The sequence below is a fragment of the Granulicella sp. dw_53 genome (assembly GCF_018449545.1).
In the GTDB taxonomy this organism is placed as follows: domain Bacteria; phylum Acidobacteriota; class Terriglobia; order Terriglobales; family Acidobacteriaceae; genus Edaphobacter.
In genome coordinates, this window is the sequence record NZ_JAAVUR010000007.1 from 288358 (window position 1) to 346028 (window position 57671).

General features: G+C 61.0%; 54 protein-coding genes (2 of these 54 only partly in view). 20 read left to right on the top strand and 34 right to left on the bottom strand.

Annotation, left to right across the window (positions count from 1 at the left end; all coding sequences use genetic code 11):
- Positions 1–966, top strand: partial view of a DPP IV N-terminal domain-containing protein gene (locus HB393_RS13135; RefSeq protein WP_255551064.1) — the end only. 1464 nt of this gene lie to the left of the window's left edge; the window shows 966 of its 2430 coding nt (coding positions 1465–2430); its start codon lies off the left edge, out of view; the stop codon is at positions 964–966.
- A gap of 73 nt (positions 967–1039) precedes the next feature.
- Here the strand turns inward: HB393_RS13135 and HB393_RS13140 are convergent, their stop codons facing one another.
- The 8 genes from HB393_RS13140 to HB393_RS13175 all read right to left on the bottom strand — a co-directional run bounded on the left by HB393_RS13140 (position 1040) and on the right by HB393_RS13175 (position 8181).
- The gene (locus tag HB393_RS13140) at positions 1040–1687 is read right to left on the bottom strand and encodes a hypothetical protein (protein ID WP_213805625.1); all 648 of its coding nucleotides are present in this window, start codon (positions 1685–1687) and stop codon (positions 1040–1042) included.
- An 89-nt stretch (positions 1688–1776) separates the two neighbouring features.
- Positions 1777–2394, bottom strand: a complete 618-nt coding sequence (locus tag HB393_RS13145) for a response regulator transcription factor (protein WP_213805626.1) — start codon at positions 2392–2394, stop codon at positions 1777–1779.
- On the bottom strand, positions 2391–3506 hold the full coding sequence (locus tag HB393_RS13150; RefSeq protein ID WP_213805627.1) for a sensor histidine kinase: 1116 nt from the start codon (positions 3504–3506) through the stop codon (positions 2391–2393). Before HB393_RS13150 ends, HB393_RS13145 begins: the two co-directional genes overlap by 4 nt.
- Before the next feature lie 32 nt (positions 3507–3538).
- Positions 3539–4339 carry an ABC transporter permease gene (locus tag HB393_RS13155; RefSeq protein ID WP_213805628.1) on the bottom strand — a complete coding sequence of 267 codons (801 nt, stop codon included), beginning with the start codon at positions 4337–4339 and terminating at the stop codon, positions 3539–3541.
- Between the two features lie 26 nt (positions 4340–4365).
- On the bottom strand, positions 4366–5307 hold the full coding sequence (locus tag HB393_RS13160; RefSeq protein ID WP_213805629.1) for an ABC transporter ATP-binding protein: 942 nt from the start codon (positions 5305–5307) through the stop codon (positions 4366–4368).
- Between the two features lie 104 nt (positions 5308–5411).
- A complete protein-coding gene (gluQRS, locus tag HB393_RS13165) occupies positions 5412–6305 on the bottom strand; it encodes a tRNA glutamyl-Q(34) synthetase GluQRS (RefSeq protein ID WP_213805630.1) in 894 nt (297 codons plus the stop codon).
- A gap of 40 nt (positions 6306–6345) precedes the next feature.
- Positions 6346–6753, bottom strand: a complete 408-nt coding sequence (locus HB393_RS13170) for a carboxymuconolactone decarboxylase family protein (protein WP_213805631.1) — start codon at positions 6751–6753, stop codon at positions 6346–6348.
- A gap of 108 nt (positions 6754–6861) precedes the next feature.
- Complete coding sequence (locus tag HB393_RS13175) at positions 6862–8181, bottom strand: DNA polymerase (RefSeq protein WP_213805632.1); 1320 nt, start codon at positions 8179–8181, stop codon at positions 6862–6864.
- 104 nt (positions 8182–8285) lie between these two features.
- Between HB393_RS13175 and HB393_RS13180 the strand changes: the two genes are divergently transcribed.
- The 3 genes from HB393_RS13180 to HB393_RS13190 all read left to right on the top strand — a co-directional run bounded on the left by HB393_RS13180 (position 8286) and on the right by HB393_RS13190 (position 14278).
- A complete protein-coding gene (locus HB393_RS13180; RefSeq protein ID WP_213805633.1) occupies positions 8286–9962 on the top strand; it encodes an acyl-CoA carboxylase subunit beta in 1677 nt (558 codons plus the stop codon).
- A 29-nt stretch (positions 9963–9991) separates the two neighbouring features.
- Positions 9992–10351: a cupin domain-containing protein gene (locus tag HB393_RS13185; protein ID WP_213805634.1), complete on the top strand. Its 360-nt coding sequence runs from the start codon at positions 9992–9994 to the stop codon at positions 10349–10351.
- Positions 10352–10795: 444 nt separating this feature from the next.
- Complete coding sequence (locus HB393_RS13190) at positions 10796–14278, top strand: TonB-dependent receptor (protein WP_213805635.1); 3483 nt, start codon at positions 10796–10798, stop codon at positions 14276–14278.
- A 99-nt stretch (positions 14279–14377) separates the two neighbouring features.
- Here HB393_RS13190 and HB393_RS13195 read toward each other — a convergent pair whose 3' ends face one another.
- Together HB393_RS13195 and HB393_RS13200 are read right to left on the bottom strand one after the other, a co-directional pair.
- Positions 14378–14719 carry a carboxypeptidase-like regulatory domain-containing protein gene (locus HB393_RS13195; RefSeq protein ID WP_255551066.1) on the bottom strand — a complete coding sequence of 114 codons (342 nt, stop codon included), beginning with the start codon at positions 14717–14719 and terminating at the stop codon, positions 14378–14380.
- Positions 14720–14818: 99 nt separating this feature from the next.
- Positions 14819–15019 (bottom strand): hypothetical protein, encoded by a 201-nt coding sequence (locus HB393_RS13200; protein WP_213805637.1) that lies wholly within the window; start codon positions 15017–15019, stop codon positions 14819–14821.
- Between the two features lie 150 nt (positions 15020–15169).
- Here HB393_RS13200 and HB393_RS13205 point away from each other — a divergent pair, with 150 nt between their 5' ends.
- Together HB393_RS13205 and HB393_RS13210 are read left to right on the top strand one after the other, a co-directional pair.
- A complete protein-coding gene (locus HB393_RS13205) occupies positions 15170–16720 on the top strand; it encodes a M28 family metallopeptidase (protein WP_213805638.1) in 1551 nt (516 codons plus the stop codon).
- A 42-nt stretch (positions 16721–16762) separates the two neighbouring features.
- On the top strand, positions 16763–17590 hold the full coding sequence (locus tag HB393_RS13210) for a rhomboid family intramembrane serine protease (RefSeq protein ID WP_213805639.1): 828 nt from the start codon (positions 16763–16765) through the stop codon (positions 17588–17590).
- A gap of 76 nt (positions 17591–17666) precedes the next feature.
- On the opposite strand, the gene aspS is transcribed toward HB393_RS13210, so the two are convergent.
- The 4 genes from aspS to HB393_RS13235 form a co-directional block, all read right to left on the bottom strand.
- Positions 17667–19490 carry an aspartate--tRNA ligase gene (gene aspS / locus HB393_RS13215; RefSeq protein ID WP_345945186.1) on the bottom strand — a complete coding sequence of 608 codons (1824 nt, stop codon included), beginning with the start codon at positions 19488–19490 and terminating at the stop codon, positions 17667–17669.
- A 386-nt stretch (positions 19491–19876) separates the two neighbouring features.
- On the bottom strand, positions 19877–20338 hold the full coding sequence (locus HB393_RS13220) for a nuclear transport factor 2 family protein (RefSeq protein ID WP_213805640.1): 462 nt from the start codon (positions 20336–20338) through the stop codon (positions 19877–19879).
- A gap of 108 nt (positions 20339–20446) precedes the next feature.
- Positions 20447–22099 carry a histidine--tRNA ligase gene (hisS, locus tag HB393_RS25220; protein ID WP_255551067.1) on the bottom strand — a complete coding sequence of 551 codons (1653 nt, stop codon included), beginning with the start codon at positions 22097–22099 and terminating at the stop codon, positions 20447–20449.
- A 70-nt stretch (positions 22100–22169) separates the two neighbouring features.
- Positions 22170–22685 carry a gamma carbonic anhydrase family protein gene (locus HB393_RS13235; protein WP_213805641.1) on the bottom strand — a complete coding sequence of 172 codons (516 nt, stop codon included), beginning with the start codon at positions 22683–22685 and terminating at the stop codon, positions 22170–22172.
- Between the two features lie 521 nt (positions 22686–23206).
- On the opposite strand from HB393_RS13235, the gene rpsU reads away from it, so the two are divergent.
- The 3 genes from rpsU (at position 23207) to HB393_RS13250 (ending at position 25144) form a co-directional block, all read left to right on the top strand.
- Positions 23207–23404 carry a 30S ribosomal protein S21 gene (gene rpsU / locus HB393_RS13240; RefSeq protein ID WP_174304888.1) on the top strand — a complete coding sequence of 66 codons (198 nt, stop codon included), beginning with the start codon at positions 23207–23209 and terminating at the stop codon, positions 23402–23404.
- Between the two features lie 315 nt (positions 23405–23719).
- Positions 23720–24148, top strand: a complete 429-nt coding sequence (locus HB393_RS13245; protein WP_213805642.1) for a zinc-ribbon domain containing protein — start codon at positions 23720–23722, stop codon at positions 24146–24148.
- A 69-nt stretch (positions 24149–24217) separates the two neighbouring features.
- Entirely contained in the window at positions 24218–25144 is a 927-nt protein-coding gene (locus tag HB393_RS13250; RefSeq protein ID WP_213805643.1) for an MBL fold metallo-hydrolase, read from the top strand.
- 15 nt (positions 25145–25159) lie between these two features.
- Here HB393_RS13250 and HB393_RS13255 read toward each other — a convergent pair whose 3' ends face one another.
- The 5 genes from HB393_RS13255 to HB393_RS13280 all read right to left on the bottom strand — a co-directional run bounded on the left by HB393_RS13255 (position 25160) and on the right by HB393_RS13280 (position 28572).
- Positions 25160–25402 (bottom strand): HepT-like ribonuclease domain-containing protein, encoded by a 243-nt coding sequence (locus tag HB393_RS13255; RefSeq protein WP_213805644.1) that lies wholly within the window; start codon positions 25400–25402, stop codon positions 25160–25162.
- 95 nt (positions 25403–25497) lie between these two features.
- Entirely contained in the window at positions 25498–25659 is a 162-nt protein-coding gene (locus tag HB393_RS13260) for a hypothetical protein (protein WP_213805645.1), read from the bottom strand.
- Between the two features lie 279 nt (positions 25660–25938).
- Positions 25939–26214, bottom strand: a complete 276-nt coding sequence (gene rpmA / locus HB393_RS13270; protein WP_213805647.1) for a 50S ribosomal protein L27 — start codon at positions 26212–26214, stop codon at positions 25939–25941.
- An 84-nt stretch (positions 26215–26298) separates the two neighbouring features.
- Positions 26299–26622, bottom strand: coding sequence for a 50S ribosomal protein L21 (gene rplU / locus HB393_RS13275; RefSeq protein WP_213805648.1), 324 nt, complete (start codon positions 26620–26622; stop codon positions 26299–26301).
- Between the two features lie 555 nt (positions 26623–27177).
- The gene (locus HB393_RS13280) at positions 27178–28572 is read right to left on the bottom strand and encodes a glycosyltransferase family 39 protein (protein WP_255551068.1); all 1395 of its coding nucleotides are present in this window, start codon (positions 28570–28572) and stop codon (positions 27178–27180) included.
- A 57-nt stretch (positions 28573–28629) separates the two neighbouring features.
- On the opposite strand from HB393_RS13280, the gene dut reads away from it, so the two are divergent.
- The 4 genes from dut to HB393_RS13300 all read left to right on the top strand — a co-directional run bounded on the left by dut (position 28630) and on the right by HB393_RS13300 (position 33634).
- Positions 28630–29076, top strand: coding sequence for a dUTP diphosphatase (dut, locus tag HB393_RS13285; RefSeq protein WP_213805649.1), 447 nt, complete (start codon positions 28630–28632; stop codon positions 29074–29076).
- Between the two features lie 71 nt (positions 29077–29147).
- The gene (gene purL, locus HB393_RS13290) at positions 29148–31667 is read left to right on the top strand and encodes a phosphoribosylformylglycinamidine synthase subunit PurL (RefSeq protein WP_213805650.1); all 2520 of its coding nucleotides are present in this window, start codon (positions 29148–29150) and stop codon (positions 31665–31667) included.
- 116 nt (positions 31668–31783) lie between these two features.
- Positions 31784–33190, top strand: coding sequence for an amidophosphoribosyltransferase (gene purF, locus HB393_RS13295; RefSeq protein WP_255551087.1), 1407 nt, complete (start codon positions 31784–31786; stop codon positions 33188–33190).
- 42 nt (positions 33191–33232) lie between these two features.
- A complete protein-coding gene (locus HB393_RS13300) occupies positions 33233–33634 on the top strand; it encodes a MerC family mercury resistance protein (RefSeq protein WP_213805651.1) in 402 nt (133 codons plus the stop codon).
- 33 nt (positions 33635–33667) lie between these two features.
- Here the strand turns inward: HB393_RS13300 and HB393_RS13305 are convergent, their stop codons facing one another.
- The 7 genes from HB393_RS13305 to HB393_RS13335 form a co-directional block, all read right to left on the bottom strand.
- Positions 33668–34564, bottom strand: coding sequence for a VOC family protein (locus tag HB393_RS13305; protein WP_213805652.1), 897 nt, complete (start codon positions 34562–34564; stop codon positions 33668–33670).
- 88 nt (positions 34565–34652) lie between these two features.
- Positions 34653–35348: a pirin family protein gene (locus tag HB393_RS13310; RefSeq protein WP_213805653.1), complete on the bottom strand. Its 696-nt coding sequence runs from the start codon at positions 35346–35348 to the stop codon at positions 34653–34655.
- A 70-nt stretch (positions 35349–35418) separates the two neighbouring features.
- Positions 35419–35916, bottom strand: a complete 498-nt coding sequence (locus tag HB393_RS13315) for a Rid family hydrolase (protein WP_213805654.1) — start codon at positions 35914–35916, stop codon at positions 35419–35421.
- A gap of 20 nt (positions 35917–35936) precedes the next feature.
- A complete protein-coding gene (locus HB393_RS13320; protein ID WP_213805655.1) occupies positions 35937–36434 on the bottom strand; it encodes a DinB family protein in 498 nt (165 codons plus the stop codon).
- A 119-nt stretch (positions 36435–36553) separates the two neighbouring features.
- Entirely contained in the window at positions 36554–37852 is a 1299-nt protein-coding gene (purD, locus tag HB393_RS13325; protein ID WP_213805712.1) for a phosphoribosylamine--glycine ligase, read from the bottom strand.
- Complete coding sequence (locus HB393_RS13330; RefSeq protein ID WP_213805656.1) at positions 37852–38052, bottom strand: hypothetical protein; 201 nt, start codon at positions 38050–38052, stop codon at positions 37852–37854. The genes purD and HB393_RS13330 overlap by 1 nt, the downstream gene beginning before the upstream one ends.
- A 113-nt stretch (positions 38053–38165) precedes the next feature.
- Positions 38166–38861 (bottom strand): metal-dependent transcriptional regulator, encoded by a 696-nt coding sequence (locus HB393_RS13335; protein ID WP_213805657.1) that lies wholly within the window; start codon positions 38859–38861, stop codon positions 38166–38168.
- Positions 38862–39042: 181 nt separating this feature from the next.
- On the opposite strand from HB393_RS13335, the gene HB393_RS13340 reads away from it, so the two are divergent.
- On the top strand, positions 39043–40470 hold the full coding sequence (locus HB393_RS13340; RefSeq protein ID WP_255551070.1) for an Nramp family divalent metal transporter: 1428 nt from the start codon (positions 39043–39045) through the stop codon (positions 40468–40470).
- Here HB393_RS13340 and HB393_RS13345 read toward each other — a convergent pair whose 3' ends face one another.
- Positions 40471–41043, bottom strand: a complete 573-nt coding sequence (locus tag HB393_RS13345) for a hypothetical protein (protein ID WP_213805658.1) — start codon at positions 41041–41043, stop codon at positions 40471–40473.
- 225 nt (positions 41044–41268) lie between these two features.
- Between HB393_RS13345 and HB393_RS13350 the strand changes: the two genes are divergently transcribed.
- From HB393_RS13350 to HB393_RS13360, 3 genes are all read left to right on the top strand, one after another.
- Positions 41269–42624 carry a Gfo/Idh/MocA family oxidoreductase gene (locus HB393_RS13350; RefSeq protein WP_213805659.1) on the top strand — a complete coding sequence of 452 codons (1356 nt, stop codon included), beginning with the start codon at positions 41269–41271 and terminating at the stop codon, positions 42622–42624.
- Between the two features lie 186 nt (positions 42625–42810).
- Positions 42811–43881, top strand: a complete 1071-nt coding sequence (locus HB393_RS13355; RefSeq protein WP_213805660.1) for a PmoA family protein — start codon at positions 42811–42813, stop codon at positions 43879–43881.
- Between the two features lie 349 nt (positions 43882–44230).
- Complete coding sequence (locus tag HB393_RS13360; RefSeq protein ID WP_213805661.1) at positions 44231–44803, top strand: hypothetical protein; 573 nt, start codon at positions 44231–44233, stop codon at positions 44801–44803.
- Positions 44804–45135: 332 nt separating this feature from the next.
- On the opposite strand, the gene HB393_RS13365 is transcribed toward HB393_RS13360, so the two are convergent.
- Positions 45136–46620, bottom strand: a complete 1485-nt coding sequence (locus tag HB393_RS13365; protein ID WP_255551071.1) for a YXWGXW repeat-containing protein — start codon at positions 46618–46620, stop codon at positions 45136–45138.
- 357 nt (positions 46621–46977) lie between these two features.
- Here HB393_RS13365 and HB393_RS13370 point away from each other — a divergent pair, with 357 nt between their 5' ends.
- Positions 46978–49875 carry an aconitate hydratase gene (locus HB393_RS13370; protein ID WP_213805662.1) on the top strand — a complete coding sequence of 966 codons (2898 nt, stop codon included), beginning with the start codon at positions 46978–46980 and terminating at the stop codon, positions 49873–49875.
- Positions 49876–49961: 86 nt separating this feature from the next.
- Here HB393_RS13370 and HB393_RS13375 read toward each other — a convergent pair whose 3' ends face one another.
- Both HB393_RS13375 and HB393_RS13380 read right to left on the bottom strand, forming a co-directional pair.
- On the bottom strand, positions 49962–51368 hold the full coding sequence (locus HB393_RS13375) for a serine hydrolase domain-containing protein (protein ID WP_213805663.1): 1407 nt from the start codon (positions 51366–51368) through the stop codon (positions 49962–49964).
- 87 nt (positions 51369–51455) lie between these two features.
- The gene (locus tag HB393_RS13380; RefSeq protein ID WP_213805664.1) at positions 51456–52415 is read right to left on the bottom strand and encodes an oxidoreductase; all 960 of its coding nucleotides are present in this window, start codon (positions 52413–52415) and stop codon (positions 51456–51458) included.
- A gap of 194 nt (positions 52416–52609) precedes the next feature.
- On the opposite strand from HB393_RS13380, the gene HB393_RS13385 reads away from it, so the two are divergent.
- Positions 52610–54067 (top strand): GGDEF domain-containing protein, encoded by a 1458-nt coding sequence (locus HB393_RS13385; RefSeq protein ID WP_213805665.1) that lies wholly within the window; start codon positions 52610–52612, stop codon positions 54065–54067.
- Between the two features lie 10 nt (positions 54068–54077).
- On the opposite strand, the gene plsX is transcribed toward HB393_RS13385, so the two are convergent.
- From plsX to HB393_RS13400, 3 genes are read right to left on the bottom strand one after another with little or no spacing between them, the layout of a single operon-like run.
- Entirely contained in the window at positions 54078–55088 is a 1011-nt protein-coding gene (gene plsX / locus HB393_RS13390) for a phosphate acyltransferase PlsX (RefSeq protein ID WP_213805666.1), read from the bottom strand.
- A gap of 37 nt (positions 55089–55125) precedes the next feature.
- Entirely contained in the window at positions 55126–55311 is a 186-nt protein-coding gene (gene rpmF / locus HB393_RS13395) for a 50S ribosomal protein L32 (RefSeq protein WP_123489604.1), read from the bottom strand.
- A gap of 51 nt (positions 55312–55362) precedes the next feature.
- Positions 55363–55941, bottom strand: a complete 579-nt coding sequence (locus HB393_RS13400; protein ID WP_213805667.1) for a DUF177 domain-containing protein — start codon at positions 55939–55941, stop codon at positions 55363–55365.
- 337 nt (positions 55942–56278) lie between these two features.
- Here HB393_RS13400 and HB393_RS13405 point away from each other — a divergent pair, with 337 nt between their 5' ends.
- Positions 56279–57094 (top strand): glycosyl hydrolase, encoded by an 816-nt coding sequence (locus HB393_RS13405; protein ID WP_255551073.1) that lies wholly within the window; start codon positions 56279–56281, stop codon positions 57092–57094.
- Between the two features lie 60 nt (positions 57095–57154).
- On the opposite strand, the gene HB393_RS13410 is transcribed toward HB393_RS13405, so the two are convergent.
- Positions 57155–57671, bottom strand: the 3' portion of a protein-coding gene (locus HB393_RS13410) for a TetR/AcrR family transcriptional regulator (protein ID WP_213805668.1). Its footprint extends 23 nt past the window's final position; only the last 517 of its 540 coding nucleotides appear in the window; its start codon lies beyond the right edge, outside the window — the gene reads right to left on this strand; it ends in the stop codon at positions 57155–57157.

Sequence of the window (57671 nt, forward strand, 5' to 3'; positions counted from 1 at the left end):
CCGACGCAGCCACAGACCGCAGTGGTTCGCGACACCACGGGCAAGGTCGTGATGGATGTGGCGAAGGAGGACATCACCAAGCTTCAGGCTACGGGCTGGGTGCCGTTGACGCCGATCAAGGTCAAGGCTCGTGACGGCAAGACCGATCTCTACGGCTTCATGTTCAAGCCGACGAACTTCGATGCGTCGAAGAAGTATCCCATCGTCAACAACGTCTATCCGGGGCCGCAGACAGGGTCCTGCGGCAAGCGAGACTTTATGGCGGCGCACAAGGACAACCAGGCGCTGGCGGAGCTTGGCTTTATCGTGGTGTGTATCGACGGCATGGGCACGCCGTGGCGATCCAAGGCCTTCCACGAGGCGTACTACGCGGACCTGGGCGATAACACCATCCCGGATCAGGTCTCGGGAATGAAGGATCTCGCGGCGCAGTATCCGTTCATCGATCTGGATCGCGCGGGAATGTACGGGCACTCCGGTGGCGGCAACGCGACGGCTGCAGCGATGTTCCACTACCCGGACTTCTTCAAGGTGGGAATCGCGGAGAGCGGCAACCACGACAACCGCGACTACGAGGACGACTGGGCGGAGAAGTGGGCTGGTTTGCTGGTCAAGAATCCAGATGGCACCAGCAACTACGACAGCCAGGCGAACCAGAAGGACGCCGCCAAGCTCAAGGGGCATCTGCTGCTGGCGCACGGCACGATGGATGACAACGTTCCCATGAACAATACGCTCATCGTCGTGGATGCCCTGATCAAGGCGAACAAGGACTTCGACCTGCTGCTGATTCCGAACGTGGCCCACGGCTACGGTCCGGCGACGCCATACATGACGCGGCGTCGATGGGACTACTTCGTACGCAACCTCGCCGGAGGGACTCCACCACCACAGTACGAGATGAAGCCCTACAACGAGACCCAGGAGGTGCAGGGAATCGGCGGTCCGGACGATACGGAACAGTAACGTCAGCCGGCAAAAAAGGGCCCGCAGAGAGATCTCTCTGCGGGCCTAAGTTATTCCAGGAACTTTTGACCGGCTATTGAACGATGGTGCCGTCCGCGTTCGTGGTGTGATTCCCCGGCGCGCTGGAGACAGCCCAGCCGCTGCTGGTATTGGTCAGCGTCGCCTGGCCGATCTGCGGACCGGCGAGATCGGTTCGGATCTGCGGAAACGCCGTCTGAGTCTCGGCTGCCTTGGCCCAGTCAGGAGCGTCGGAGAAGGTGTAGTGGTAGGTCACCTGTGTGGTCGCGCCGACCGCGTCGGTAGTAGGCGTGGTGCTATCGATGCTGCTCACCTTGCGGTGCCCGTAGCAGAAGTTGCCGAAGCCCGGCTGATTCGGATCCGTCGTCCAGGCGGAGCGCCCCTTATCGGAGACGTCGTAGTTATTCACCTGCTTGCTGGCGATGATCATCTTCTTCTTCTCAGCAGTCGTGCGGACGAGCAGGCCCTGATCGACCAGCGCGTCGTAGCCCATGGTCTTGCTGGTGTCGGAGGTATCTTCCTGCACGGGGAACTTCTTAGCCTCCGACCAGATGCAGGCCGGATGCGAGGTGTAGTAGGTGTTGACGGCATTGGTGAAGTTGAGCGAGTTGTCGGCCTTCTTATTGCAGCCGGTGGCGAGCAGCAGCGCGGCTCCGCAGAGCGCCGCAGTACGAAGGGTGGTTCTAAAGGTGTAGGGATTCATTGCATCTCCTCTTCGTTCGAGTGAGATGCCTGAAATCGGAGCCAGGGTGAGACGTGGGGTGCAATAAAAGGTGTCAGAAAAGTTTGAGGCTAGAGCCAACCTTTTGTGCGTGCGATGCGTGCGGCATCGACCCGGTTCGAGGCGCCCAGCTTGGCGATAGCCTCGGAGAGGTAGTTGCGGATCGTGCCCTCCGAGAGATGCAGCTCCGAGGCGATCTCCGTGGAGGAGCGGCCATCCCCGGCTCGTTGCAGAATCTGGCGTTCGCGGTCGGTAAGTGGATCTGCCTCTGCGCTCCAGGCCTCCGTTGCAAGGCCCGGATCCACGACACGCAGGCCGCGATGGACGCGACGTACCGCATCGGCAAGTTCAGAGGCGGGATGGTCCTTGAGAAGATAGCCGCGGGCTCCGGCGTCGAGCGCACGGCGCAGATAGCCAGGCCGGGCGAAGGTGGTGAGGATGATGGTTCGCACCTCGGGGTGGCTGATGCGCAGCATCGCAGCGACCTCGAGACCCGTCATCAAGGGCATCTCGATATCCGTGACCAGAACATCCGGAGTGTGTTTTGCAACGGCTTCGAGCGCGGCGCGTCCGGTAGCGGCGCGGGCGACGACCGTAATATCTGGCTCCAACTCCAGCAGCGCCGCAAGCGCTCCGAGGACCATCGCCTGATCCTCCGCCAGCACGACGCGAATGGTAGCCCCGTTCATACTGTGGCCCTCTGCCGTGCCTGGGCCGACGTGATGGGAAGCTCGATCAGCAATCGTGTTCCGTGCTCGCTGCGAACAGAGAAGCGTCCTCCGAGTCCATGAACGCGCTCCCGCATCCCGCGCAGACCGTTGCCCTCCCGTTGGACTATGTGGCGGCCGTTATCCTCCACTAGCAGCGCATAGAAGCCGTCGGAGGTGGTGGCGAGGCTCATGGTGCAGCGCGTCGCCTCTGCATGGCGAACGATATTGGTGACCGCTTCGCGAACCGAGAGCGAGAGCACCGTCTCTTCGGTAGCGCTGAGCGTGGGCGACCCCATCGCCGGAGCCTTCCACGTAAGCGCGACACCGCCCGCGTCGAGGGTTCGGCGGGCATGTTCGAGTTCGGCGGCCAGCCCTTGCGAACGATAACCTCCAATGGTCTCGCGCACCTCGGCAAGAGCGGTGCGGGCGGTGGATTCGACGTCGGCGATCTCCTGTGCGGCCCGCTGAGGATCCTGCTCCATCAGGCGCCTGGCGAGCTCCGCCTTCAACACAATCACCGAGAGCGTATGGCCGAGCACGTCATGCAGATCGCGTGCGATGCGCTCGCGTTCCGCGACAGCGGCGAGGGAGGCGTTCCGCTCCTCCGCGAGACGGAGCTTGCAGTCGGCGCGTCTCTGTTCCGCGAAGAAGATGTTGCCGCAGCCGATAGTCAGGAGCAGGAAGACGGCGATCACGATATTAGGCCAGCTGATATGGAAGAGGTATCCTTCGCCGGCGACGAGGACAGCCTCCGCAAGGAAGAGTAAGAGTACGCGTCGAACGGAGACGATGCCGAATGGGAGGAGCGCCGCGGTGTAGACGAAGAACGTGGAACCACCGGTATTCCATGGGAAGGTTACAAGGCCGAGGACGAAGGTGGCGGCGATCATCCAAAAACGGGTGGACCTGACTCCCCCGGCGGCGCGGACGTAGACGGTGAAGACCCCAAGAAAGATCGTGAAGACTACAAGCGTACCGAGCCAAAGCCGCAGACTTGGCTGAACGATCGGGTCGATGAAGAGAAAGCTCGAGTAGGCGAGCCAAAGCCACGCCCGCCGCTGCTGTCTCGAGATGGTGTCAACATCGCTCATAGGTGTGCTTCAGTGCAGTCTACGCCTTGGGGCTAAGAGTTCTGCTGGGAACGTTGGAAGAGCAACCAGCTTAGGCCGAGCATCAGCATCGTGAACCCGGCGAGGCCGATCCAGTGGCCTAAGAGGGAGTCGGCGTTCTGGTAGCCGAAGATACTCAACATGAGCTGCGCAAGGTGATAGGTGGGCAGAACCTGAGCTGTGCGCTGTACGAAATGGGGCAGCGACTCGATGGGAATCCATAGGCCACTGGCATAGGACATAGGCAGGTAGAGGAGATTGACGATGCCCGGAGCGGCGTTCGCCGGAATAACAAGAGCCAGCAACAGGCCCATGCTGGCGAAGGAGATCGCCCCCGCGACCGTCATGCCCAGCATCCTGGCAAACTCGAGCGCGGTTAGTTGCACGCCACCCATGGTTAGGCCAATGACGGTAAGGATGCACACGATGATGAGACCGAAGGCCACAGCGGTCGCGCATTTGCCGAAGAGATAGGCCATGGGAGGCATGGGGCTGGCCTGCTTCACCTCCAGCCAGCCCGCGGCTCGCTCCGCAGCCATGCCCGCGCCGATGCCGAAGAGCGCCGCGCCGACCAGACCGAAGCAGGCGTAGCTGCCCAGCATGTATTTGGCGATCTGGATATTGCCGTTGTTAGCGTGCCGGTTGGCGATGCCAAAGAGCAGGTAAAACATCACGGGAAATCCGGTGATGGCGAGCGAGAAGGATCTGGCCCGCAGCAGCTTAAGGAACTCGTACTTGGTCTCCTTGGCGAAGATGCGCGCAGTATGCGCGATGCCGGTGGATGAGACAGGATGGGCAATGGCGGTGGTCGACATGATGTACTCCTGGCGATGTTGGAGGCTTACTTAGCAGAGGTGAGTTCGAGAAAGGCGTCTTCGAGAGCCGGACTGGTGATCTCCAGGCCGCTGAGAGCTTCGTCACGCAGCAGCATCTCGCGGACGACGCTCTCTGCATTTGTAGCAGTAACGGTCACATGCTCGCCAGAGTGCTCGACCGCTGTGACGCCGGACAGTGAGCGGAGCCAGTCGATAGAGAGCGTCGTGCGGCAGCGTATCTTGCGTCCAGCAGTCTGACTCTTGATCTCCGAGGGCGTCCCCTCGCTTACAATGCGGCCCTTGTCGATGACCACGATGCGATGTGCGAGCGCGTCGGCCTCTTCCAGGTAATGCGTCGTCAGCAGAACGGTCTTACCCCGCGCCGCAAGCGAACGGATCTGTTGCCATAAGCTCCGCCGCGCTTCGATGTCCATGCCGACGGTAGGTTCATCCAGGAACAGCAGGTCCGGATCACCACACAGCGCAAGCCCAAAGAGGACGCGCTGCTTCTGCCCTCCACTAAGCTGGCTGAAGAGCCGATTCTCTATCCCCTGCAACTGCGCGATTCGGACGACCTCCTCGAAGGCCAACGGCCGCGGGTAGTAGCTGCGGAAGAGGTCGATGTGTTCGCGCACGCGCAGCGTCTCTGGAATGCGGGCGACCTGAAGCATCGCTCCCACGCGCGTCCGTGTGGCAGGATCGCGAGGATCGCCGCCAAAGATGTGCACGCTGCCGCTCGAGGGAGAGGCGAGACCAAGCATCAGGCGGACGGCGGTCGACTTACCCGCGCCGTTCGGCCCAAGCAACGCGACGACCTCGCCAGGATGAAGCGAGAGGCTCAAGCCATCCAGCGCGGTTGTGGCTTTGTATCGCTTGGTGATGTTGTCCAGGCTCGCGATGGCTGCCGGCGCGGGCACTGTTGGAATACGTGCTGCATAACTCTCTTGTAAGACCGCTGTAGCTTGCATGGCGTCTCCCTCGGGTGCAGGACTGTCACTCTGACAAGACCAAGGATGCCCCAGGCCGCGCATCGCCAGTAGTGCGGAACGTCAGCAAAGCGAGGTGACAGATGTCATGTTCCGGAGCGGATTGCAGAGGCTTGAAACATCGCGATCACCCGCTCCGGGGAGTGGCCACGCTCTCGCAGCGTGCGAAGGGCTAGAGCGTCGTGGCGCTTGGCCAGGCGGTTCCCCTCGGAGTCGACCAGCAAAGGAGTGTGGAAGTACTCGGGCGACGTAAGACCGAGGGCACGTTGCAGCAACATCTGCCGCGCCGTCGATTTGAGCAGGTCGCGGCCCCGGACGACCTCGGTGATGCCCATGGCCGCGTCGTCGACCACACAGGCAAGCTGATAGCTGGGGACGCCGTCCTTGCGCCAGATAAGAAAGTCGCCGAAGTCGATTCCAGCCGTGAAGGCGCGTGGACCCAGGTTGCGGTCGGTGAAGCGAAGGACCGCTCCGTCTGGCACGCGGAAGCGGTAGTTGGTATTGGGCTGAAAGGCCGGCTCAAGATGCTGTTCACGCAATGCCGGTCTGCAGATGTTGGGATAGACGCGCTCATCGTCCGGCTCCTGCGCAGCGTGGTCGTCATGCGGCGCATGAGCCATGCGGGCAAGGTCCTGACGGCTGCAACGGCAAGGGTAGCTATGTCCTGCAAGGAGCAGTCGATCGAGCGCTTCGCGGTAAAGAGCAAGACGCTCCGACTGCGAGACCATGGGCGGAGTCCAAACGATGCAGAGCCATGCAAGATCTTCCAGCATGGCCTCTACGAAGCCAGCACGCGAGCGATGCGGGTCCAGGTCTTCATTGCGAAGCAGGAGCTTACCCTCCGCCTCCTGTGCTCGTTGGTGCGCTGTCCAGAAGGTGGCGGCGTGGCCGAGATGGAGCAGGCCCGTAGGAGACGGCGCTATGCGACCGATGTAGCGGGCCGCTCCCTGACGATAAGAGGTTGGAATCAAATTGGACATGATTCGTTACAAATTGTCGAAGAGGCGATGAAGGTAAGCTCTATCTCACCATAAACTCGGGATCCACAGGCACCTGAAGGGCATTGACCAGAGCGTTGGTCTCCGCTGCCATGCCCACCACTGCAAGGAACTCAGCGTGCTGCTGATCCGTAAGACCCTTGGCGCGCGCCGCCGCAGTATGGGAGTGCACGCAGTAGCTGCAGCTATTGATCGTGGACACCGCGATATAGATCAGCTCCTTGGTCAGCGAATCGAGCTCGCCCGGCGCGACCATGACCTCCTTGATGCTGGACCAGGTTCTCTCCAGAAGCGCCGGTTGATTGGCAAGCGCGCGCCAGAAGTTATTTACGAAATCAGATTTGCGGGTAGCCCGTATGTCGTCGAAGACTGCCTTAACGCGTGGATCGGAGGAGACCTGCTCATCCGTCCAAAGTTTTACGGTGGACATTGCGAATACCTTTCCTTCGTTCTGCGAACAGCAGCGTTGAAGCCGCTGTCTTCAAGTTAAGGAATACGTGTCGATAGATCAAATCAGATCGAACCGCGGACGGCGAGCTTACATATAGTCGACGCCATACTGCACCGGGATCTGCGTGAACGCGATTCGCGTAGGCGCGGACTCGCGGGCAGGCAGCATCCCGGCAAAGTGCAGGGTCGTATGGCCATACTTCAGGTTGAGCTTATCCATCGTGGCGGAGAGGCCGGCGCGATTGTTCGGATCGGCGAAGAGCTCCGCCTGGTACTCGCTCTCGGGGATCAGATTCCGCAGCGTGACGCCCACAAAGAAGGGCTTCTGGAAGTCCGGTCCCTGCGGGCGTTCGCTCCACAGGCTGCGCAGAACCTCCAGCAGGGTGAGGGTATCCTGACAATCCCTGAAGCGCGCCTCCATCGCCCAGCCCGATTGCTTGATCCCGGAGAAGTGCTTCTTCGACTTCATGCGTTCGGACTGCTCCTTCGTGAGCTGATACCGAATCGTAACCGCCAGCGAGCCGGTGTAGAACTTCTCCATCCGCAGCCGCATCGCCGCCTTATGCAGCAGTTTGTGCGCCACCGCCCATGAGCCCTCCGCCGAGCGATGTTCGGGCGCAAGAACATGCGAGTGGCCGAGCGACTTCTGCACGTCCGATGCGACCGGCGCACCGTCGTCGCCAGACTCCGCACCACGCAGCCAGTGGTACAAACGGTCCCCCCAGACCGAGTCCCAAAGCTTGTGCATCCCCTCGCGGTCCAGCGCGAGCAGTTGTTCCATCGTAGTAATGCCCTTGGCATTCAAACGAATCTCGGTCTTCGCCCCGACGCCCGGCAGGTCGCGCAGATCGATATGCGAGATGGCGCGGGGAAGCTGCGATGGCAGCAGCCCAATCAACCCATCGGGCTTCTGCATATCGCTGGCGATCTTGGCGAGGTAGCGGTTAGGCGCCATGCCGATGGAGCAGCGCAGTGCCTCGCCCACCCGCGTGTAGATGGACTGCTTGATCTCCAGCGCAATCTTTCTGGCCCGGGGCGGCTCCCGCTCGCGCCCCATCAGTTGGCAGACCATCTCGTCGATCGATGGAGTATGGGCGACGGGGCAGATCAGTTCGACGGCCTCGGCGATGGCGTGCGAGTACTTGGCGTACTCGGTGTGGTTTCCCTCGATGAGGATGATCCCAGGGCAGAGCCTCTTCGCCTCGCCCACCTGCGTGCCGGTCTTGATGCCCAGAGCCTTGGCCTCATAGCTGGCTGCGATGCAGCACGTCGTGTCCGCCATGGTCGGCACAACGGCCAGCGGCTTGCCGCGAAACTCCGGATGAAGTTGCTGCTCCACCGACGCGAAGAAGCTGTTCAGATCGATATGGAGAAAGCCGAACCGGTCGGGTTGAGGATGGGAGTCCATACGGTTTGCCTGCCGCGATTATATTCGCTCTTTGTTTGCCTGCGTAGATTCCGGTCTTTATCCAGGAGATAGCCTGCGGGCGCCATTGGTAAAATCGCTGTCTTATGGTGTTTCCCAAGATATCCGAAGCCGCTGGACCGAAAGCCCTTAGCGCAACCTCGCACTCCCGTCAGCTCGCGGAGCTCGCAGCACGGCACGCCGTCGCCGAGGAGGGCGGTGGCGAAGAACGGCGCGCCCGTGAGCGAACCGCCGGTAAACTCTCCGCTCGCGAACGCATCGATCTGCTGCTCGACGAAGGCACGTTTGAGGAGACAGATAAGTTTGTAACACATCGCGCTACAGACTTCGGCATGGACGCGCAGCGCGTGCCCGGCGACGGCTTCATCACCGGCTACGGCCGCGTGCAGGGCCGCGTCGTCTTCTGCTTCGCGCAGGACTTCACCGTCTTCGGCGGCTCGCTCTCCGAGGCCAACGCCGCGAAGATCGTCAAGATCATGGATATGGCCATGCGCGTCGGCGCACCCATCGTCGGCCTGAACGACTCCGGCGGGGCTCGCATCCAGGAGGGCGTGGTCTCCCTCGCGGGCTATACCGACATCTTCCTCCGCAACACCCTGGCCAGCGGCGTCGTTCCGCAGATCTCGGCGATCCTTGGACCATGTGCGGGCGGAGCCGTCTACTCGCCTGCGATCACCGACTTCACCCTGATGACCGAGAAGACCAGCTACATGTTCGTCACCGGCCCCGACGTCATCAAGACCGTCACGCACGAGGACGTCACCAAGGACGAGCTAGGCGGCGCAGCGACGCACAACGAGATCTCCGGCGTCGCTCACTTCATGGCGCACGACGATCAGGAGTGCCTCGCCATGGTCCGCGAGCTGCTCAGCTTCCTACCCTCGAACAACCTCGACGATCCGCCGCGCCGCCCTACGCAAGACGACCCAGCCCGCGCCGATCTCTCCCTCGACACCATCATCCCCATCGAGAGCAATCGGCCCTACGACATGGTCGACGTCATCACCCGCATCGTCGATCAGGACGACACTGGCGCCGGCTACCTCTTCCAGGTGCAGGAAAACTTCGCCCGCAACATCGTCGTCGGCTTCGCCCGCATGGCCGGCCGCCCCGTCGGCATCGTCGCGAACCAGCCTGCCTTCCTGGCCGGTGTGCTGGACATCAACGCCAGCATCAAGGCCGCACGCTTCGTGCGCTTCTGCGATGCCTTCAACATTCCACTGATCACCTTCGAGGACGTCCCCGGCTTCATGCCCGGCATCCAGCAGGAGCACGGAGGCATCATCCGCCACGGCGCAAAGCTGCTCTACGCCTTCGCCGAAGCAACCGTGCCGAAGCTCACCGTCATCACCCGCAAGGCCTACGGCGGAGCTTACTGCGTCATGAGCAGCAAGCACCTCCGCACCGACCTCAACCTCGCATGGCCCACCGCCGAGATCGCCGTGATGGGTCCGGAAGGCGCAGTCAACATCGTCTACAAGCGCGAACTGGAGACGACGCTTCGCCGCGCCGAAGCCATCATGCCCCAAGGCGTCTCTCTATCCGAAGAACAGAAGCTGGAGATACTCACCGAGGCCCGCGCAGAAAAGGTAGAAGAGTTCCGCGAGCGCTTCGCCAACCCCTACGTCGCCGCCGAGCGCGGGTACATCGACGCCGTCATCCGCCCCAGCGAGACACGCCGGCGACTGAACTCCGCGCTCGACATGCTCGCCACCAAGCGCGAAAAGAACCCCGCCAAGAAACATGGCAATATTCCTTTGTAGTCCCCACAAAGAAAAGCTAAGGAGCAACAATGCCAACGAAGATCATCAGCACCGCTACCGCCGAGCACTACAAATGGGGAGGCACCTCCGGAACCGACTGCGACGGCTGGCACCTCGTCAGCACGCCGGATCTCAACGTCATCGAAGAAGTAATGCCTCCCGGCACAGCCGAGACGCGCCACTTCCATCGCCACTCCCATCAGTTCTTCTACGTGCTCTCCGGAGAGCTGACGCTCGAAGTAGAGCATCAAGACTTCGTACTCCACGCAGGCCAGGGCCTGGAGATCACACCCGGCCAGGCCCACCAAGCCAGCAATCGAAGCGCAGGCGAGACCCGCATCCTCCTCACCAGCCAGCCTCCCAGCCAAGGCGACCGCTTCGACGCATAACGCTGCGAGACGCCTCTTCCATCGAGAGACTCGGCACCCAGCCGAAGTAGAGAGCCGAGGGAATCAACCTTGCTCAAATAGGCAACATGCGGCGTCGCTGAGACATGTTCAGAAAAGATGGATATGTCCAAGTTTCCCAACTTGGGCATGTCCATCTTTTTTTGTTTCGCTCGCGACGAAAGTTTGTTGACCTTTCAGATTTTGCAGGATAGGGTCTTCCAATCAGTCAAAACTAACTCTACGGCAACGCTTCGTAGATCACCTTTTTAAGGTGCCGCAAACAGCTGCGCCCCCAGGGCGGCGTGCCTGTTTGCTTGTCCCAAGCTGTGCCTATCTCCCTCCGTCTTACCGGTCTAGCCCTGCGGGTGCACAGCGCACCACAGAAGAATAAGCATCATCCACGGTTACTAATAGCCGTGGCGATATTTTTTCGAGAGGCCTCCATTGATCAAAGTATTCTCCCGCGTCCTGCGCAACTTCGTGGCTGTTTTCAGCCTTCTCCTGCTTGGGTTTACCCTTCTGCCTTCAGCTTCCGCTCAAGAAACCACCGGTGCTATCCAGGGAACTGTATCGGATGCCAGCGGCGCCATCGTAGCGGGGGCCACCATCGAAGCCTCCAGCCCTGCTCTTCTCAAATCAATGGTGGTCACCTCCGACTCTCATGGCTTCTATCGTTTCAACGCTCTGCCACCCGGCACGTATGGCCTGTCGGCAAGCGGTCTAGGCATGCAGTCCAGGCTCGCTGGTATCAGAATCAGCGCCGGTGATCTGCCCGTAATGAATATCCAGATGACCACAGGCTCGAAAGAAGTAGTCATCGAAGTCAATGCAGCCGCGGCGATGATCGATCCGACACAAAGCAAGGTTGAGACCACCATCACAAACGAGGTCCTGCAACTGATCCCCAAGGGACGCTCGTTCCAGTCGGTCATAGCGTTTGCCCCCGGTGCACGTCAGGAGCCCCTCCAGAGTGTTGCTCCTAACGCGACCGGCGCGGCCATCTCTCCGCTGGTTGCAGGCTCCAGAACCAATGGTTACCAGATCGATGGTTCCAGCGACGCCGAAAATGTCTACCTTTTCGAAGGTCTTAACATCACAGGAATTGGCGGTGGCGGCTCTGGTACTGGTACTGGTGGAAGTGCGGGCTTCAACGTTCCGAACGAGTTTGTACAGGATGTTCAGGTAAAGAGTTCAAGCTTTGAGGCTGAGTTCGGTGGCGCCATGGGCGGCGTCATCAACGTGATCAGTCAACGCGGCCTGGATGCCTGGCATGGAAGTTTCTTCACCTACTACCGTTCCAGCGCGCTCAATGCGAATGATCAGTGTGCCTTCACCTACACTGCAAATTGCGGACTGCGTCTCGATCCCAATGTGCCTGCAAACTCCGGAGCCCGTACAGATGGCGCAGCCCAGTTTTACATCGCCAAGCAGGATCATTACAAGGTCGTCGAACCAGGCTTCACCATCGGCGGACCGCTCATGACTCCAAAGGTGAGGCTGTTTGCCAGCTTTGTGCCTCAGTACTACCGGGCACGCCGCTCAGTGAACTTCACGAAGGTGAACCCGGGCCCTCGTGACTTCTACACCTCGCAAGATACCGATTACGGCTTTGCTCGTCTGGACTACTCACCCATCAGCAAGCTTCGCCTCTTCACCGCATGGGAAGATTCGTTCGCACGCAACACCGGGAATACGCTTCCCCAACCCGACAGCAAGATCGGACAGGTAAACGCCAGCGCAGGAACCGACCCAACCAGCTTTCGTGCAGACACTGGCCTTGTTAATCCAGCCTCGGTATACCTCTTCGGTGGGGATTACACCGTCAATTCGCGCATCCTTGTCTCCGCGCGTTATGGCTACACCTACGCCAACTCCGGCGACCGCGGCAAACCCACCGGCATTCAGTATCTCTACCAGACGAGCGCTGTCGCCGATACACCCGGTGCGTTCGGATCTGAAACACTGCAACCGGATCCAACCCGTCCGGGTCATGGAATCACCTTTTCGGCAGCAGGCGTCCCATCTACTTTCTTGCAATCGATTACGACCTCAAACATTCAGAGCAATCTGCAGAATATCTACAACAAGTTTTCGCGCAAGCAGTTCAACGTCGACGTCTCGTACCTCAAGACGGGATTTTTAGGGACACACAACTTCAAAGGCGGTTACTCAACCACTCGGATCGTGAATGATGTACTGAGCGGTTACAACACTGCGCAGGTTCAATTGTTCTATGCTGCAGACTATCCAGTAGGGACGAGCGCAACGGCCTGCGACGCCGTAATCGCTGCAAACGTCGCCAAATATGGGGCCGCGGGGAACCACTGCCGTGGAAACTACGGCTACTTCATCGTGAACGACGGTGTTGAGAACGCCGGCACCGCTCGAGGTAGCAACTCTGGGTTTTACTTTCAGGATGGATGGCAGATCGGTCATACAGGCCTGACAATCAATGCGGGTGTTCGTTTCGACACGGAATATCTGCCTCCCTATAACCCTGGTGCATCGAGCATCAGCTTTGGCTACGGCGACAAGATCGCGCCTCGGCTTGGAGGTGCTTACGACGTCCTTCACAACGGTAAGCTGAAGGTCTTCGCCAGTTACGGACAGTTCTACGACATCATCAAGTACTCTCTCCCCTCCGGTTCATTCGGTGGACAATACTGGCACCAGTGCGCGTACGCCTGGGACGACTATGACTACAACAAGATCCTGCCCACCTCACCCAATAAGCACGGTTGCCCTACCACTGGCGCGGCACCCGGAGTCGGCGTGGGAACATTCATCGAGAACCTCGATCTGCGAAAGAACGTAATCGATACGCAGGATCCGGGCGTCGATCCAAATGTAAAACCGATGAAGCAGCACGAAGTCGTCGGAGGAGCGGAATGGGCTATTACTCCTACCTTATCCTTGACGACTCGCTATGCTCGCAAACGTCTCGACAACACGGTTGAGGACATCGGAGCCAGCGACTCACTTGGCTTTTACATTGGAAATCCTGGACCTGGTTATGGCGACCTATTGCATCGGACTCTCTTTGGGAGCGGATTGACTGCTCCCATCTGCCCAAGCTGCCCCATCCAGCCCAAGGCAAGCCGCGACTACGATGGCGTCGAATTCACACTCAATAAGACCATCGCCAATAAATGGTTCATCAGCGCCTTCTACACCTACAGCAGACTTAGGGGCAACTATCCCGGTCTGACCAGCACCAATATCTCCGATGGGAGCGGAGGGCGTCAGAGCCCGAACAACAACCGCTCGTTCGATCAACCTCAAATGCAGTTCACCTCGCACGGTGTCCCATTCGGTGGTCCTCTGCCCACCGATCGCCCCAACACCTTTCAGGCCTTTGGTTCGTACCGGCAGAAGTGGTTTCACGGAGAGACTTCTTTAGGACTCTCTCAGTCGTTCTTTCAGGGAACTCCGGTCTCCACCTGCTGGCCGACCCTCACAAGCACCTCAAGTTGCCAGTTCGTCGAAGACCAGGGGAACTTTGTGAACTTGCACAGAGATGGTAATGGAAACATAGTCTCCGACGGCATCACCCACGGAAAACGGACTCCCGCGTATATCCAGACCAACGCTAACTTGGTCCATTACGTAAAGATCAGCAAGACTCGCGAAAACCAGAAGCTGGGAGCTGAGATCAACTTCTATAACCTCTTCAACCAGCATGCTGCGACGTCGATCTACGATATACCGCTAACCACCGCTACCTATCCGACTGACCATACAAATCCCACCAACTTTGACTACAAATCGCTGACCAGCGGGTGGGATTACATCGCTGTCAGCAACAGCGCTGGTGGTGGACCCAACAACGATGTACCTCAACTCAAGACGCTATCGAATCGATATGGACTCCCGGCGCTCTTTCAATCGGCGCGCCAGATCCAGATCAAAGTGGCGTACGTCTTCTAACCTCGCACGAAGTGCGGGCGCAACAAACAGGGACTGCCGAGAGGCAGTCCCTGTTCTATTTAGAAATTGGGTAGCGGGAAAACGGATGCGAGAAGCGCTTTACTTGCCCGTATCGATCTTCAAATTGATAAAAAACTGGTTCTTGCTGTCGAACGAGCTGATGGTCTTGGTGCCGCTCTTCTTCCCATCGTGTTCGGCCCAGATCTCGTAGTCGGTATTCTGTGCGAGCTGTCCGAAACGGTAGGCGCCTGCATCGTCCGCGATATTGCTCTTCACCGCGAGAGAATGGGTGTCCTTCAAATAGACCACTGCGCCCTTCAGCGCCGCGTCTTCCTTGTCAATCACCTTTCCCTGCACGATACGCTGCACCGGACCCCGCTGTTGAGCGAGAACCGGTGTGATATGCGAGCCAACCGCTACCGCTGAAAAGCTACCGGCCAAAACCAGAACTGATCCTGCGAATGAGCGGACCGAACTATGAAATCGGATCATGCCATCAGTATACGGCCACCGCGCCGTTGAAGTAATTGGACTTTAGGGTTACTCTTCCTCCTCGTCTTCGATCGGGGTCGAATCCTCATCATCGTAACCAGCATCGTCGATCGATGCCAGTTCAATGGGGTCAATGGAGACGACTTCCAGATCGGCTCCGCACTCGTCACACTGTACGGTCTCGCCTTCTTCTATCTCATCCGCGTCAACGGTAATCGGGTTATCACATTCAGGACATACAACGGCCATAGTCAAAGCCTCCGGGCAATTTCAGTGCAGCCGACCTGTAGGATGCAGATACGGCATTTGCGCATGAGCTATTACTAGCGGCCATGAGCGGGTACGTCAAGCTTACGATTGATCTAGCATTTCAGTTTCCACAAGAGGAAAATTTTCGTGATGATTCGAACGCTTCTCATTCCCGGATCTGGTCGTCTTGCAATCACATCCGCCCTGCTCGGCACGCTTTGCCTCTCCTCAGGAGCCGCAAGGGCCCAGGGACCTCAACCAACTCCGACTCCCATCGCCGCCGCGCCCGCCGACCCTGCTATCGCCGCCGCCCTCCAGCAGGTCTCCGCAGCCCGCATCCGCGCCACCATCGAAAAACTGGTCAGCTTCAACAATCGCAGCACCCTCTCCAGCATGGAGACCGATCTGGCCCCCGGCACCGGCGTCAGCGCTGCGGCAGACTGGATCGAGGCCGAGTTCAAGCGTATCTCCGCCGCTTGCGGGGGCTGTCTAGAGGTCAAACGCGACGACTTCATCGAGCCTCCCCAGCCCGGTCCCGCTTCGCGCATCCTCAAGCCCACCAAGCTCACCAACGTCTACGCTGTCCTGCACGGCGCCGACCCCGCCCAGGCCGAGCGCCGGGTTCTAGTCACCGGCCACTACGACTCGCGCAACACCGACGTCTTCAACACCCACGACCCCGCCCCGGGAGCGAACGACGACGCCAGTGGCGTAGCCGTCTCGCTGGAGTGCGCCCGCGTCCTCAGCAAACTCAAACTCCCCGGCACCATCGTCTTCGTAGCGGTCGCCGGCGAGGAGCAGGGCCTTAACGGTAGCCGCCACCTCGCCCGCCTCGCCAAATCCGAAGGCTGGCATCTGGAAGCAGTGCTGAACAACGACATCGTAGGTGGCGACACTACCCCCGACTACCCCGGAGCCGATAAATCCGCCGTCCGCGTCTTCTCCGAGGGCGTCCCGGCCACCGCCACCATCGACCAACTCCACCAGATCCAGACCCTCGGAGCCGAAAGCGACTCCCCCTCCCGCGAACTCGCCCGCGAGATCGCCGACGTCGGCCAGTCCTACTTCACCAACACCCTCGAGCACGCCCCAGCCACCCCCGGACGGCCCCATAGCATGGCCATCCGCAACCTCCCCGCCTTCCACCCTGTCCTGATCTTCCGCCGCGACCGCTACCTGCGCGGAGGCGACCACACCAGCTTCAACCTGGAGGGCTTCACCGCCGTCCGCCTCACCGAGTGGCGTGAAAACTTCAACCATCAGCACCAGAACGTTCGCGTAGAAAACGGCGTCCAGTACGGAGACCTCATCCAGTACGTAGACCCCGCCTACGTCGCCAACGTCGCCCGCCTGAACGCCGCCACCCTGGCCGACCTCGCCGCCGCTCCCGGTGCCCCGCAGAACGTCCGCGTCGTCACCACTGCCCTCGACAACAACACCGAGCTCCTCTGGGACCCGCCCGCCGGCATGCCCTCCAGTGCCTCCTACGAGGTCGTCTGGCGTCCCACAGAAGACCCCACCTGGACCACCTTCGTCAGCGCCGGACGCGCTACCACACTGAAACTGGACGTCTCCAAGGACAACGTCGTCTTCGGCGTCCGCGCCGTCGACCCCGCCGGACACCGCAGCATCGCAGCCTTCCCCATGCCCGTCCGCGCCGCGTCCGCCAATCGTCCACCCGGCCCCGCAACCCGCCAGTAACCCGCCAAGCCCCCCACTGTGGTGAAATAGAGAGTAGCTGTTATGCCCCGTACCGGCTCCATCACGATGTCCTTGCCGCCCTTCGCCGGGGCGACGCGCCGTCTCATCCTCGCCAACCTGGCGGCCTTCTTCGGTGTAGCCATCCTGGGCTGGGTCTCTTCCCCCGCGCAGGCCTTGTTCACCGGCCACATGGTGCTGGAGCCGCTCGCCGTCATACACGGTGAGCTCTGGCAGCTCCTCACCTACTCCTTCATCCAGGTCGGAATCCTCAGCACCGTCTTCGCCATGCTGACTCTCTGGTTCACCGGCTCCCTGCTGGAGGGCTCCTACGGTAGCCGCTGGCTCTACGAGCTCTACTTCACCTCCGTCATCGGCGGCGCGATCGTCGCCACCATCGTCGCCCTCACCCCCATCTTCCGGATGAACCCCCGCGTCGCCGCCATCGGTCCCTACGGAGGCATCTTCGGACTGCTGGTGGCTATCGCCCTGCTCTTCGGCGAACAGGAGTTCCTCCTCTGGTTCGTCCTCCGCATCAAGGCCAAGTACCTCGTCACCATTTACATCCTCATCGCGGTCGCCGTGCTGCTCAAATCCGCCGACGCCTTCTCTGCCCTCCTCCAGCTCTCTGGAGCCCTCTGCGGCTACCTCTACGTCAAGTTCGCCCCTCGCCGCGGCTTCGCCTTCGGTTTCACCGAGCGCTACTTCGGCATGCGCAACGGCTACTACCGCTGGAAGCGCCGCCGCGCCGCCCGCAAGTTCGAGGTCTACATGCGCAAGCAGAACCGCGTGGTCCACTTCGACAAGGACGGCCGCTACATCGACCCCGACGAGGCCCGCAAAGACCCCAACGACCGTCGCTGGATGAATTAGCCCTGGACAAACCGCGCTACCAAAACAAAAGGCCACCCGCAAAGGGTGGCCTCTTCCGTCTGCAAAGCACCAAAGCCTAAGTACGGCCCACAACCCGCAAATTAAGCTCCTTCAACTGCTGCTCGCTCACCAGAGTCGGCGCATCCACCATCAGGTCGATAGCCTTGGCCGTCTTCGGGAACGCGATCACCTCCCGCAGGCTGTTCGCCCCTGCGATGATCATCACGATACGGTCGAGCCCCAGCGCAATCCCGCCATGCGGCGGCGTGCCATACTCCAGCGCATCCAGGAAGAACCCGAAGCGCTCATGCGCCTCCTCATTCGACATCCCCAGCGAGCGGAAGATCTCCGCCTGAACATCCTGCCGATGGATACGGATCGATCCCGACCCCAGCTCCGTGCCGTTCAGAACCACGTCATACGCCAAAGCCCGCACCGCGCCCTTATCGTTGAAGAGCGCACCGGACTTGATGTCATCCTCATGCGGCGACGTAAACGGATGGTGAGCCGCATTCCAAACCTTGGCGTCCTCATCCCACTCATACATCGGAAAGTCCGTGACCCAAAGAAACTTGTAGTCCGCCTCGGTCCCCGTCTGCTCGAACCGCTTGTGCTTGTCGGCAAACTTCTTCGCCATCTCCAGCCGCAGCGCACCCACGCGCTTGTAGATCCACTGTCCATCATGGTTCCACTTCGCCGGAGTCCCCAGCTTAGGCGTAATCACAATCGCGAGATCCGTCGCCCCCAGCGCCAGCTTGGCCTCGATCGCCTCAGCCAGTGGCGCGAACGCATCGTTCGTTTTCAGCCGCGCCACATCCAGAAAGTCCAGCCCGCAGTCGCCGAAGATCTTGCGAATCTCATCGACCATGCTGCGCTTCTGCGTCCCACTCAAACCACCTGCCTCAGGAATCACAAAGCCCAGCACCGGCAGCGCCTTCTCGACCTTCAGCGCCTCACGCAGTTCCGGCGTCAACTCCTCCGTCAGCGAGATCATCGACGGCAACCGCATATCCGGCTTATCGATCCCGTAGTTCAGAATCGCCTCGTCATATGTCATCCGCACGAACGGCGTCGGAATTGTAACTCCCGTAGTTGCAAACGCCGCCTTCAGAAAACCCTCCGCCACCCGGAACACCGCATCCTGCGTAGGAAACGTCATCTCCAGGTCGATCTGCGTGAACTCCGGCTGCCGGTCCGCCCTCAGGTCCTCGTCGCGGAAGCACCGCGCAATCTGGAAGTACTTATCGAATCCCGAGATCATCAGAATCTGCTTGAAGATCTGCGGCGACTGCGGCAGCGCATAAAAATGCCCCGCATGCACCCTGCTCGGAACCAGGTAATCCCGCGCCCCCTCCGGCGTCGACCGCGTCATAAACGGCGTCTCAATCTCCAGAAATCCCTCATCCGAGAGGTAGTTCCGAATCGCCCGCGCCACCTCATGCCGCATGCGGAAGTTCTTCTGCATCTCCACGCGTCGCAAATCGAGGTAGCGATACTTCAGCCGCACCTCTTCATTGGCAATCGCATCCTCCGCAGGCGAGAAGGGAGGCGTCTTCGCCTCATTCAGCAGCAGCAACTCCTTCGCCACCACCTCGATCTCTCCAGTCGCCATATTCGGATTGCCCAACCCCTCGCCGCGCCTGCGCACCGTGCCCGTTATGGCCACGACATACTCAGACCGCGCCGCTTCCGCCTTGGCATGCGCCTCGCCACTCACCTCTTTATCCAGCACCACCTGCGTGATGCCACTGCGATCCCGCACGTCGAGAAAGATCAGGTTGCCATGGTCGCGCCGCCGGTTTACCCAGCCCATCAGCACAACATTCTCTCCGGCCTGCTCCACCCGGAGATCTCCACACATATGCGTACGTTGCAAATTGCCTAAAAAGTCTAAAGTCACGATCCTCCTATTGTACGAACTTCCAAGGAATTGCAACACCGGCAGGTCCAATCACCTTCCGATTGTCTTTTTCGCCACCGCAACCGCCACCGAGGCCGTGGCCCTGACCGTCACCGCTGCCGTTGCTACTGCGTCGCTCTTGCCGTGGTCGTTGTTCTGCCATGGTCGTTACTCTCGCCCGTTGCTTGTTCTTTCTCACCCTATAAATAAATTTGTCATCCTGAGCGAAGCCTCTCGCAGTTTCATCGCGAGAGGCGCAGTCGAAGGAGCTGCGGTTGCCCTTGCTTTTGCTTCCTCATAGAGATCGAGGCGGTCGCCGCAGCGCCCCAGGCCTGAAGAACGAGAACCCAAAGCCGCGCTCCCTCTGCTCTTATGCGAGAACCCTCTTACGGAGCAATAGGGACGCGCGTGCTATGTATAAAGACAATCTTCCAGACGCCCGCCTTCTCTTCCAGAAAAGCCGACTCCAACCAGCTCTGATTCTTGGTCCCGGAGGCGTCGCTGATGCTGCCTTTATTGACGTAGGCAATCCAGGCGGTATGGCCCAGAATATGGACGTCCGGCTCCGTCACGTTCCACTCATAATGTTTGCCAGCCGCATGTTGAGCCTTGATGAGGGTCATGATGGAGTCTCCCTCAAACCGGGCGCCGCCATCGTACATGTAGAAACCAGGCGCAATCACCGACCGGAACTTTGCAACATCATCTGCGCGAGCTGCAACAAAGACCGTGTTCACCGTGTCTACAATCTTTGCCTGCTCGGCTGTAAGAGGCTTCTGCTGGGCTCTCGCTGCAGAGAGGGGCGCAAGCACAAGAGCGATAAAAAAGATTCGACTTCGAGTGAGCAAAGGACGCCTCCAATTTGTTGACCTATGTGTGAAAAAGACACGTCAGCGTCTCCTTCATTCCTCAACTCGATGGCCACGATGGATAGACGCCTCTTTCGCCGGGCTGCCCTATCCTCCCAACACCCCAGCCAACTCACCCCGCAAAACCTTCGTCTGCTCTCCAGTCCCAAAGAACTTCACCGTAAACATCCCCGACGCAACCTCATCCTCGCCGACGATCACGATCCGCCGAGCCAGCTTATCCGCCACCTCAAACGACTTCTTCAACCGGAAAGCCCCATCCCCCACCTCGACCGTCAACCCAGCCGCCCGCAGCTCCTTCGCCAGCAACAGCGCCGCCGCATTCTGCCCCACGCCCATCGGAGCGATAAAGGCATCCAGCTTCGTCACCACAGCCTCTTTAGCTTGCGCCTGCAGCGTCAGAATCAGACGATCCTCCCCAATCGCAAACCCGATCCCCGGAGCCTTCGGCCCGCCCAGCATCTCGCTCAGCCCGTCATATCGTCCGCCGCCCAACAGGGCATTCTGCGTCCCCAACCCGCTGCCATCCGGCACGGTGAACTCGAAGGTCGTGCGTGTGTAGTAGTCCAGCCCTCGCACCAGCCGCGGCTCCACCACATAAGGCACCCCACAGGCATCCAGCGCGTCCTTCACCTGTTCGAAGTGTTCCCGCGAATCCTCATCGAGATAGTCCGCAATCTTCGGCAGGGCATTGATAATCTCCTGGTCGTTCGGGTCCTTCGAGTCCAGCACCCGTAGCGGATTCGTCTCCGCCCGCCGCTGGTTGTCCTCGCACATCTGCGCCTTCACCGGCTCCAGCGCCTCGCGCAGCGCGGCAATATACCGTGGCCGGTCCGTAGCCGAACCCACCGAGTTCAACGCCAGCCGCCAGCCCTTCACCCCCAGCTCATCCAGCAGAGCGCTCAGCATCTCCAGCACCTCCGCATCGCGAACCGCGCTCTCCGACCCCGACGACGCCGGCCCGATCACCTCCGCGCCGATCTGCCAGAACTGCCGGTACCGCCCCCGCTGCGGCCTCTCCCGCCGAAACTGCGGCCCTACATAAAAGAGCTTCTGCAGCATCCCCGTATCGGCCATCTTGTGCTCGATATAGGCCCGCACCACCCCAGCCGTATTCTCCGGACGTAACGTGAGTGATTGTGCCGATTTGAAAAAATTACCAGGGAATTCTTCAATCTCGACTTCTCCGGTATCAAATCTGGGCTTCGGCGAACCGGCAGGGACTACTAAGCGTAGACCAGGGCCGAATCTCCGAAAGTAATCGGCGTCAGCCGAATACTTGAAATCATGGTCCGTTTGTAGCGCGAGTTTCGCTTTATTGAGAGTTTCGATAGCTTCTGAGGTTGCCTTGAATCGAAAACACACGAACTCTGGTTTCTCGGGGTTGCGCCTTCCAATGATTCGTTGAACACCCAACTTCCTTAGCTTATCTGTTAGGAGATGTGCCTCTTCGAGGACAGATTTTTTCTCATTGAGTTGGACATTGGTCCAAGCCTCTGAAAATGCTTTGTCATCAAAGCGTTCGCCATCCTCCCAGGTGTACATCTCCTTGGAGACGATATCCGTCTCCTCGCCCACGCCCCGCGCAAACAGCTCCGTCGCCTCGAACATAGGCGTCCGAATCTCACCGAACCCGTACCGCGCAAACACCCCCCGCGCCGTAGCTTCCACGCGGTTCCAAAGCTCTGTCTCAGGAGGGAGCAGATCCCGCGTCCCCCGTACTGCCTTCAAAGTAGCCATTCCCTTCAGTGTAGCGAATCAACGGAGCGAAGACCGGGCCGGGACACCGCTAACCTCACCTCCAGCATCATCACTCGGTCTCAGTTAAATAGATCGCCGTGTAATCGAGATAGTTCTGCGCATATTTCAGGATCATCGCCCGGTCGGCATCCCCCAGCGTCCGCCGCACCTTGCCCGGCACGCCCGCCACCAGCGAGTTCGGCGGAATCACCGTCTGCTCCGGAATCACCGCACCCGCCGCGATGATCGAGCCCTCGCCGATCCGCGCATTGTTCAGAATCACCGCGCCGATCCCCACCAGCACCGCATCCTCCACCACGCAGCCATGCACGGTCGCATTATGCCCGATCGTCACCATCTCCCCCACGATCACCGGATACAGGTGCCGCATCCCATGCAGCACCGCGCAGTCCTGCACATTGCTCTTCGCGCCGATCCGGATGGAGTTCACATCGCCCCGCAGCACCGCGTTCATCCACACGCTGGCCTGTGCTCCCAGCTCGACATCGCCGATCACCTGCGCCGAAACATCGACGTAGCATCCCTCGCCGATCACCGGCAGCTTCCCTTGGTAGGCCCGAATCATAGCTCGATCTCTCTCATGGAGCTGATTTTACGCGGCCCCAAAACGGTCGGGGATTAGCCCACCATGCGGCAGCTTCCTCCATTTCCCAGCAAAATCGCATGTCAAGCCCCCAAATGGCTTAACTCCATGAAACCAAAGCGAATAAAAGTGGCACTCCAGTTATGCGCCGTCTCGTAAAATAGAACTAGAGAGAAAAACAAGAAGGCTCCCGCAAGGGAGCTTTTGTAGTTCCCGAAAGGGAAAAACGTGCGGAATTCGGGAAAGAACCTGCTGGGTCGCCTATAACCGACGCTGGCTCACATATTTGGCCGCAAACCGCCTGTAATCAATATTTTGGCGAAGGCTCCTGCGCGTAAGCCGCTGATTCGTCTACGTTTATGGCTCGCCAAGGGGGGAGGGGGGTCGGTGGGACGAACGGGGTATGAAAACCTGGATAAGAGTCATGTTTTAAGCCATATCCAACAAAACAGGCGTATCCTAGAGGTTGTCCATGCAAGGACCTGTTTGGAGGTGTATTTTTCTTGGCAGAGGTTCGAGTTCAAGAAGGCGAACCCCTTGAGAATGCCCTGCGGCGCTTTAAGCGTAAGGTGCAGACCGAAGACATTATCAAGGAAGTCAAGCGCCACTCTTTCTACCTGAAACCAGGTGAAAAGAAGCGTGTGAAGGAAGCGTTAGCGCGTAAGCGTAATCGCAAGAAGATCCGTAAAGAGCAGGACTAGTCCTCGCTCTACAACCCGAAGGCAGGCCGTCTCCTCTCAACTGAGCTGTTGAGACGGCCGCCCGAACCACCAGTGAATGGACTCCCGCCATCTCCCTGGTCCCGGCAGCGATGGCCTCGCCCCTCTCCCCAGCGCGGCGGCCACAATGACCGGTAAACAGAACGAATCGCTTCCAGCGGTCGGGCCCCTGCTCGCGCAGGCATCTTCACATACTGTTTGACCAGCAAACAGCAGGATAGGCAGAACCTTGGGAGAGAACTCCTCCTCCACAAGACTCCGCCTCGTATTCCGCAAGCAACACTGGGAGAAGCGGCAATGGAATTCACAGATAGACTTTTGACATGCGCAGACTGTGGTGGTGAATTCATCTTCACCGCCGGAGAACAGATCTTCTTCTTCGACAAGCAGTTCAAGAACGATCCCAAACGCTGTAAGCCCTGCAAGTCGAAGCGCTCCGGCGGAGCCGCTCATACCGGCACCGGACCCGCTCCAGCCGGGCTCTCACGCACCGAGACCCGCACCGAGTGCTCCGAGTGCGGCATCGAAACCACCGTTCCGTTCAAGCCCACGCAGGGCAGGCCGGTTCTCTGCCGTCTCTGCTTTCAGGCCAAACGCCCCGGCGCAGAGCCATCGATCAACGCAGCAGCCGCTACAGGACAGCTCATCGCCGGCACCAAAAACGCCGAGATGAACTCCGTCAGCGCCGAGATGATCGCAGCCGCGAGCCAGGCGTCCAGGGCATAACTCGACCAGCCGCAGGGCTTAGCGCCAGAGGGTTCTCTCCGATTACTCTGTAAGACGGAGAGAACCCATATGGCCAGCCCGCAAGCCGCGTCGCCTTCCGCCCCTGCTCTGACGGACCTCGTCCGCGCCCGCACCACCGTCGGCGACTTCGAGCTAACCGTCTGCACCGACGGCACCTACCTGCTCGACGGCGGAGCCATGTTCGGCGTCGTCCCGAAAACTCTCTGGCAGAAACGCATACCAGCAGACGAGCAGAACCGAATCCTCCTCGGTCTCAACACCGTAGTCGTCCGCACCGGCAAACACACCGTCGTCATCGAGACCGGAATCGGCAACAAGCAATCCGCCAAGATGCGCGAGATCCAAGCCAACCAGGAGCTTCTGCCCACCTCGCTCGCTGCAGCCAGAGTCAGCCCCGAAGAGGTCGACGTCGTCATCAACTCTCATCTTCACTTCGACCACTGCGGCTGGAACACCACTCTCCACGCCGATGGCTCCGTCACGCCAACCTTCCCCAACGCCCGCTACTTCGCCCACGCCGGAGAGGTCGCTCACGGCCACCTCCAACTCGACCGCGACCGAGTCAGCTACCTCTCGCCCAACTACGATCCCCTGATCGCCTCCGGCCAGATGACGCTGCTCACCACCGACGCGATCCACACCAACCCCGAGATCGTCCCAGGCATCTCCGTGGAGCTCTTCCCCGGTCACACAGCCCAACTCATGGGAATCCACATCGACTCCAGATCCCACGCTGGAGCAGCCCAACACGCCTGCTACATCTCCGACCTCATCCCCACAGCCGCCCATCTCGACCCCACCTGGGTAATGGGTTACGACCTCGACCCCCTCACCTGCATCGAGCAGCGCAAACGCTTCTACCAGCGCGCCATCCCCGAGAACTGGCTAGTCCTCTTCACCCACGACCACCACACTCCTATGGCCCACATCACCCTTAACGAAAAAGGCAAACCTATCGTGAACGCAACAACTTAGATGGACTATCCGCCTTCAGCCCTCTAATTCACGCATCCAGCTATCGACCTCGTCTTTGAGCGATGGCAGGGAAGTGATGACGATGCTCCACACGACACGTTCATCGACTTCGCCATACTCATGAATCAACAGATTACGAAAGTCGACAATCCTTCGAGCTAGCGTGACTCTGTCATTGGTCTCAGGAAAGTGATGAAGCATCTGATTCATCGCCTCCCCAATGATCATCAATTCGCCCCGTACTGCAGATCGAAGCATTCTGTCCTGATTCGAAGTTGTCCAGAGTGCGTCCTTTGGTGAACTCCTCGATCGCCTCGATCGACAGTTGCACGTCCGCGAGATAAGTCTGCAGGCTACGTGGCATACACGGCTACCTGCGTCGCTTCAAGTTCCTTACGAAAATAGGGGTTGCGAATCGTCTTGGCGCTTATCAGGTCAACCTCGCGGTGGAAGAGGCTCACTAACGCCTCGCGCAACGAAAAATAGTTATCGGCATATTGTTTCGATGGAAACAACGTCAAACTCCACTCGCAGGTCCACATCGCTTCGTTCTTGATCGAAATCGTCCCGGAGCACCGATCCAAATGCCATAAGTCGCTTCACATGGTGCTGGCGGCATAGCGCGGCAATCTCATCCTGCTTTGACTGAAATAGCTCTAGCATCTGGCAGCCCTCATGGAATCTGTAGTCTACCGTGGCGACCAACCCGATTGCCTAACATTTCAAAATTCGGGGCCATCAGACGCACGAAAGCCCCACGATAGCGGGGCTCTGTGCGTAAGAAATTCCGAGGACTAACGAGCGACGGCCAAAACTTCGGCTGGCTCGACGTTTACAAAGCGCCCACGCTGGCCGCGATCCTGGAACTGGACTACGCCGCTGATCTTCGCGAAGAGAGTGTCGTCTTTGCCACGGCCGACGTTCGCACCAGGCTTCAATGGTGTTCCACGCTGCCGTACGATGATGCCGCCGCCCAGGATCGCCTGTCCGCCGAACACCTTGACGCCCAGCCGCTGAGCATTTGAGTCGCGGCCGTTCTTGGAAGAACCTAAACCTTTTTTATGTGCCATTTCACTGCCTCTTCCGCGCCGCCCTCAGGCCCAGCGCTCTCAAATAGTCTAAGAACGAAAACAAACTTTGTTGAGGAGCTTCGTTTATGCCTTGAAGCTCTTGCCGCCCACCAGGATCTCGTTGATCTTGACCTCAACATAGTTCTGACGGTGGCCTTGCATCTTCTTGTACTGCTTCTTGCGCTTCAGCTTGAAGACCAGGATCTTGTCTCCACGGCCCTCGCCGACGACCGACGCGAGCACCTTGGCGCCCGAAAGCTCCTGCTCGAACTTGCCCTCTTCGCCGCTGAACGCAATGACATCGGAGAACTCCACTGCGCCGTTCTCGTGCGCGGTGGTCTCAATCTTCAACTTATCGCCCGGGGCTACCCGGTACTGCTTGCCGCCTGTGCGAATCACTGCGTACATTGCTTGGAACCTCAAGCGCGCTACTCAACTCGAACCGCAGTCGGCGCGAACGCTTCCTTCATAGATTGTGCTGCATGGGGGCGTATACAGGCCATCGAAAAAGACCCGGCTGCATCCAACCGGCCAGTTCGTCTCGCGGCAAAAATCAGCCGCTCACTCAAACCTACCAGCCCTGCATCCGGATAAAACCGGCTGCATCGCCAAACTTAAAAAGTGTACCGTGTTCCCGGGTCAGGGTCAATGAAGAACCTCGATGCAGCCGTCAGTTTGAATCGATCCGCTGGCTTTTCACGAGTTGTCGCTATTTCATTGTGCTGCGCCCATTTTCCTGAGACCATGACGGCGTGAATGGCTCGAGACATCTCAAGGTTCGCTTAATCGCAGATAGCGTCTTGCTGTTTGGCTTTGGATTTGTCGCGCCCCCTATTCTCACTCCAATTTCTAGAAGTCGGGTGGTGCTGGGAATCGCTCTTGCGACGTTTGTTATCAGCGTTGGATCTTTCTATGACGGCATTCGAACTGCGCAACGATTGTTCTGGCCCAATTCCCGGTAATTCACTTCCCAGAAGTACCCTTTGGATCCGATCTGACTAATGCCGCCCGAAAAGACCAAACCCGTCCCTTTTCCGCCGACTGAAACAAAAACACACTAAAGATTGCAATCAGGGGTTCCAGCGGATGCCGAAACCGCGCCTGCACCGTAATCAGGTAGTACGCGAAGGGCAGCACCGCAAAGGCCCACGCAAACAGCCAAACCCCGGGCACCCGCCGCCGTATCGAGACTGCCAGCCCCAGTAGGCCACTCAGGCTCAGAAATCCGTAGTTCAGCTCTCGCATTACCTCGACGAACAGGCTCTTCTCCACCGGATGCGGCACCCCAAACCAGAAGAAGTAGATTCGCTTCACAAATAACTCCGCAAACCAGCGATGATGGGTGCGAATGTAAGCGTCGGCCAGATCGCCTTGCTGCTTCACATACGCCACCTCGCCCAGCTTCTTGTAGCTCTTGAAGTTCGGCGTCGCCTCGAAGTACGACACGGTAGTCCCCCACGGAAATCCCTGGTGCTCCGGCTGCACCGACTGATACATCTCCGCTCCCAGGTTGCTTCGTGTCGGGATAAACGCATGCATCACCGTCCAGTTTCGCCACACCCAGGGAGCCATGCAGGCCAGGAAGATCACCCCCGCCAGCACCGCCTGCCCGACCGCGGGCGCTAATTGGCCCCTCTGCTTCGCTGCTCCCAGCAGCATCCACACTCCACAGATCGGCAGAAACAAAATCAGCGTCGAGTTCGAAAGACAAATGAGTCCCCACAACACCCCAAACACAGCCCAGCGGATCGTTGTTGAACGAGGCCTCGAAGCATCCTCCTCTCCGATCCCGCGCACCCGCAACGCCAGTACCAGCACCCAGGTAAACAGGAACGTAGTCAGCGTCATGTCCCACACCCAATGCACCGCATACTGCATCGCGGCCGGATACAACGCCCACAACCACCCCGACCACAATGCCACGCTGCGGCCAGTCCCCTGCGAGCGATAGCATCGCAGCGCAATCTCGTAGATCGCCGAGGCCGTCGCCGCCGAAAATACACTGTCTATCGCGAAGATCACCCAAGCCGAGGTCGCCGAATACACCCCGAACACCTTGAAGACCCCCGCCAGCAGCAGCGTATACAGCGGAGGACACCATGCCGTAGGTCCTGTATGCCCGGTAAATGGGTCGGAGTAGCCATACCCCGTAGCCACCGCCCGCGCGATCCTCCCTACCTCCCATCCGAACTGGAAGTGATCCTGAAATAGCCGTATTCGGTAGGTATGCGCCAGCGTAATGTACAGCAGCCGCACGACCAGCCCTACCCAGAAGATCCGCCACTGAATTCGCCGGCTGGAATCGCTCCCGCCAGACCCATCTTCACCCTTCATCCACGCGTTCAGCCGACTCATCATCCCGCCCATCTTATCGTCTCGTGCTCTGCCGGCCCTTCGGCAAAGTAAACTGACCCAATGTCTCCCACGATCAAAGTCAAAAAGCTGCACCCCGACGCGAAGCTCCCCCGCTACTCCCACGCCGGTCCCTGGGGCGACCTCGCCGCCGACCTCTCTGCTGTTGCTGCAGCTACGCTGGCCCCCGCCGGAGCGCCTGGAAGCACGCAAGCCATCTCTACCGGCATCGCGCTGGAGCTCCCTGCCACCCACGGCGCTCTCGTCGAGGACCGCTCCGGCCTCGCCCTGCGCGGGCTGACCACCCTCGCCGGCGTCATCGACCCCGGCTACCGCGGCGAGATCAAAATCGTCGTCACCAACCTCAATCCCACCCCCTTCGCGATCGCCCCCGGCGACCGCGTCGCCCAGCTTCGGGTCGTGCAGCGTATCGAAGCCACCTTCGAAGAGGTCGCCGAACTTGTAGAAGCTCCTCGCGGAGCCGCCGGATTCGGCAGCACCGGCGCGTAAGACTGCTCTTTACCATAAGCCGGCCGCCTTCGCCGCAGCCTCTATCCATGCGACAATCAGAGTAGCGAGCCATGCCCAATCAGCAAGTTCAGCACCCACTCCAGACGCCTACGCCGGCCACCATCACTCCTGCGCTGTTGAAGACCCACAGCATCACCCCGGACGAGTATAAGTCCATTGAATCCAAGCTCGGACGCACGCCGTCGCTGACCGAGCTGGGTATCTTCTCGGTCATGTGGTCGGAGCACTGCTCCTACAAGAGCTCCCGCGTCCACCTCAAGCGTCTGCCCACCAAGGGCGAGCGCAAGAGCGGTCCTGGCTCCGTCGTTCAGGGACCCGGAGAGAACGCCGGCATCATCGACGTCGGCGACGGCTGGGCCTGCGCCTTCAAGATCGAGTCTCATAATCACCCCAGCTACATCGAGCCCTACCAGGGCGCGGCGACCGGCGTCGGCGGCATCCTCCGCGACATCTTCACCATGAACGCCCGGCCTCTGGCTGTCATGGACTCGCTCCGCTTTGGCCCGCTCGACGAAGCCGAGCCCGACGCCACCCTCCGCGCCCGGAACCACCAGATCGCCCGCGGCGTCGTCCACGGCGTCGCCGGCTACGGCAACTGCTTCGGCGTGCCCAACCTCGGCGGCGAGACCCGCTTCGAGACCTGCTACTCCGGCAATCCGCTGCTCAACGCCTTCGCCCTCGGGCTGGTAAAGATCGACGAGATCTTCTACGCCAAGGCCACCGGCGTCGGCAACCCCGTTCTCTACGTCGGCGCAAAGACTGGACGCGACGGCATCCACGGAGCCACGATGGCCTCCGAGGAGTTCACCGAAGGCTCCGAACAGAAGCGCCCCAACGTGCAGATGGGCGACCCCTTCCTCGAAAAGTTACTGCTTGAAGCGTGCCTCGAAGCCATGGCCACCGGTGCCGTCCTCGGCATTCAGGATATGGGCGCCGCCGGCCTCACCTGCTCCACCTGCGAGATGGGCGCACGCGGCGAACTCGGCGTCTCCATCGAGCTCGATCTCGTTCCCCAGCGCGAGACGGGCATGACCAGCTACGAGATTATGCTCTCGGAGTCGCAGGAGCGCATGCTGCTCGTCGCCGATAAAGGCCGTGAGCAGGAGGTGCTGGATGTCTTCACCAAGTGGGGACTGGACGCATCGATCGTCGGCACCGTCACCGCCGACGACGTCATGCGCGTCCGCCACCACGGCGAGCTCGTCGCCGAGATCCCCAATAAGGCCCTCACCGACGAAGCCCCGGTCTACCACCGTCCCGTAGGCACCTGGACTGCGCCCGTACCGAAAGACCCGCCCACCCACATCCTCGAAGAGCTGAAGCAGCCCAGCGACTACACCGCCGACCTCAAGAAGCTCCTGGCCAGCGCGAACATCTGCGACAAGCGCTGGGTCTTCGAGCAGTACGACTCCATGGTCCAGACCAACACCGTCCAGGGCCCAGGCGGCGAAGCCGGAGTCATGCGCATCAAGGGCACCGGCCACACCACTCCCTCGGCTCATCACCAGGGTCTCCTGGGCAAGGTCGCCGACCTCGTCGCCTCGTCTACCCCCAAGGGGGAAGCCACTCTCCAGGCCAACAACGACGATGCCGCCAATCCGCTCGTCGCTCCGGGCAAGTTGCACGAGTTCAGTCCTGTGTCGAAGACGGAACGCGGCCTCTCCATGGCTCTCGCCGGGAATGGCCGCTGGTGCTACCTCGACCCCAAGCTCGGAGCCATGCACGCCGTAGCCGAGGCCGCCCGTAAGGTTGCCTGCACCGGCGCGACGCCCGTCTCCGCGACCAACTGCCTCAACTTCGGCAATCCGGAGAAGCCCGAGATCATGGCGCAGCTCTCGGCCGCCATCGACGGCATCGCCGATGCCTGCAACGCCCTCGGAACCCCCGTCACCGGAGGCAACGTCTCGCTCTACAACGAGACCCGCGGCGAAGGCATCTACCCCACGCCTGTGCTCGGCATCGTCGGCATCCTGGACGATGTCAGCACCTCCGTTCCCAGCAGCTTCCAGCGCTCCGGCGACGCGGTTCTCTTCCTCTCGGCTTTCAGCGGCAAGGGCCGCGACGTCTATCCCGAGTTCGGCTCCACCGAGTATGCGAAGTCCGTCCTGGGCGCCTTTTGGGGCAAACCACCCGACCTCGACGTCCAGCAGGAGGCCGCGCTCCACAAGGCTCTCGCTGCCCTCGCCGCGAAAGGTCTTCTCTCTTCAGCTTCGGATATCTCCGACGGCGGCTCGGCGGTCGCCTTCGCCAAGGGCTGCTTCCCGCGCAACCTCGGCGTCGACATCGCCATGACCATGCCTAGTGCTGAGCCCTTTGAGATCAAGGAGCGCCTCTTCAGCGAGATCGCCTCCTCCATCATCGCCACTGCGAACCCGGCCAAACTCGCCGAGATCCAGGCAGTGATCGCAGACTATCCCGGCGTCTGGGTCGCTCCCCTCGGAGAAGTGACCTCCTCTGGTTACAAGATCACCATCAATCAACAGACCATCATCGATGCGCCCCTGCACCACTTGAAGTCCGAGTACGCTAACGCCCTCGAATCCAACCTGACCGCCGAGGTACTCGTGTAATGGCAGACATCCAATTGCTCCCCCCCGTTCTCAACTCCGCTGTGGACCTCGACCTGGAAGACGACACCAATGCCGCGGACGAGCGCTTCGACAAGCTCCGCGAAGAGTGCGGCGTCATGGCCATCTACAACCACTCCGACGCCGCCCGCCTTACCTACTGGGGTCTCTACGCCCTCCAGCATCGCGGGCAGGAGTCCGCCGGCATCGCCTCCGCCGACGGCTACTCTGTCAACGACATCAAGGGCATGGGCCTCGTCTCCGAGATCTTTACCGACGACGTCCTTGCCAAACTGCCCGGTCACATCGCGATCGGCCACACCCGCTACTCCACCACCGGCGACTCCGCGCTCCTCAACGCACAGCCCATCTCGGTCGAGTCCACCAAGGGCCTCATCGCCATCGCCCACAACGGTAACCTCGTTAACCTCGGCACCTCGAAAGAGCGCCTCGAGCGTGACGGCGCGGTCTTCCAGACCACCTCGGACTCCGAGATCATCATCCAGCTCATCGCGCACTCGCGCCAGACCACTCTGGTCGACTGCATCGCCGAGTCGCTCTCCCAAGTCGACGGCGCCTTCTCCATCGTCATGATGACGCGCAACCGCATCTTCGCCGCGCGCGATCCCCACGGCTTCCGTCCGCTCTCCATGGGCCGCATCACCGGCGTCGACGGCGCACCCGACACCTTTGTCTTCGCCTCCGAGACCTGCGCCTTCGACCTGCTCCACGCCAAGTACGAACGCGACGTCGAACCCGGCGAGCTCGTCATGGTCTCCGAGGACGGCGTCACCAGCCGCCGCTACGCACCCGAGACCACCCCCACCGCATCCTGCATCTTCGAGCACGTCTACTTCGCTCGCCCGGACAGCCGCATCTACGGCCGCTGGGTGCAGAAGAGCAGGGAAGAGATGGGCCGCCAGCTCGCCCGCGAGTCCCACGTCCCCGCCGACCTCATCGTCCCTGTCCCTGACTCCGGCGTCACCGCCGCCATCGGCTACGCCACCGAGTCCGGCATCCCCTTCAACCTCGGCCTCATCCGCAACCACTACGTCGGCCGCACCTTCATCCAGCCCGAGCAGCGCGTCCGCGACTTCGGCGTCCGCATGAAGCTCAACCCCGTCCGCTCCCTGCTGGAAGGCAAGCGCGTCATCCTCATCGACGACTCCATCATCCGAGGCACGACAAGCCGAAAGATCGTCCGCATGGTGAGGGCCGCCGGAGCCACCGAGGTCCACCTCCGCATCTCCTGTCCGCCCACCATCAGCCCCTGCTTCTACGGCGTCGACACCCCTAGCAAGAAAGATCTGATCGCGGCCAACAAGTCCATCGCGGAGATCTGCGAGTACATCGAGGCCGATACCCTGGCCTACCTCTCGCTCCCCGGACTCACCCACGCCTGTACCATTGGCGAGTCATCCCACGGCCTCTCTCCCGCGTCCTTCTGTACGGCCTGTTATACCGGCCACTATCCCACCCAGTGGGTCGACGTCGAAGAGATCCTTCCCGCCATCGCGACCGTCTAGCCATCCACCGGTCGCCGCACCACCCCTTCTGGAGATATCGCCGTGTCCCGCACCACCCGAGTCCTCTCCGCCGACAACCTCGGCATCGTCACCTCCGCCGTCTGTGTCGTTCACTGCATCCTGACGCCGGTGCTGATCTCGCTCTCCGCGGTCGTCGCGCACTTTCTCCCCGCCGAAGAGAGCACCCACCGCGTCCTGGCCTGCGTCATCACCCTGCTGGGAGCCATCGCCCTCGTCCACGGCTTCCGCAAACACGGACGCCGCCGCATCCTCGTTCTCATGGCGTTTGGCCTGGCCTTCATCCTCACCGGAGCCTGCTTCGGCGACCGCCTGCCCTCGCACCTCGCCGAGGTGCTGGTCACCCTCACCGGCAGCGCCCTCATGATCACTGCGCACCGCATGAACCACACCTTCTGCCACAACTGCCACCATTGCACCCACTGATCGCCGCTTCAGCGGATGCCATCCTCTAGGCCCCTACTTATCCTCAATCTCACTCGGGGATTTCCCCGTAAACTGAGAGCAGCACGGCTTACCCGCCGGCTCAAACTCCATGTACTCGATCCGCGTCAGGTCCGGGTCGTACATGTTCAACTGCATCTTGCCGTCCCTGCCTAGCTGCGTCTTCGTGCAGTTCGGACCCACGCAATGATTCCGCGCCAGCGCCGCAATCGCGTCGTCCATATGCGCAATGCCCAGTGAGAAGTGGTCCATCACGCCCCTTGCCTTCGGCGTGGGGTCCGGTGGGCTGTTGAGCATGTACTCCAGCCAGTCCCTTCCATCCGGAACCTGCAGGCTCACCCAGTCCGGCTTGTCGTCTGTCCTTCCGCCGAACCAGTACGGCGTGAATCCCAGTATCTCGCGGTAGAAGCGGTCCTCCACCGCGCGGTCATGCACGATAAATCCGGCGTGGATGATCCGGTGCGACGACGCTCGATCCCAGGCCGCCTTCTGCGCCACCGACATCTTGTGCGTCCCTGTCTGCACGAAGATGATCTTGTGCCCCTCGGGATCGTGTACCGCGAACTCCCCATTCCGCAGCGGCTCGTCGATTGCCACGCCCTTGGCCTTCAGGTAGCGCACCATCCCCGCCGCATCCCGGGTCGTCAGCCCCACTGCCGCCAGTCGTCCCTCCGGTGCGGGAGAGGGCAGTGGCACAACCTCCGCCCACTGTGCATCGCTCACCGCATATCGCTTGGCCGTGCCCACCGTCTCCGGCTCAAGCCCCAGCGTCTGGTAGAACGCATCGGAGGCGCTCATATCCTGCGCATACATCCGCGCAAACGCAATCCCGGTAATGGCCGGACGCTGTTGCGCCACGGCTGGAACACAAATCAGGCAGAGTGCGGCGACGAATCGGAGAGTAGCTTTCATGTTCCAGCCACTCTAGGCGAAGACCTTATTCGCAGTCAAAAAGCTGCGTCAAAATCCCGTCAAAATTCGTCGCTACACTCCGCTTCCCTCAGTCGAGATCGAAGAGCAGCACCTCGCCGCCCTCGTCACTGCTGATCTGCAGCGTCTTCTCTGCTGTGATCGCCACGCCGTCTCCGGCCTTCAGCGCATGACCCTGCACCGTCACGCTTCCACGAGCTACCTGCAGCCAGCCATAACCGCCCTTGAAATCGTGCGTCACCGAGCTACCCTTCTCCACCGTCGCCGCCAGCAACTCAGCGTCCGAGTAGATCTTGAACGACCCCTCCCGAGCGTCCTTGCTCGCCAGCAGATGCAGCTTGTTCGGCTCGTCCTGCACCTTGAACCGCTGCTGCTCATACTTCGGCTGTATGCCCAGCGCATTCGGAACCAGCCAGATCTGCAACAGGTGCAGCGTCTCCGTCTCGCTGGGGTTCATCTCGGAGTGCCGCACCCCACTGCCTGCGGACATATGCTGCAACTCGCCCGGCGTCAGCGTCTCGCTCGCTCCGGTCGTGTCCTCGTGCTTTACCGCGCCTTCCAGCACATAGGTCAGGATCTCCATGTCCCGGTGCGGATGCTTTCCAAAGCCCTGCGCTGGAGCAACATAGTCCTCATTGATGACCCGCAACGCACGAAATCCCATCTGCGCCGGATCGTAATAGTCCGCAAAACTGAAGCTGAAGTTCGAATTAAGCCATCCGTGATCTGCGTGGTACCGCTCCGCTGCTCTTCTGATAACCAACATCTGTCGTTTACCTCTGACGATCAGATGTATCCCTTCAAAATAAGATTCATGGGCCAAGCTTCCACTCCAGCTACTTCCGGCTCGGCCGCACCGCAACCACCATGATCTCCACCAGCCCGCCCGGCCAGACCAACCCAGCTACCTGCACCGTCGCCCGCACTGGACGGTTCGGCTGCTCCGGCGTCCCGAAGAACATCGCATAGGCGGCATTCATCCCGTCCACGTCCATCGCGCCGCCCTTCGCCGTGTCGCCCTTCAGGAAGACCTGCATCTGCACGACGTCGCCCAACCCCAGCCCCTGTTCCTTCAGCACCTTCTCGATATTTCGTATCGCGCTGATGGTCTGCGCCTTCGTATCGCCTGAGTAAGTGGGAAGTTTCTTGCTCGTCCCATCCCCAATCACCTCAGGCGTTGCCATCGTGCCGGAGACGTACAACGTATCTCCCGCCCAGATCGCCGAGCTCACCCTTCCCGGCGGTCCTACCCGCTTCACGTCCACGCCACTCTGCGCCCACACCGGTGCCGCCAACCCCAGCACCGCCAGACGAAGCAGCCGCGCGACACCCATGCCAATCCTCTCGAAGGCCGTTAAGCCTTCATCATGTCGACGAATAGATAATCCATCGGCCAGCCAGGCTTGAAGCCATGCTGCCGCACCAGCGTCGACAGTTGCGCGTAGTGCCGGATGCCATGCATCAACGTATGGACAAAGACTGTCTTCCGCGAAGACCTCATCTTGCCCATGGTGATCGTCACAAACTCCATCTGCTGCGTCCAGTCGAAGCTGGTATCGGCCATCAAACCCTGCAGCAGCGTCATCGCCTGCTCATGGGTCGCCAGAAGCTCATCGCCCGTCCCATACGCCACGGCGGAGTACTCTGTCTCCGGCAACCCTGTCAGCCGCTGCGCGTATCGCAGCTCCACCGCGACGACGTGCTGCAACAACTGCCCCGCTGTCGTTGCCTCGCGAATATCGCAAGGCACATCCAACACCGCTGGATTGGCCGTCACAAAGTCCCGCCACCTCCGCGCCGTTATATCGTTCCACTCCATCAACTCCTCGCCCGACAATCCCAACTCACTCACAGTCCCTCCGAAACGTACTCTCAGAATCAGTAACCAAGCGGATGCCCCACCCTTTTTGCAGTCTCATCGCAAATAGGGTGGGGTATCGGGTAGCCCGACCGCCTTCTCTCACATCAGAACTACTCTTTCACAATCTCCAGTGAAGCCTTACCCAAAGCCCGCCAACCAATATCCCGCCGGTACTGCATTCCCTCAAACGAGATCTTCGCCAGCATCGCATACGCCTTTGTCAGCGCGGCTTCCAGCCCCTCCGCCGACATCGCCGTCACGCCCAGCACCCGCCCCCCCGCCGTCACCAGCTCGCCATCCTTCAGCGCCGTGCCCGAGTGAAACACGAACCCATCCGCGCTTGAACCGGCAGCTTCCAGGCCCGTAATCACCTTCCCGCTCGGATACTTCCCGGGATATCCGCCACTCGCCGCGATCACGCAGACACTCGCGCCCTCGCCCAGGATGACGCTCAGCGTCTCCGCCGTTCCGTCCACCGCTGCGTCGAACAGATCGAGCACATCCGTCTCCATCCGCATCATCATGGCCTGCGTCTCCGGATCGCCGAAGCGCGTATTGAACTCCAGCACCATCGGCCCAGCGGGACTCATCATCATTCCGCAGAACAGAATTCCAGCAAACGGAACCCCCTCCGCTCGCATCCCATCCACCACCTTCTGCGCGACCTTCTTGGTCAGCCACTTCCGCATCGCCGGAGTCATCAACGCATCGGTCGAGTAAGCTCCCATCCCACCCGTATTCGGCCCCGTATCGCCCTCACCCACACGCTTGTGATCCTGCGCGGCGGCCATCGCCACGGCATGTTTGCCATCGCACAGCGCAAAGAAGCTCAGCTCCTCGCCTTCGAGAAACTCCTCCAGCACCAGCTCCCCCTGCACCGCCCCCAACAGCGCCCCGGAGAACATCTCCTCAGCCGCCTCTACCGCCTGCGCATGGCTCTCGCAGATCACGACACCCTTTCCCGCCGCCAGCCCGTCTGCCTTCACCACCACCGCCGGACCGAAGCGCTTCAACTCCTCCCGCACCTGCTCCAGCGAGGTACACACCGCATGCGCCGCCGTAGGAATCCCGTGCCGCTGCATGAACTCCTTCGCAAACGCCTTGCTCGACTCCAGCCGCGCCGCAGCCTGCGTCGGCCCAAAGACCCGAAACCCCCGCCGCTGCAGCTCATCCACAATCCCCAGCGACAACGGCACCTCCGGCCCAACCACCGTCAACTCCGGCCGCTCCTTCTCGACGACCGCAATCAACGCCGCCAGATCGGCTCCATCCACGGGCACACACCGCGCCTGCGCCGCGATCCCACCATTCCCCGGAGCGCACACCACCTCCGTCACCCGCGCCGACTTCCGCAAAGCCCAAACCAACGCATGCTCTCGCCCACCACCACCAATCACCAAAACCTTCATCAATCCCTCAACCTCTCCAAGTCATGTGTCGCCGCTTCTAATTTGTCGTTGCTGTCGTTGCTGTCGTTGCTGTCGTTGCTGTCGTTGCTGTCGTTGCTGTCGTTGCTGTCGTTGCTGTCGTTGCTGTCGTTGCTGTCGTTGCTGCTGTTTGTTCTTTCTTGCCCTAAGAAAACATTGTCATCCTGAGCGAAGGCACTCACAGCTTCATCGTGAGTGCCGCAGTCGAAGGACCTGCGGTTGCTTTTGCTGTTGTCTTTGCACTTCTTGCAGTGTCTCGCGCAGTTGCTGTTGCTTGCTCTTCCTTACAAAACCCTCAAGACCCAACCGGCACAATCCGAATATCCCCAGCCATCTCCCGCGATAGATCCAGCGCCTTAGCCGACCGCCCAACACTCACCAAACACCCCTCCGCCGCCGTCCTCCGCTTCACCTTCAACCTCGCCCCGGCCTTGATCCCCTGCGCCTCAAGAGCCTTCAGCGTCTCAGCATCCCGGTCATCGACGCTATCGATCAGGAACGTGCCCCCATCCACCACCTCGGTCAGCACGATCGAAGCCTGCGCTGGCATCTCGCCCTCCATCGTCGGAATGAAGTGCCCATGCGGATCGATCGTCGGATGCCCCAGCTTTGCCGCGATCCGCTCCTCGAAGCGCTCCGAGATGAAGTGCTCCAGCCGCTCCGCCTCGTCGTGCACCTCTTCGATCGGGTAGTCCAAAACCTTGTACAAAAAAGTCTCGATCAAACGATGGTGCCGCACCACCTCCAGAGCCCGTCGTTTCCCCGCGCTGGAAAGCTTCACCCCGCGATGCCGTTCATACTCCACCAGCGGCTCCATCGCCCCCGCGAGCTTCTGCAGCATATTCGTAATCGAGGCAGGCGCCACCCCCAGCCTCTCCGCCAGCGCCGTACTGGTGACCCGGTGTTCGCCCGGTCCTCCCAGCGAAAGAATCGCCTTTAGATAGTTGTCTACCGACTCGCTGTTTCCATTCGTCCTTCGCCGCACCGGCATCCAGTAAATCTCCAATCATCAGTTTGACTCATTTCGACGATTTAGGTATACCTAATAAGTAGGCATGCCTAAGCCGAGAGAGGGAGTTCTGCGGAACGAATGCAGCCCTCCACTCCAACGAATCGGGTAAATTCTCCGAGCTCGGACGAGAGGCAGCCTTCTGGCATCGAACTGGAGCAGCATGGCCGATCCTCACCGAACCCAAAGGTCAGACCCGCTGGAATCCCCCAGTGCGACAAGCGTCCTCGTCGACCCTGTCCTGGCCGCCTCTCCCGCCACCGTCACCGCAGCCACAGACACGGTCGCCCGCCCGAGCCTCTTCGGCTTCCGTCGCAACCAGATGTGGAGCTACTTCGGCCCCGCCTTCGTCGCCTCCGTCGCCTACATCGACCCCGGCAACTTCGCCACCAACATCGAAGGCGGCAGCCGCTTCGGCTACCGGCTCCTCTGGGTGCTCCTCTGGTCGAACGCGATGGCCATCCTCATCCAGTACCTCTCCGCCAAGCTCGGCATCGTAACTGGTCTCACCCTCCCACAGAACTGCCGCAAACACTTCTCCCGTCCCATCACCATCACCCTCTGGGTCGCCGCTGAGGTCGCCGCCATCGCCACCGACCTCGCCGAATTCCTCGGCGCGGCCTTGGGCTTCTTCCTGCTCTTCGGCCCCGCCATGCTGGCCCACGGCTTCACCCGCACCGGCACCATGCTCACAGCGGCTCTGCTCTCCTCCGTCGCCGTCTTCCTGATCCTCGCCCTCGATCTCGCCGGCTACCAGTGGCTTGAGCGCGTCATCATGATCTTCGTCGGAGTCATCGGCCTCTGCTATGGCTTCGAGGTCTTCCTCGTCCACCCCGACTGGCACCTCGCCGCCTTCCACGCCCTCGTCCCCACCCTCGCCACCGGCAGCCCGGAGTCCCTCCACCGCAGCATCTACATCGCCGTCGGCATGCTCGGCGCAACCGTCATGCCGCACGTCATCTACCTGCACTCGGCATTAGTTCAACCGCGCTTGAAAGAGGTCGTCAGCGTTCCCCACGTCAAGGGACAATCCCGCCGCCAGGCCTACCTGAAGTTCGAGCTCATCGACGTCTTCGTCGCCATGAACGGAGCCTGGCTCATCAACTCCGCCATGATCGTCATGGCCGCCGTAGCCTTCGCCCGTAACGGAGCCGTCGTCGCCGATGTCGAAGAAGCCTACCGCACCCTGGGCCCGCTCCTTGGCCCCGCAGCCGCGACTGTCTTCGCCGTGGCCCTTCTCTGCTCCGGCCTCTCCTCCTCCACCGTCGGAGTGATGGCCGGACAGGTCATCATCGAGGGATTCCTCGCCATCAAGTTCCCCATCTTCCTGCGCCGCCTGATCACCATCATCCCCGCGATCATCATCATCGCCATCGGCCTCGACCCGCTGAAGATCCTCATCCTCTCGCAGGTCGTCCTCAGCTTCGCGCTGCCCTTCGCCCTGATCCCCCTGCTGCTCCTCACCAACCGTGCCTCGGTCATGGAGACCTTCGTCAGCGCCCCCCGCACCCGCATCGCCGGCTGGATCTCCGTAGCGATCATCCTCACCCTGAACGCCGTCCTGCTGGAGCAGCTAGCCTTCGGAGGCTAACTACTGCTGCGGAGCATCCTGCTCAGCGGCAGGCTGTGGTTGCGGCTGCGGCAAAGTCTGCACAGGTCCAGGAGCATCCTGAATCCGTGGAGCATCCTCCCCGTTCGCCACCGGAGGCAGACCCGGCCCAGCTCCCGTCTGCGCAGGCCCCGGAGCGTCCTGAATCCGCGGCTCACTCTGCTGCGCCCGCACCACCTTCAGATGCTGTGCGACAGTCTTCTCCTGATCCTGCTGCTGCCGTTGCGAGGCCGCCTCCTGTCGCGCCAGAACCCGCTCATCCTGCTGGCGCTGCGCCTCTTCCTCCTCGGGAGTGTTCGGCTGCTCCACCTGGTTCGCAATCGGAGCGCGCTGTGTCGCAACCACCTTTCGTGCCCGTCGCTTGCGCTTAACCGTCGTAGTGGTCGTAGTCGCCGCAGGAGCACCCGTCCCGCTTTGAACCGTAGTCGTCTGCGGCGAGCCATTCGTAGTTGCCGCTCCCTGCTGCGCTCCCAGGAAGGGAAGTGGCAAAACCGCAAGCGCCAGAATCCCAAGTCCGAAGCCCATCTTGATCCTCTTTAGATTGCGCATCGCCATATACCTCACCCTATTTTGATGCTCTCAACTCGCCGCCGGACCACAGATCGCCCCAACTCCCGACCCCGTCCCGCAACTTCCCTGAATCCAACGCCCAACGGAGGTCCAACCATTTCACAAGACAAAAGCTCCTCAAGTTTGTACACTTTCGCACGCAACCGGTGCAGGCTTTTTCCCGTTGCCAGATGAAACAAATGCAATAGAGCAACTCTAGGGGACATCAAAATGGAACCGCAGGACAAGAACCGCAGGGACTTCCTCAAGCTGGGCGCATCCGCCCTCGCCACCACCGCCGTCACCTGGAACGCCACCAGCTACGCCGCCATCCTTGGAGCCAACGACCGCGTCCGCGTCGGAGTCGTCGGCTGCGGCGACCGCATGAAGCAGGCCCTCCTCCCCTGCTTCGCCCAGCACCAGGAGCACATGAACTTCGAGCTCGTCGCCGTCTCCGACCTCTGGAACCGCCGCCGCGAAGAGGGTGTCGCCTACATCCAGAAGGTCGCCGGCTGTAAGGTCGACGCCGTCCGCAACAACGACGAGCTCTACGCCCGCAAGGACGTCGACGCCGTCCTTATCGCCACCGCCGACTTCCAGCACGCCCAGCACGGCATCGAAGCCGTCAACGCCGGACGCGACGCCTACGTCGAAAAGCCCACCGCGCACACCATGAAGGACGCCCGCAACTTCCTCGCCGCCGTCAAAAAGACCGGCAAGATCGTTCAGGTCGGCACCCAGCGCCGCTCAACCCCCAGCTACCAGAAGGCCTACGACTACATCAAGTCCGGCAAGTTCGGCGATATCGTCATGGTCGAGATGACCTGGAACGTCAACCAGCCCGGCCGCTGGCGCCGCCCCGACGTCGTGCCTCTCCTCAAAGAAGCCGACACCGACTGGACCCGCTACCAGCTTGATCTTCCCAAGGCCCCCTTCGACGCCCGCAAGTACCTTGAGTTCCGCCTCTTCTGGCCCTACTCCTCCGGCATTCCGGACCAGTGGCTCGTCCACCAGATCGATACCGTCCACTGGTTCAGCGGCTACCCGCATCCGCGCTCCGTCGTCGCCAACGGCGGCAACTACCTCTGGCACGACGGCCGCAAAAACTGGGACACCATGACCGCCGTCTTCGATTACGGCCCAGCCGACGACCTCACCAAGGGCTTCCAGGTCCAGTACTCCTCCCGCTTCACCAACTCCGCCGGCGGCGTCAAGGAGCTCTACTACTCCAACGGTGGCATGTTGGATATGGACAAGCAGCGCGTCACCCCGGAGGGCGGCCTCGGAGCGAAATCCGCTGCCGAGATGAAGATGCAACCAAACCAGTTACAAAGCTTCTCCCTCAGCGAGGACGTGCAAAAGGCCGAGACCTCCGCCAACACCGGAGCCGACCCTCAGACCTCCGCCAACGTCCTCAACTGGATGGAGTGCGTCCGCTCCCGCAAGACCCCCAACGCCAGCATCGAAGCTGGCTACAGCCACTCCGTCGCCCTCTGCATGAACATCGCCGCCATCCAAACCGGCCAGAAGGTCACCTTCAACGACAAAACCCAGCAAGTCATGGTCGGAGACAAGGTCTACGCTTAAGTCAAAGCCGTCCGACGCTCCTCAATCAGCGCGCGTCGGACGCCCGCGACCTCCAGGCATCTTGCTTGATCTTCCTGTAGAAACGAGTACGGGCGGTCTCATCATCGTCTTGCTTAAAGGGCACGGCTTTAGCCGTGCCGTAACTGCACTCTTCTCATTCGCGGCTTTAGCCGCTGAGGTACTTGTATGGCGCTGACTCCAAATCTTCCAACACTTCTCGCTCTCTGCTCGCTCGCAATTCCGATGACTGCACACGCAAAAGACAACAAGTCCGGCATCCAGGTCACCCCTCACGAGAGCAGTCAGCGCGTCGACGTCACCATCGACGGCGAACCCTTCACCGCCTACGTCTGGCCCTCCACCCTCAAGAAGCCCACTCTCTACCCCCTCATCGCCCCCGGCGGCGTTGAAATCACCCGTGGCTACCCCCTCGCTCCTCGCGAGGGCGAGCGTACCGACCACCCTCACCATGCCGGCCTATGGTTCAACTACGGCAACGTCGACAACTTCGACTTCTGGAACAACTCCGACGCCATCAAGCCCGAGGATCGCGGCAAGATGGGCACCATCCACCACAAGAAGATCGTCTCCAGCAAGAGCGGCCACGACTCCGCCGAGCTGGTCGTCGACTCCCTCTGGACCAACGGCGCAGGCCAGGACGTCATCACCCAGACCACCCGCTATGTCTTCAGCCGCCACCGCGACCCCACCGGCAAAGAGGTCCGCGCCATCGACGAGATCGTAACCCTCCACGCCCTGCAGACCCTTGTCTTCCACGACGACAAAGAAGGCATGCTCGGCCTCCGCGTGGCCCACTTCCTCGAGTCAGCCGACGAGAAGGGCGGCACCTTCACCGACGCCTCCGGACGCCCCACCGCCGTCCAGGCCTCCAACGTTCCCGGAGCCAACGGCGTCTACCTCACCAGCGAAGGCATCAAGGGCGGAGCCGTCTGGGCCACCCGCGGCCGCTGGTGCCTCCTCACCGGCACCGATGACAAGCAGCGCACCGTCACCGTCTCCATTCTCGATCACCCCAACAACGTCAACTACCCCACCTACTGGCACGCCCGCGGCTACGGCCTCTTCGCAGCCAACCCGCTAGGCCAGCACATCTTCGACCCCAAGGCCGCCCAGTTCGACTACACCCTCAAGGCCAACCAGAGCGTCACCTTCCGCTACCGCATCCTCCTCCAGGCCGGAACCCCCACGCCCGCCGACCTCAACCAGGAAGCCGACACCTTCGCCTCCGCAAAATAACCCAACGAAGCACAATGCCGGGTGCCCCATCTTCGCGACAGTTTTATCGTCGCTAAGGTGGGCATCGGGCAAAGCCGACCGCCTTCCTTACCCAGCCCAGACCTTCCCTGTTATCCCCAACTCCGGCAAAACCGCCCGGGTGCCCCATCCTTCGCGCCGTTGTCTCTAGCGAAGGGTGGGACGTAAACCATTCCCAGGCCATACTGTTGCCTTCTCATCCCATCCAACAGCCGCGAAGACCGGGATCTTCTCTCGCACCGAACCCCTCTCCAGTCCAAACAATTAGCATTCCCCCACCCCACCCCTTACAATCGGGCACGACAGCATCCAACCGCAAAAGGAAACAACCTTGACCAACCCCGCCGACACCCAGCAGTACACAGAACTGACCCAGCACTACGGCACCTTGGCCAATGAAGAGTTGAACGAGCTGGCCCTCACCTACAACGACCTAACCGAGCCCGCCCAGCAAGCCCTCAAGGCCGAGTTCAACCGCCGCGGCCTCTCCCTGCCCACCCCCTCACAAGACCCCGCGCTCAAAAACAACACCGAAGACTCACCCCTTCAAAGCTTCGCCGCCAACCCACCCGAGGAGTGCACCTTCGAGTTCACCGACGTCGAAGAGGCCTACCTCGCCCAGAGCCTCCTCAAATCCGCCGGCATCCCCAGCATCCTCCCCACCTCCGAGCTGGGCGCCATCGACACCCCTCGCCTCATCGTCGGCCCCTCGGACGCCGTCTCCGCCCAGCTCCTCCTCTCCCGCCCCAACGCCCTCGGCACAGTCACCGACGAAGACGCCATCTTCCCCACCGCCACCTGCCCCCAGTGCGGAACCCCCGACCCCCTCCTCGAGTCCGTAGAACCCACCAACCACTGGCTCTGCGAAGCCTGCAACCACCGCTGGCAAGACGCCCCCCTCTAAACCCAACGGCGAATAGACAAGCAACAACCCCAAGTGAGGGGCAATACAACGGGTGCCCCATCCTTTTTGCAGTCTCATCGCAATAGGGTGGGGTATCGGGCAGAGCACGACCGCCTTCCTCTCCCAGCCACAACTCCAGGTTGAACCAAACCCCTCCCAGCCCAAACCCTCCAGGAAACCGGCAATCCCAAATCACTAGAACCAAACAAAAAAGCCCCACCGAAAGGGCAGGGGCTTTTTCCATTTAAACCACAACCAACACAGAATCAATGGCTCATAAGCACTACGCACCCATAAGCCATCGATTCAAACAGACCGCCAAAATAGCGGACCTACCGCCCCCTACCACCGCCCTCATGCCCTCCCTGCGGAGCAGCCGGCCGAGCCTGCTGCATCTGAGGTCTAGCCTGTTGCATCTGCTGTGGCCTTGCCTGCTGTTGTGGTTGAGCCCTCATCTCCTGCTGCTGCGGACGAGCCTGCTGTTGCTGGAACTGAGGTCGAGCCTCAGGCTGAGACTGGGGTCTCGCCTGAGACTGCATAGCAGGCCGCTGGATCTCAGCCTGTGATCTCGCCTGAGGAGTAGCAGCGGAAGGCCCCTGCATAGGCCGAATCCCTCCCTGCCCCTGCTGCTGGAATCGTTGCCCCGCCGGAGCCTGACGAATCCCCGGTTGTACCTGACGGTTCTGTTGTTGCCCCGGCTGGTTCCCCGGACGGCCTTGCTCGCCCTGTCCCTGCCGTCCTTGGTTGTTGTTGAACGTCGTAGGCCGCTGTATCCCGCGGTCCGCCGTAATGGGACGCGGAGAGGAGACTAGCGATGGCCTGCCGTGGTTCTCATTGAAGAACTGCTGCCGGTTCTGTGCCGCCTGCCGCTGCACCTGCAACTGGCTCGACATCGCCGAGATGCGTGGCTGACGCAACGCCGCCAACTCCGCCGGTCGCGGTCTGGCGATGATACCGCCACGTCCGCCATTGAACGAGACACGGTTGACGTTATTGAAGACCTCTCTGTGGTTGTAGACGTTCGAGATCCGCGCTACGTTGATGTGGTTGATCGAACGGTTGTAGAAGAAGTGCGAGCCGTTCCAGTATCCGCCGCGATAGCCGACGCCAAAGTAGCCGAACCCGTAGTTGATTCCGCCATAGAAGCCGACGTACCGGCCCCAATAGCCGTGGTAGAAGCGGTAGCGGCCGCCATAGAAGCCCCAATACGGAGGCGTCCACAAGGCTCCGACGTAAGGCGGAGCGCACCACACGCCCGGCACCCAGTAGTAGCCTGCGGGAGCCCATCCCCAGTACCCCGGGTTCCACAGATAATCGGGCTCTGGAGCTTCAGGCTGGTCGTACTCCGGCAGCGGAGGAGGAGCCTGATCCGTCTCGAGAGCATCGCCATTTGGATATTGCGTAGGGTCGTTGTTGCCTTGGTCGTCCTGCGGATATCCCTGCGAATCCTGCGGAGCGCCACCCATCGAAGGATCGCGCCGCTCGATCGGAGCTCCGCCATACGGACTCGATGACTGCTGGCTGTCGTACGCGCCTTGTTGGCCCTGCTGCGGGTAACCCTGCTGTTGCTGAGGGTAGCCCGGTTGTTGCTGCGGATAGCCTGGCTGTTGCTGCTGAGCATAAGCAGGCTGCTGTTGCTGGGAGTAAGCTGGCTGTTGTTGCGCACCCGCCTGGCCTACCGGAGCCATATTCTGGTCCGCTGGATCCGGGCCTTCATCCTGGCCCTGTCCGGATGCCATCACGCCGTGGTTGCATCCCACTGCTCCGGCTAGCAAGGCGACTGCCAGGCTCAGTCCCAAAAAGTAAGTGCGTCTCATGGTCTTCATTTCGTCCTACCTCGATCTGTACAAACACTTATTACGATGCAGAGTCTCGCTGTTGCGAGAAATGCCTGGTAAAGAACATCAATCGCTAAATCCTACGCCTCGCTGGCAACCCAGTCTGCCTCTCGCCCTTAGCCCCGAAAGCGAGTAGAATCACTCCAGTATGCGAAGCCTCTCTCCAACGAAGCGCTTCCGCCGTGGTCGCCACGACCGTGGCCGCATCCCCTCCTGATCTCCATCTCACTTCAATCTGTTAAGCTGTTCTCCTTCGCCGTGCCGCGAGCCTCGCGCCGCTGCACCGCCTAAACTGGGCCCAACCCTGACGCGGTCCGCCTCTGGAGCATTCGAACCATGAGCACTCAACACCCTGATTCCTTCCACTCCGCCTCCACTCTCACCAGCGGCAACTCAACCGTCCATTACTTCCGCCTCAACGCCCTCGAGTCCGCCGGAGTCAGCCTCACCCGCCTGCCCTTCTCCCTCCGCGTCCTCCTGGAGAACCTCCTCCGCCACGAAGACGGCAGAACCGTCACCGCCGACGACATCCGTTTCCTCGCCTCCTGGGATCCCAAGGCCGAACCCTCCCGCGAGATCGCCTACATGCCTGCCCGCGTCCTCATGCAGGACTTCACCGGCGTCCCGGCCATCGTGGACCTCGCCGCCATGCGCGACGCCATGCGCGTCCTCGGCGGCGATCCCGAGAAGATCAACCCTCTCCAACCCGCCGAGTTGGTCATCGACCACTCCGTCCAGGTAGACGAGTTCGGTACCGTCAACGCCTACGACCTCAACGCTGCCCTGGAGTTCCAGCGCAACCGCGAGCGCTATGCCTTCCTCAAGTGGGGACAAACCGCCTTCAACAACTTCTCCGCCGTTCCTCCCGGCATGGGCATCTGCCATCAGGTCAACCTCGAGTACCTCGCCCGTGTCGTCTTCACCACCACCGCGGACGCTGAAGGCAAGGTCTACGCCTACCCTGACACCCTCGTCGGCACCGACTCCCACACCACCATGGTCAACGGCCTGGGCGTCCTCGGTTGGGGCGTCGGAGGCATCGAAGCCGAGGCCGCCATGCTCGGCCAGCCCGTCTCCATGCTCCTCCCGCAGGTCGTCGGCTACCGCCTCACCGGCAAGCTCAAGGAAGGCACCACCGCCACCGACCTCGTCCTCACCATCACCCAGGCCCTGCGCAAACTCGGCGTCGTCGGCAAGTTCGTCGAGTTCTACGGCCCCGGAATCTCCGAGCTGCCCCTCGCAGATCGCGCCACCATCGCCAACATGGCCCCCGAGTACGGTGCCACCTGCGGCATCTTCCCCGTCGACAAGGAGACCCTCAACTACCTCCGTCTCACCGGCCGCACCGAAGAGCACATTGCCCTCGTCGAGCAGTACTACCGCGAGCAAGGTCTCTTCCACACTCCCGACGCCCCCGAGGCCGAGTACTCCGCGACCCTCTCGCTCGATCTCTCCACCGTCGTCCCCTCGGTCGCCGGTCCCAAGCGCCCCCAGGACCGCGTCCTGCTCACGGACGTCCCTGCCAGCTTCACCCAGCAGCTCCCCGCGCTCCTCGGACCCAACGCCAACAGCGGCGCCGTCCGCCAGATGGTGCGTTGGGAGGGCGAGGGTGGACACGCCAGCCTCTCCGGCGACCTCACCTCCAGCGCAGGCTCCCCGGCTCCCGTCGTCGCAGCGCCCAACGTATCGGTCGTCACCATGCAAGGCGATGGCGGCTCCGTTGCGGTCCTCGAAGCGCCTCCTGTCTCCATCAAGAAGCGTTTCGGCGTCGATCCCGATCCCTACCTCACCCACGGCAGTATCGTCATCGCCGCCATCACCAGTTGCACCAACACCTCAAACCCCTACGTCATGATCGCCGCCGGCCTGCTCGCCAAGAAGGCCGTCGAGAAGGGCCTGCGCACGCCGCCCTGGGTCAAGTCCTCTCTCGCCCCCGGCTCTCGCGTCGTCACCGACTACTACGTCAAGGCCGGCCTCATGAAGTACCTCGACGAGCTCCGCTTCCAGGTCGTCGGCTACGGCTGCACCACCTGCATCGGCAACTCCGGTCCGTTGCCCACCGACGTCAGCAAGTCCATCGAGGACCACGGCCTCGTCGCCGTCTCCGTCCTCTCCGGCAACCGCAACTTCGAGGGCCGCATCTCCCCCGAGGTCCGCGCCAACTACCTCATGAGCCCGCCGCTGGTCGTCGCCTACGCCCTCGCAGGACACATCGGCCACGACTTCGAGAAGGATCCCATTGGCAAGGACAAGGACGGCCATCCGGTCTTCCTCAAGGACATCTGGCCCACCCAGGCAGAGGTCTCCGCCACCGTCGCCAGCTCCATCGACTCTGAGATGTTCCGCCACCAGTACAGCACCGTCTCCGACGGCGACCAGAACTGGCAGCACCTCAAGTTTCCCGAGGGCGACACCTACGGCTGGGAGCCCGGCTCCACCTACATCCGCAAGGCGCCTTACTTCGACGGTATGCCCGCCATTCCAGCACCCGTCGAGGACATCCACGGAGCCCGCATCCTCGCCGTCCTCGGCGACTCCGTCACCACCGACCACATCTCCCCCGCCGGCTCAATCAAGCTCAACGGCCCGGCAGGGAAGTACCTCACCGACCACGGCGTCAAGCCCGCTGACTTTAACAGCTACGGAAGCCGCCGCGGCAACCACGAGGTCATGGTCCGCGGCACCTTCGCCAACGTCCGCCTGCGCAACAAGCTGGCCCCAGGCACGGAAGGCGGCGTAACCCGCCTGCTCCCCGAGGACATCCCAATGTCGATCTACGACGCCTCGGTCGCCTACGCGCAACGCGGCACACCGCTCGCCATCCTGGCCGGCAAGGAGTACGGCTCCGGTTCCAGCCGCGACTGGGCCGCCAAAGGCCCGCGCCTGCTCGGCATCCGCTTCGTCATCGCCGAGAGCTACGAGCGCATCCACCGCTCCAACCTCGTCGGCATGGGCATCCTCCCGCTGCAGTTCCTCTCAGGACAGACGGCAGACTCCCTGCTCCTCACCGGCGAAGAGGTCTTCCGCATCGGTGAAACCCCCGGCGAGCTCAAAGCGATGCTCGACGGAAAGTTCGCCAACGGGAAACTCATCACCGTCTTCGCCGAAGACGACCTCGGCAAGACCAAGGAGTTCTCCGCCACCGTCCGTATCGACACACCGCAGGAGATCCTCTACTACCAGCACGGTGGCATCCTGCAGTACGTCCTCCGTCAGCTCGCCGCAAAATCGTAACCGCATCCATTACAAATAAGAAGCCGCGCTCAACCAGCGCGGCCTTCTTATTTGGTGCATAGCCAAGAGACCTTTAAGCAACGCAACTAACTCTTACCTTCCACAAGAAACTGCTCCAGCTTCCCGTCCGAAGTCGTATAAGTGGTCACAGTCACAGCCGTCCCTCCGCTAAACCCCACCACAAAGCTCCGAAACGTCATTCCACCCCGTAAACTCTCTCCACCCTCCGTCACAGTCTTTACCTCACCCAACGGCGCAAGACTGCTTTGGAAGTCCCCAATCGTCTCCTGCGTGAAGTAGAAGTTGCAATCCGCCGTAAACAGGCCGCGATCGATCTTCCCCTGCTGCAATCCCGTCAGCACAGCCTTCACCTGAGCCTCTGCCTCCGCGTGATCTCCGCTGGCCGCAACCGGAAGCACCAGAGCCGCAATAGCGCGCTGAATCTGCCCCGCCGTGGAACTAGCCTCCTGATTCGTCAGCACCGCCACCGCAACCTTATCGTCCGGATAGACCGCATTCGCCGCCACGAAACCGCCCACCTCTCCCGTATGCGACACCACGCGCCGGCCATTCCTCACTCCCACCGAAACGCCCATCCCATAGCTCGTGCCCGTTCCATCCTTCAGCTTCATCTCCTGCTCGAACGCCGCATATGAGGCTGGCGTCAGCAGCGTCTGATCCATCACGCTAATATCCCAGCGAAGCAGCGTCTCCACCGGCATCGACAGCGCTCCATCCGCGAAGTACCACCCGGGAGCCTCTAGCTTAGTAGGTCGCAGAGGCCCCAAAGCATTCCGCATATAGCCCGAAGGCTCCATGCGCCTCCGGTCCGTATCGAGATTCAGCACCTCCTTCAAGCCAAGCGGCTTTAGCACCCGCGTCTCCAGAAACCGCCAGAAGGGCATCCCACTCGCCTTCTCCACGATCAGTCCCGCCAGCTCGAAGTTGGTATTGCTGTACTGCCACTTCGTCCCCGGATCGAAGTCGAGCGGCTTGCCTGCCCACGTATGCACCAGCTCCAGCGGCTTGATCGCCTTGGTCCAGGCCGGAATCGTATAGTCCTGCGGAGCGTAGTCCTCGTACCCGCTGGTGTGCGTCAGCAAATTCCGTACCGTCACCTCGTTCGCCCGGGTCAGCTCCGGAAACCACTTGCTCACCGGATCGTCCAGCGTCAGCTTGCCGTCTTCAGCCAACAACAACACACACGCCGCCGTGAACTGCTTCGAGATCGATCCGACGGCATAGTGCATCTCCGGCTTGGCCATCAGCTCAGGCGAAAGACGCGCCCGGCCAAACGCCTCCGTATACACCACCCTTCCACCTTGCACGATCCCCACCGACGCGCTCGGCACTCCGGTCTTCTCCATCACCTGCTTCACCGCTGCGTCGACCTTGCCTCGCATCTCGGGAGAGAGCGCCTGCTGCCCCAGCAACTCACTTACAGAAACTCCCAAGAGCAACACAAAGCCCAGAACGAAACCACGACCAACCATGAAAGCTCCTTTAAATCTCAATGGAAGAAGTCTATCGTATCGATCCAAGTTGGATGTCATCATAAAAGCAATGAAATGGGTTACAAATTACCCATGCAGAAACCGAACTCCGGTCAGATCCTCGCACGCTCCCCACAGCCGCGCTGCCGCCGCCCGGTCCAGCGCCTGCGGAGCGACCTTCCCCTCTCCCACATCGCCTCCGCGCATCTCCCGGAAGCCCTGCGGTCCGTAGTAGCCTCCGCCCTTCGCCTCCGGAGCCGTCGCCGCAAACAGCGTCGGCAGCGCCCCCTCCGCATCGGAGTTCAAGAACGCCCCGATCGTCCACGCGAGAGTCCGTTCCGCCACGCCGGCCATCCCCTTGCCCGAACCTATCTTGTACATTCCCGTCTCCGCCGTCCCCGGATGCGCCGCGACACTCGCCACCTTGGAAGACTCCGCCTTCAATCGCCGCTCTAACTCGAAGCTGAACATCAGATTCCCCAGCTTCGATCGCTGGTACACCACCTGGGGATGGTAGCGCTGCGTCGAGTGCAGGTCATCGAAGTCGATCTGTCCTCGCCTGTGACCGCTCGAACTCACCGTCACCACCCGCGTCCTTCCGTCCTCTCCGGCGTTCTGTGCTGTTGCCCGCTCCAACGCCGGCAGCAGCAGTCCCGTCAACGCGAAGTGCCCCAAAACATTGGTGCCGAACTGCATCTCGAACCCGTCCTTTGTCTCCTGCCGTTTGGAAAGCCGCACCCCGGCATTATTAATCAACAGATCCAAAGGAAGCCCCCGATCCACCTCCCGCGCCGCAACCTCCCGGACCGAGGCCAGCGAAGCCAGATCGAGCAGCACCAGCTCCAGCCTTCCACCCGGAGCCTCGGCCAGAATCCGTGAAATCGCGGCCTTTCCCCGCCCTTCGTCCCGGCAAGCCATCACAATCGTCGCGCCCTTCCGTGCCAGCTTCAGCGCCGTGATATACCCAATCCCACTGTTGGCTCCGGTGATCAGAACTCGCCTGCCGGTCTGATCGGGAATCTCTGCTGCTGTCCAATCCGTATACATAGCAGCATTGGATGCTCTACCATACTGAGGGACCCATTCTTATCGAGCTCGGATCTCGTTCCTTTTTCCCGCATCTCCCAGAACGGTCTTTGAAGAATTTCCACTACTTCGTTGTTGAAGCGCTTTTCTGCTGCTAGATGGTAGATTTGCATCAACCTTCTTGGGCCGATGCACCACGAGGTGATGAAGTATCCATGCAACCCCTTGTTCCACTGCTGTTCTTTGTCGCATCTTCTGCCGCCTCTCCCTCCGCCCTTCTCTCGCAGGTGGCGCTGCATCTGTATGCTGTGCCAGCCTCTTCACCTCTTCTTCTACTCACGGCCTTCAGCATCGTCACGGTGCATCACATCGAAGACGCATTCATCGGATTAAGTTGTCTCGCCATCGCGGCCACCCTGGGCTCCTTCCTGGCCACTGCAGGGCGAAATATACCCTTCCGCTGGCCCTTGATCGCTCTCACCTCCTGCACCTCGCTCGCCGGCTTGTGCTGCCTGCTATCCGCCGCCCTTGCCACGGATAAGTACCCGGTCCTCTCGAACCTCGCTCCCCTCTGCGGAGTGGTCCTTACGGTCTTTACCGCCTGCCTGCTGCCCTTTGTGCTGCCCCGCCTTGTATCCCAGGCCCGCGAGCTGGAGTCCGCATCCCTCACCGCCGGCCGCAACGAGACCCGCTTCCTCGCCGCCACACAGAGCACCAGCGACGCGTTCTTCCTGATGGAATCCGTCCGCTCCCCCCAGGGCCACATCCAGGACTTCGTCTTCACCTACCTCAACCCCAACGCCGAAAAGATCCTCGAAAAACCCGGCAGAGAGGTCATCGGCGCGCGCCTCACCCAGATCCTTCCCATGGATCCCCAGGGCCGCCTCTTCGAGCAATACCGCCAGGTCGTCCGCACCGGCAAGCCACTCATTCACGAGTTCCCCCTCATCCAGGCCAATCCTGATGGCGCCTGGATGCGCCATCACGTCGCGAAACTCGACGACGGCCTCGCCGTCACCGCCAGCGACATCACCGAGCGCAAGCGTGCCGAACGGAACGTGCTCCAGTCCTCCCACCACGACCTTCTCACCGGGCTGCCCAACCGCCCCCTCCTGGAGGACCGTCTCCAGCAGGCCATCATCCGCGCCGACCGCTACAAGAACAAGGTCGCCGTCTACCTGGTCAACCTCGACTCCTTCAAGCAGATCAACGAACGCCTCGGACGCGAGCTCGGTGACCAGGTGCTCCTCGCCATCGCTACGCGCCTCCGCAACGCCGTCCGCGCCACAGACTCCGTCATCCGCCTGGGCGGAGACGAGTTCGTCGTCCTCATGCCAGATATGAAGTTGGAGATTGACGTCCGTCGCGCCGCCGCGACCCTCGTCGCCACCCTCCGCGAACCCCTTACCATCGAAGGCGAACCCGGCCGCAAGAGCGATCTCCAGACAGTCCGGCTCTCCTCAAGCCTGGGCGTCACCATCTACCCGGACAGCGGTGCCGATGGCGACGAACTGCTCAAGAACGCTGAAATCGCCATGTACCGCGCAAAATCAGGCGGCAGCAACCAATACGTCCTCTTTAGCCCGGATATAAAAATCGAAGCCGCCCTGGACCCAGCCCCAGCCCCCGACTCTGACCCTCAAACTCCCGAAACCCACCACAGCGCCGACTAGACCGCTCCCTTTAGCACCGCAGCGCAGCCTCAATCCCTGAATTCACCTCAGCCTCTGCGAACTCCGCGGCCACGCGAATCCCGTTCATCACGGCCTTCTCATTCGAAGACCCATGCCCCACGATGCACACTCCCCGCACTCCCAGTAGAGGAGCCCCACCGTACTCGGAGTAGTCCAGCCGCTTCCTGTAATCATTGAAAGCCTTGCGCGACAGCAGCGCCCCCACCTGCGACGTCACCGTAGACTTCAGCGACTCCCGCAGCAGCACGCTGACCAGCTTACCGATGCCCTCCATCGACTTCAGCGCCACGTTCCCCACAAACCCGTCGCACACCACTACATCCGCGTTTCCATTGGTCATGTCGCGCCCTTCGACATTCCCGACGAAGTTGATGATGCCCTTCGAGCCCAACTCCCGCAGCAGCGGCAGCGTATCCCGCGTCAGCGAGTTGCCCTTAGAGTCCTCTTCGCCAATCGAAAGCAGTCCCACCCGGGGCTTCACCACCTTCAGCACATTCTGCGCATACATGTGCCCCATCACCGCAAACTGCACCAGATTGTCCGGGTCGCTGTCCACGTTGGCGCCCACATCCAGCAGCAGGGAAGGGGACCTGTGCACTGTAGGCAGAATCGTCGCCAGGGCCGGTCTCTCCACCCCCGAGAGCATCCCCAGCACCATCTTCGCCGTGGCCATCGCCGCGCCCGTATTTCCGGCCGTAAAAAAGCCCGACGCCCGTCCCTCGCGGACCATCTTCAGCCCCACCCGCATCGACGAGTCGCGCTTGCTGCGCACCGCATGCGCGGCCTTGTCGTCCATGCTGATCCATTCGCTCGCGGGCACCACAAACACGGGCAGGTGCTGCCCACGCAACGCCTGCCGCAGCGCCGGACGAATAATCTCCTCCGGCCCTACCAGGTGAACCCGCACGTCCAGTTGTCGGCACGCAAGTACGGCCCCGCGAACCTCAGGTTCGGGGGCCTTGTCGGAACCCATTGCATCGACCACGATGTCTATTGGCATCAGTCTTCGGGCTCGTTCGTTTCAGTCCGTTGTAAAACTAGCTTGCTTCCTTCACCGCAAGCACGTCGCGGCCCTTGTACGTCCCACACTTGCGGCATGCACGGTGAGGCAGCTTGCGCTCATGGCAGTTCGGGCACTCAGAGAGGCCGGTAGGAGTCAGGAAGTCGTGGCTGCGGCGCTTGGCAGTCCGTTGTTTGGAGTGGCGCCGTTTTGGATTAGGCATTGCAGTGTCCCTTTCAAATCTTCAAAAATCAATCTCGACCAGCTCGGCTCGCTACTGGACCAGCTTATCGGCCAGTCCCGCGAGCGCATTCCATCGCGGATCGGCCGCAGCCTCATCGCAACTGCACTTTGCCACATTCAGATTCTGTCCGCAGCGCGGGCACAGCCCTTTGCAGTCCGGCTTACAGAGAGTACGACTGGGCAGGGAAAGCAACACCTGCTCGCGCACCACATCCTCAAGCAAAAGCCCGCTCTCTCCATAATACCCTATTTCGGTCTCGTCCTCGGTAATCGATCGCTCCCCCGACTCCGCATCCGCGCTCTCCGGACGAAAGATCAGGTCGAACGACCCCGCCAGCGGCAACTCCACCGGATCCACGCACCGCGCACACAGCACCTCGAACTCCCCGTGATACTCCGCACGCACCCGAATATCGTCCACATGCGTGTTCGCGCTTCGGTGTTCCACAATCAGATCGGCCTGCCCCTTCACCGGCAGCGGACCCACCTGCCGAAGATCTGCGGCAAACTCAAGCGTACCCGGGGCAATCGCCTCATCGAACTGCAGCGGTTCATCAACTAGTTGGATCGGAGTAATCAGCACACCCTTTAGATTAAGAGCCGAAACCATACAGGTCAAATGCCAGCCCAATCTGGCTCGAACTCTTTGGGCTCCCAATTTGGCAAATATTCAAACATTCATGCTCTCGGAGAGCAAAGCATCCTCCGACTGTGTTATCCCCGCACACAGGAGTTTCATCTTGAAAAAAACTGCGAGAGTATCTCTGGGCAATAGTGTGGCTTCTTCCCTCGTTTGGGAAGGCTCCATGGGACCATCTTCGAACCGCGTAAAGAGAGGGGGTAGTTCCAGGACTCTTCTCTTAGCCCTAACAATGTGCCTGGGCCTCTCCGGATGTGGAAGCAAGGGGATATCTCCTCTGCCCACATCCCAGGCGCTCGACGCCGGATTGAAAAAGGCCTCGCCGCTGGTTGCTGCTAAGAGTCCCAAGCGCGGCATCGCCTACGATCTCGCGAATCCAGCCGATCTCGCCGTACTCTCTCCCGGCGTAAGCTGGTGGTACAACTGGAGTCCCACTCCCAACCCCGGAGTCCCCACGGACTACACCACGCGTTACGCCATGGACTTCTACCCCATGCTGTGGAACGGGAGTTTCAATGTGGCCAGCGTAGAAGCCTTTCTCAAGGCAAACCCCAACATCAAGTATCTGCTGGTCATGAACGAACCCAACCTGACCGACCAGGCAAATTTAACGCCCCAGGCAGCAGCGGCAATCTGGCCCCAGTACGAGGCCATAGCCGCCGAAGCGGGCGTGCAGATCGTCGGCCCGCAGATGAACTGGGGAACCATGGCAAACTACAACGACCCGGTAGTATGGCTCGACGCCTTTTATGCCGCCTATGAGGCCGCAAATGGCGGTCGTCTACCCCGGATCGACGCCCTCGGCTTCCATTGGTACGACTACGGCCTGGACGGCCAGTTGGATCGCCTCACCAAGTACCAGAAACCATTCTGGGTAACCGAGTTTGCAAACTGGCACAGCCAGAACGACGGCGCACAAATCACGACCCTGGCCGCACAAGAGAAACAGATGACGGAGATGGTCGCGACCTGCGAGTCGCGAAGCGACGTAATCCGCTACGCCTGGTTCACAGGACGTATCAGTCCAGACCCGCACTTCACCAGCCTCTTGGGCGCTCCGGGGCAACTCACACCCCTCGGCACGCTCTACCTCTCCTTACCCTTTTCAACCCCAGCCCAGTAATCCCACCATTCCAACAAGGGCCTCTACCGGTTAGAGGCCCTTGTTCCTCACGGGCGACTTCTACCATGAAACCGCCGAATCCCTGCCAAATCCAGGAGCCGCGTCTCTCGCAATCATCCTCGCCAACGCTCGACGCCCTTGCTCACGATCCCCCGTCACCAAATACGCCAGCACTGCCCCCTGCAACAATTGCAACAACTCCTCCACCGCCGCCCGATCGGGCAGAAAGCTCACCAGCAGCTCAACCCACAGACGCTGTTGCTCCGCGTAGAAAGCCTTTGCCCGCGCCGATCCGCTCCATCCGCGTCGCGACACATCCATCACCAGCAACAGCACCGCGCGAGAAGCCTCCGCCGTCGTCTGATCCCACAAAGCCATCACGACGGAGTGGAACGAAATCCCCGCCGGAAAGAGATCCGCCCGAAACCTCCCCCGCAGCCTCTCCTCCAGCAGTGCCATCGCCCTCTCTTCCAGGCTCTCGCGGTTCCCGAAGTAGTGAATCAGCATCCGTTTGCTGATCCCTACCCTCTTCGCAATCTGGTCCAAACTCACGTCGAAGGTACCGGATTCGACGAAC

Coding starts and splice junctions, on each gene's coding strand:
- HB393_RS13140 (WP_213805625.1), bottom strand. CDS start 1,687: ATGAATCCCTACACCTTTAGAACCACCCTTCGTACTGCGGCGCTCTGC.
- HB393_RS13145 (WP_213805626.1), bottom strand. CDS start 2,394: ATGAACGGGGCTACCATTCGCGTCGTGCTGGCGGAGGATCAGGCGATG.
- HB393_RS13150 (WP_213805627.1), bottom strand. CDS start 3,506: ATGAGCGATGTTGACACCATCTCGAGACAGCAGCGGCGGGCGTGGCTT.
- HB393_RS13155 (WP_213805628.1), bottom strand. CDS start 4,339: ATGTCGACCACCGCCATTGCCCATCCTGTCTCATCCACCGGCATCGCG.
- HB393_RS13160 (WP_213805629.1), bottom strand. CDS start 5,307: ATGCAAGCTACAGCGGTCTTACAAGAGAGTTATGCAGCACGTATTCCA.
- gluQRS (WP_213805630.1), bottom strand. CDS start 6,305: ATGTCCAATTTGATTCCAACCTCTTATCGTCAGGGAGCGGCCCGCTAC.
- HB393_RS13170 (WP_213805631.1), bottom strand. CDS start 6,753: ATGTCCACCGTAAAACTTTGGACGGATGAGCAGGTCTCCTCCGATCCA.
- HB393_RS13175 (WP_213805632.1), bottom strand. CDS start 8,181: ATGGACTCCCATCCTCAACCCGACCGGTTCGGCTTTCTCCATATCGAT.
- HB393_RS13180 (WP_213805633.1), top strand. CDS start 8,286: ATGGTGTTTCCCAAGATATCCGAAGCCGCTGGACCGAAAGCCCTTAGC.
- HB393_RS13185 (WP_213805634.1), top strand. CDS start 9,992: ATGCCAACGAAGATCATCAGCACCGCTACCGCCGAGCACTACAAATGG.
- HB393_RS13200 (WP_213805637.1), bottom strand. CDS start 15,019: ATGGCCGTTGTATGTCCTGAATGTGATAACCCGATTACCGTTGACGCG.
- HB393_RS13205 (WP_213805638.1), top strand. CDS start 15,170: ATGATTCGAACGCTTCTCATTCCCGGATCTGGTCGTCTTGCAATCACA.
- HB393_RS13210 (WP_213805639.1), top strand. CDS start 16,763: ATGCCCCGTACCGGCTCCATCACGATGTCCTTGCCGCCCTTCGCCGGG.
- hisS (WP_255551067.1), bottom strand. CDS start 22,099: ATGGCTACTTTGAAGGCAGTACGGGGGACGCGGGATCTGCTCCCTCCT.
- HB393_RS13235 (WP_213805641.1), bottom strand. CDS start 22,685: ATGATTCGGGCCTACCAAGGGAAGCTGCCGGTGATCGGCGAGGGATGC.
- HB393_RS13245 (WP_213805642.1), top strand. CDS start 23,720: ATGGAATTCACAGATAGACTTTTGACATGCGCAGACTGTGGTGGTGAA.
- HB393_RS13250 (WP_213805643.1), top strand. CDS start 24,218: ATGGCCAGCCCGCAAGCCGCGTCGCCTTCCGCCCCTGCTCTGACGGAC.
- HB393_RS13255 (WP_213805644.1), bottom strand. CDS start 25,402: ATGCTTCGATCTGCAGTACGGGGCGAATTGATGATCATTGGGGAGGCG.
- rpmA (WP_213805647.1), bottom strand. CDS start 26,214: ATGGCACATAAAAAAGGTTTAGGTTCTTCCAAGAACGGCCGCGACTCA.
- rplU (WP_213805648.1), bottom strand. CDS start 26,622: ATGTACGCAGTGATTCGCACAGGCGGCAAGCAGTACCGGGTAGCCCCG.
- HB393_RS13280 (WP_255551068.1), bottom strand. CDS start 28,572: ATGATGAGTCGGCTGAACGCGTGGATGAAGGGTGAAGATGGGTCTGGC.
- dut (WP_213805649.1), top strand. CDS start 28,630: ATGTCTCCCACGATCAAAGTCAAAAAGCTGCACCCCGACGCGAAGCTC.
- purL (WP_213805650.1), top strand. CDS start 29,148: ATGCCCAATCAGCAAGTTCAGCACCCACTCCAGACGCCTACGCCGGCC.
- purF (WP_255551087.1), top strand. CDS start 31,784: ATGGCCATCTACAACCACTCCGACGCCGCCCGCCTTACCTACTGGGGT.
- HB393_RS13305 (WP_213805652.1), bottom strand. CDS start 34,564: ATGAAAGCTACTCTCCGATTCGTCGCCGCACTCTGCCTGATTTGTGTT.
- HB393_RS13310 (WP_213805653.1), bottom strand. CDS start 35,348: ATGTTGGTTATCAGAAGAGCAGCGGAGCGGTACCACGCAGATCACGGA.
- HB393_RS13315 (WP_213805654.1), bottom strand. CDS start 35,916: ATGGGTGTCGCGCGGCTGCTTCGTCTGGCGGTGCTGGGGTTGGCGGCA.
- purD (WP_213805712.1), bottom strand. CDS start 37,852: ATGAAGGTTTTGGTGATTGGTGGTGGTGGGCGAGAGCATGCGTTGGTT.
- HB393_RS13335 (WP_213805657.1), bottom strand. CDS start 38,861: ATGCCGGTGCGGCGAAGGACGAATGGAAACAGCGAGTCGGTAGACAAC.
- HB393_RS13340 (WP_255551070.1), top strand. CDS start 39,043: ATGGCCGATCCTCACCGAACCCAAAGGTCAGACCCGCTGGAATCCCCC.
- HB393_RS13345 (WP_213805658.1), bottom strand. CDS start 41,043: ATGGCGATGCGCAATCTAAAGAGGATCAAGATGGGCTTCGGACTTGGG.
- HB393_RS13350 (WP_213805659.1), top strand. CDS start 41,269: ATGGAACCGCAGGACAAGAACCGCAGGGACTTCCTCAAGCTGGGCGCA.
- HB393_RS13355 (WP_213805660.1), top strand. CDS start 42,811: ATGGCGCTGACTCCAAATCTTCCAACACTTCTCGCTCTCTGCTCGCTC.
- HB393_RS13365 (WP_255551071.1), bottom strand. CDS start 46,620: ATGAGACGCACTTACTTTTTGGGACTGAGCCTGGCAGTCGCCTTGCTA.
- HB393_RS13370 (WP_213805662.1), top strand. CDS start 46,978: ATGAGCACTCAACACCCTGATTCCTTCCACTCCGCCTCCACTCTCACC.
- HB393_RS13375 (WP_213805663.1), bottom strand. CDS start 51,368: ATGGTTGGTCGTGGTTTCGTTCTGGGCTTTGTGTTGCTCTTGGGAGTT.
- HB393_RS13380 (WP_213805664.1), bottom strand. CDS start 52,415: ATGTATACGGATTGGACAGCAGCAGAGATTCCCGATCAGACCGGCAGG.
- HB393_RS13385 (WP_213805665.1), top strand. CDS start 52,610: ATGCAACCCCTTGTTCCACTGCTGTTCTTTGTCGCATCTTCTGCCGCC.
- plsX (WP_213805666.1), bottom strand. CDS start 55,088: ATGCCAATAGACATCGTGGTCGATGCAATGGGTTCCGACAAGGCCCCC.
- rpmF (WP_123489604.1), bottom strand. CDS start 55,311: ATGCCTAATCCAAAACGGCGCCACTCCAAACAACGGACTGCCAAGCGC.
- HB393_RS13400 (WP_213805667.1), bottom strand. CDS start 55,941: ATGGTTTCGGCTCTTAATCTAAAGGGTGTGCTGATTACTCCGATCCAA.